Annotated in this window: 57 protein-coding genes, 1 other RNA gene and 1 other annotated feature (2 of these 59 running past the window's edge); of the genes, 12 read left to right on the top strand and 46 right to left on the bottom strand. The window is 42.5% G+C overall.

What is annotated here, in order from left to right; translation table 11 throughout:
- The 3 genes in view from FLK61_RS07440 to FLK61_RS07430 are tightly spaced (at most 11 nt apart) and all read left to right on the top strand, a layout consistent with a single transcriptional unit that may run on beyond the window.
- Window positions 1–521: the 3' portion of a spore germination protein gene (locus tag FLK61_RS07440; RefSeq protein ID WP_176008850.1), read on the top strand. 946 nt of this gene lie to the left of the window's left edge; only the last 521 of its 1,467 coding nucleotides appear in the window; the start codon falls outside the window, past its left edge; the stop codon is at window positions 519–521.
- A gap of 11 nt (window positions 522–532) precedes the next feature.
- Entirely contained in the window at window positions 533–1,630 is a 1,098-nt protein-coding gene (locus FLK61_RS07435) for a GerAB/ArcD/ProY family transporter (RefSeq protein ID WP_176008849.1), read from the top strand.
- A complete protein-coding gene (locus tag FLK61_RS07430) occupies window positions 1,627–2,730 on the top strand; it encodes a Ger(x)C family spore germination protein (protein ID WP_176008848.1) in 1,104 nt (367 codons plus the stop codon). The genes FLK61_RS07435 and FLK61_RS07430 overlap by 4 nt, the downstream gene beginning before the upstream one ends.
- Here FLK61_RS07430 and sigK read toward each other — a convergent pair.
- On the bottom strand, window positions 2,727–3,443 hold the full coding sequence (gene sigK, locus FLK61_RS07425) for an RNA polymerase sporulation sigma factor SigK (RefSeq protein ID WP_176008847.1): 717 nt from the start codon (window positions 3,441–3,443) through the stop codon (window positions 2,727–2,729). The two genes, FLK61_RS07430 and sigK, sit on opposite strands and share 4 nt — an antisense overlap.
- A 134-nt stretch (window positions 3,444–3,577) precedes the next feature.
- On the opposite strand from sigK, the gene FLK61_RS07420 reads away from it, so the two are divergent.
- Complete coding sequence (locus FLK61_RS07420) at window positions 3,578–4,402, top strand: aldo/keto reductase (RefSeq protein WP_176008846.1); 825 nt, start codon at window positions 3,578–3,580, stop codon at window positions 4,400–4,402.
- Window positions 4,403–4,463: 61 nt separating this feature from the next.
- Here the strand turns inward: FLK61_RS07420 and dapF are convergent, their stop codons facing one another.
- Together dapF and FLK61_RS07410 are read right to left on the bottom strand one after the other, a co-directional pair.
- Window positions 4,464–5,438, bottom strand: coding sequence for a diaminopimelate epimerase (gene dapF, locus FLK61_RS07415; protein WP_176008845.1), 975 nt, complete (start codon window positions 5,436–5,438; stop codon window positions 4,464–4,466).
- Window positions 5,439–5,454: 16 nt separating this feature from the next.
- Entirely contained in the window at window positions 5,455–6,426 is a 972-nt protein-coding gene (locus tag FLK61_RS07410) for an aldo/keto reductase (protein WP_176008844.1), read from the bottom strand.
- Between the two features lie 151 nt (window positions 6,427–6,577).
- On the opposite strand from FLK61_RS07410, the gene FLK61_RS07405 reads away from it, so the two are divergent.
- Window positions 6,578–6,727, top strand: a complete 150-nt coding sequence (locus FLK61_RS07405) for a hypothetical protein (RefSeq protein WP_176008843.1) — start codon at window positions 6,578–6,580, stop codon at window positions 6,725–6,727.
- A gap of 407 nt (window positions 6,728–7,134) precedes the next feature.
- On the opposite strand, the gene FLK61_RS07400 is transcribed toward FLK61_RS07405, so the two are convergent.
- The gene (locus FLK61_RS07400; RefSeq protein WP_176008842.1) at window positions 7,135–8,028 is read right to left on the bottom strand and encodes a metal ABC transporter solute-binding protein, Zn/Mn family; all 894 of its coding nucleotides are present in this window, start codon (window positions 8,026–8,028) and stop codon (window positions 7,135–7,137) included.
- Window positions 8,029–8,294: 266 nt separating this feature from the next.
- On the opposite strand from FLK61_RS07400, the gene FLK61_RS07395 reads away from it, so the two are divergent.
- A complete protein-coding gene (locus FLK61_RS07395; protein ID WP_176008841.1) occupies window positions 8,295–10,247 on the top strand; it encodes a S9 family peptidase in 1,953 nt (650 codons plus the stop codon).
- Between the two features lie 97 nt (window positions 10,248–10,344).
- Entirely contained in the window at window positions 10,345–10,971 is a 627-nt protein-coding gene (locus tag FLK61_RS07390; protein WP_176008840.1) for an NUDIX hydrolase, read from the top strand.
- Window positions 10,972–11,019: 48 nt separating this feature from the next.
- Here the strand turns inward: FLK61_RS07390 and mtnN are convergent, their stop codons facing one another.
- Window positions 11,020–11,724 carry a 5'-methylthioadenosine/S-adenosylhomocysteine nucleosidase gene (gene mtnN, locus FLK61_RS07385; RefSeq protein ID WP_176008839.1) on the bottom strand — a complete coding sequence of 235 codons (705 nt, stop codon included), beginning with the start codon at window positions 11,722–11,724 and terminating at the stop codon, window positions 11,020–11,022.
- A 120-nt stretch (window positions 11,725–11,844) separates the two neighbouring features.
- Between mtnN and FLK61_RS07380 the strand changes: the two genes are divergently transcribed.
- Window positions 11,845–12,054 (top strand): DUF2536 family protein, encoded by a 210-nt coding sequence (locus FLK61_RS07380; protein ID WP_249777695.1) that lies wholly within the window; start codon window positions 11,845–11,847, stop codon window positions 12,052–12,054.
- Window positions 12,055–12,096: 42 nt separating this feature from the next.
- Here the strand turns inward: FLK61_RS07380 and FLK61_RS07375 are convergent, their stop codons facing one another.
- The 18 genes from FLK61_RS07375 to FLK61_RS07290 form a co-directional block, all read right to left on the bottom strand.
- The gene (locus FLK61_RS07375) at window positions 12,097–12,813 is read right to left on the bottom strand and encodes a YrrS family protein (protein ID WP_176008837.1); all 717 of its coding nucleotides are present in this window, start codon (window positions 12,811–12,813) and stop codon (window positions 12,097–12,099) included.
- 526 nt (window positions 12,814–13,339) lie between these two features.
- A complete protein-coding gene (gene greA / locus FLK61_RS07370; RefSeq protein ID WP_283811896.1) occupies window positions 13,340–13,810 on the bottom strand; it encodes a transcription elongation factor GreA in 471 nt (156 codons plus the stop codon).
- 244 nt (window positions 13,811–14,054) lie between these two features.
- Entirely contained in the window at window positions 14,055–14,690 is a 636-nt protein-coding gene (gene udk / locus FLK61_RS07365; RefSeq protein WP_176011169.1) for a uridine kinase, read from the bottom strand.
- Between the two features lie 142 nt (window positions 14,691–14,832).
- Window positions 14,833–15,480, bottom strand: coding sequence for an O-methyltransferase (locus FLK61_RS07360; protein WP_176008836.1), 648 nt, complete (start codon window positions 15,478–15,480; stop codon window positions 14,833–14,835).
- A gap of 69 nt (window positions 15,481–15,549) precedes the next feature.
- The gene (gene mltG / locus FLK61_RS07355) at window positions 15,550–16,728 is read right to left on the bottom strand and encodes an endolytic transglycosylase MltG (RefSeq protein WP_249777694.1); all 1,179 of its coding nucleotides are present in this window, start codon (window positions 16,726–16,728) and stop codon (window positions 15,550–15,552) included.
- Between the two features lie 908 nt (window positions 16,729–17,636).
- Window positions 17,637–17,954, bottom strand: a complete 318-nt coding sequence (locus tag FLK61_RS07350) for a DUF1292 domain-containing protein (protein ID WP_176008835.1) — start codon at window positions 17,952–17,954, stop codon at window positions 17,637–17,639.
- A gap of 22 nt (window positions 17,955–17,976) precedes the next feature.
- Complete coding sequence (gene ruvX, locus FLK61_RS07345) at window positions 17,977–18,390, bottom strand: Holliday junction resolvase RuvX (protein ID WP_176008834.1); 414 nt, start codon at window positions 18,388–18,390, stop codon at window positions 17,977–17,979.
- Window positions 18,391–18,660 (bottom strand): IreB family regulatory phosphoprotein, encoded by a 270-nt coding sequence (locus FLK61_RS07340; RefSeq protein ID WP_176008833.1) that lies wholly within the window; start codon window positions 18,658–18,660, stop codon window positions 18,391–18,393.
- A gap of 99 nt (window positions 18,661–18,759) precedes the next feature.
- Window positions 18,760–21,393, bottom strand: a complete 2,634-nt coding sequence (gene alaS, locus FLK61_RS07335) for an alanine--tRNA ligase (RefSeq protein WP_176008832.1) — start codon at window positions 21,391–21,393, stop codon at window positions 18,760–18,762.
- Between the two features lie 352 nt (window positions 21,394–21,745).
- On the bottom strand, window positions 21,746–22,774 hold the full coding sequence (locus FLK61_RS07330; protein WP_176008831.1) for an AI-2E family transporter: 1,029 nt from the start codon (window positions 22,772–22,774) through the stop codon (window positions 21,746–21,748).
- A 48-nt stretch (window positions 22,775–22,822) separates the two neighbouring features.
- Window positions 22,823–23,026: a hypothetical protein gene (locus FLK61_RS07325; RefSeq protein ID WP_176008830.1), complete on the bottom strand. Its 204-nt coding sequence runs from the start codon at window positions 23,024–23,026 to the stop codon at window positions 22,823–22,825.
- A 10-nt stretch (window positions 23,027–23,036) separates the two neighbouring features.
- A complete protein-coding gene (locus FLK61_RS07320; RefSeq protein WP_176008829.1) occupies window positions 23,037–23,432 on the bottom strand; it encodes a PRC-barrel domain-containing protein in 396 nt (131 codons plus the stop codon).
- A 19-nt stretch (window positions 23,433–23,451) separates the two neighbouring features.
- Window positions 23,452–25,713, bottom strand: coding sequence for an SF1B family DNA helicase RecD2 (gene recD2 / locus FLK61_RS07315; protein WP_430708797.1), 2,262 nt, complete (start codon window positions 25,711–25,713; stop codon window positions 23,452–23,454).
- A gap of 13 nt (window positions 25,714–25,726) precedes the next feature.
- A complete protein-coding gene (locus FLK61_RS07310) occupies window positions 25,727–26,386 on the bottom strand; it encodes a tetratricopeptide repeat protein (RefSeq protein ID WP_176008827.1) in 660 nt (219 codons plus the stop codon).
- A gap of 82 nt (window positions 26,387–26,468) precedes the next feature.
- Window positions 26,469–27,575 carry a tRNA 2-thiouridine(34) synthase MnmA gene (mnmA, locus tag FLK61_RS07305; RefSeq protein ID WP_283811895.1) on the bottom strand — a complete coding sequence of 369 codons (1,107 nt, stop codon included), beginning with the start codon at window positions 27,573–27,575 and terminating at the stop codon, window positions 26,469–26,471.
- Window positions 27,576–27,580: 5 nt separating this feature from the next.
- Window positions 27,581–28,726: a cysteine desulfurase family protein gene (locus tag FLK61_RS07300; RefSeq protein WP_176008826.1), complete on the bottom strand. Its 1,146-nt coding sequence runs from the start codon at window positions 28,724–28,726 to the stop codon at window positions 27,581–27,583.
- Window positions 28,727–28,753: 27 nt separating this feature from the next.
- Window positions 28,754–29,173, bottom strand: a complete 420-nt coding sequence (gene cymR / locus FLK61_RS07295) for a cysteine metabolism transcriptional regulator CymR (protein WP_176008825.1) — start codon at window positions 29,171–29,173, stop codon at window positions 28,754–28,756.
- On the bottom strand, window positions 29,157–29,786 hold the full coding sequence (locus FLK61_RS07290) for a YczE/YyaS/YitT family protein (RefSeq protein ID WP_176008824.1): 630 nt from the start codon (window positions 29,784–29,786) through the stop codon (window positions 29,157–29,159). The genes cymR and FLK61_RS07290 overlap by 17 nt, the downstream gene beginning before the upstream one ends.
- A gap of 159 nt (window positions 29,787–29,945) precedes the next feature.
- Here FLK61_RS07290 and FLK61_RS07285 point away from each other — a divergent pair, with 159 nt between their 5' ends.
- Both FLK61_RS07285 and FLK61_RS07280 read left to right on the top strand, forming a co-directional pair.
- Window positions 29,946–31,274, top strand: a complete 1,329-nt coding sequence (locus FLK61_RS07285; RefSeq protein ID WP_176008823.1) for an AAA family ATPase — start codon at window positions 29,946–29,948, stop codon at window positions 31,272–31,274.
- Window positions 31,275–31,342: 68 nt separating this feature from the next.
- The gene (locus FLK61_RS07280) at window positions 31,343–31,999 is read left to right on the top strand and encodes an RsfA family transcriptional regulator (protein WP_176008822.1); all 657 of its coding nucleotides are present in this window, start codon (window positions 31,343–31,345) and stop codon (window positions 31,997–31,999) included.
- 234 nt (window positions 32,000–32,233) lie between these two features.
- On the opposite strand, the gene ssrS is transcribed toward FLK61_RS07280, so the two are convergent.
- From ssrS to FLK61_RS07215, 13 genes are all read right to left on the bottom strand, one after another.
- A non-coding RNA gene (gene ssrS / locus FLK61_RS07275) (6S RNA) lies at window positions 32,234–32,414 on the bottom strand.
- A 240-nt stretch (window positions 32,415–32,654) separates the two neighbouring features.
- A complete protein-coding gene (aspS, locus tag FLK61_RS07270) occupies window positions 32,655–34,445 on the bottom strand; it encodes an aspartate--tRNA ligase (RefSeq protein ID WP_176008821.1) in 1,791 nt (596 codons plus the stop codon).
- Between the two features lie 15 nt (window positions 34,446–34,460).
- Complete coding sequence (gene hisS / locus FLK61_RS07265) at window positions 34,461–35,735, bottom strand: histidine--tRNA ligase (protein ID WP_176008820.1); 1,275 nt, start codon at window positions 35,733–35,735, stop codon at window positions 34,461–34,463.
- A 53-nt stretch (window positions 35,736–35,788) separates the two neighbouring features.
- Window positions 35,789–36,020: a binding site (T-box leader), on the bottom strand.
- A gap of 63 nt (window positions 36,021–36,083) precedes the next feature.
- Window positions 36,084–36,524, bottom strand: coding sequence for a D-aminoacyl-tRNA deacylase (gene dtd / locus FLK61_RS07260; RefSeq protein WP_176008819.1), 441 nt, complete (start codon window positions 36,522–36,524; stop codon window positions 36,084–36,086).
- A 17-nt stretch (window positions 36,525–36,541) separates the two neighbouring features.
- Complete coding sequence (locus FLK61_RS07255) at window positions 36,542–38,722, bottom strand: RelA/SpoT family protein (RefSeq protein WP_176008818.1); 2,181 nt, start codon at window positions 38,720–38,722, stop codon at window positions 36,542–36,544.
- Window positions 38,723–39,368: 646 nt separating this feature from the next.
- Complete coding sequence (locus tag FLK61_RS07250) at window positions 39,369–39,881, bottom strand: adenine phosphoribosyltransferase (RefSeq protein ID WP_176008817.1); 513 nt, start codon at window positions 39,879–39,881, stop codon at window positions 39,369–39,371.
- A gap of 13 nt (window positions 39,882–39,894) precedes the next feature.
- Window positions 39,895–42,210 carry a single-stranded-DNA-specific exonuclease RecJ gene (gene recJ, locus FLK61_RS07245; RefSeq protein ID WP_176008816.1) on the bottom strand — a complete coding sequence of 772 codons (2,316 nt, stop codon included), beginning with the start codon at window positions 42,208–42,210 and terminating at the stop codon, window positions 39,895–39,897.
- A gap of 719 nt (window positions 42,211–42,929) precedes the next feature.
- Window positions 42,930–43,262, bottom strand: a complete 333-nt coding sequence (locus FLK61_RS07240; RefSeq protein WP_176008815.1) for a LapA family protein — start codon at window positions 43,260–43,262, stop codon at window positions 42,930–42,932.
- Window positions 43,259–44,176, bottom strand: a complete 918-nt coding sequence (locus FLK61_RS07235; RefSeq protein ID WP_176008814.1) for a cation diffusion facilitator family transporter — start codon at window positions 44,174–44,176, stop codon at window positions 43,259–43,261. The genes FLK61_RS07240 and FLK61_RS07235 overlap by 4 nt, the downstream gene beginning before the upstream one ends.
- 135 nt (window positions 44,177–44,311) lie before the next feature.
- Entirely contained in the window at window positions 44,312–45,250 is a 939-nt protein-coding gene (secF, locus tag FLK61_RS07230; protein WP_176008813.1) for a protein translocase subunit SecF, read from the bottom strand.
- Complete coding sequence (gene secD / locus FLK61_RS07225; protein ID WP_176008812.1) at window positions 45,240–46,556, bottom strand: protein translocase subunit SecD; 1,317 nt, start codon at window positions 46,554–46,556, stop codon at window positions 45,240–45,242. The genes secF and secD overlap by 11 nt, the downstream gene beginning before the upstream one ends.
- A gap of 113 nt (window positions 46,557–46,669) precedes the next feature.
- Window positions 46,670–46,948 (bottom strand): post-transcriptional regulator, encoded by a 279-nt coding sequence (locus FLK61_RS07220; protein ID WP_176008811.1) that lies wholly within the window; start codon window positions 46,946–46,948, stop codon window positions 46,670–46,672.
- A gap of 21 nt (window positions 46,949–46,969) precedes the next feature.
- Window positions 46,970–47,773 carry a DUF368 domain-containing protein gene (locus tag FLK61_RS07215; RefSeq protein WP_176008810.1) on the bottom strand — a complete coding sequence of 268 codons (804 nt, stop codon included), beginning with the start codon at window positions 47,771–47,773 and terminating at the stop codon, window positions 46,970–46,972.
- A 108-nt stretch (window positions 47,774–47,881) separates the two neighbouring features.
- Between FLK61_RS07215 and spoVB the strand changes: the two genes are divergently transcribed.
- Window positions 47,882–49,372, top strand: a complete 1,491-nt coding sequence (gene spoVB, locus FLK61_RS07210) for a stage V sporulation protein B (protein WP_176008809.1) — start codon at window positions 47,882–47,884, stop codon at window positions 49,370–49,372.
- Here the strand turns inward: spoVB and FLK61_RS07205 are convergent.
- Complete coding sequence (locus FLK61_RS07205) at window positions 49,369–50,001, bottom strand: DUF421 domain-containing protein (RefSeq protein WP_176008808.1); 633 nt, start codon at window positions 49,999–50,001, stop codon at window positions 49,369–49,371. The two genes, spoVB and FLK61_RS07205, sit on opposite strands and share 4 nt — an antisense overlap.
- Window positions 50,002–50,060: 59 nt before the next feature.
- On the bottom strand, window positions 50,061–51,341 hold the full coding sequence (locus FLK61_RS07200) for an ArsB/NhaD family transporter (protein ID WP_347338997.1): 1,281 nt from the start codon (window positions 51,339–51,341) through the stop codon (window positions 50,061–50,063).
- Between the two features lie 123 nt (window positions 51,342–51,464).
- Here FLK61_RS07200 and FLK61_RS07195 point away from each other — a divergent pair, with 123 nt between their 5' ends.
- A complete protein-coding gene (locus tag FLK61_RS07195) occupies window positions 51,465–51,842 on the top strand; it encodes a TIGR04086 family membrane protein (RefSeq protein WP_176008806.1) in 378 nt (125 codons plus the stop codon).
- A gap of 38 nt (window positions 51,843–51,880) precedes the next feature.
- On the opposite strand, the gene yajC is transcribed toward FLK61_RS07195, so the two are convergent.
- The 8 genes from yajC to FLK61_RS07155 all read right to left on the bottom strand — a co-directional run.
- The gene (gene yajC / locus FLK61_RS07190; RefSeq protein WP_176008805.1) at window positions 51,881–52,144 is read right to left on the bottom strand and encodes a preprotein translocase subunit YajC; all 264 of its coding nucleotides are present in this window, start codon (window positions 52,142–52,144) and stop codon (window positions 51,881–51,883) included.
- A 119-nt stretch (window positions 52,145–52,263) separates the two neighbouring features.
- The gene (gene tgt, locus FLK61_RS07185) at window positions 52,264–53,403 is read right to left on the bottom strand and encodes a tRNA guanosine(34) transglycosylase Tgt (RefSeq protein WP_176008804.1); all 1,140 of its coding nucleotides are present in this window, start codon (window positions 53,401–53,403) and stop codon (window positions 52,264–52,266) included.
- A gap of 8 nt (window positions 53,404–53,411) precedes the next feature.
- Window positions 53,412–54,449 (bottom strand): tRNA preQ1(34) S-adenosylmethionine ribosyltransferase-isomerase QueA, encoded by a 1,038-nt coding sequence (queA, locus tag FLK61_RS07180; protein WP_176008803.1) that lies wholly within the window; start codon window positions 54,447–54,449, stop codon window positions 53,412–53,414.
- Between the two features lie 20 nt (window positions 54,450–54,469).
- Window positions 54,470–54,682, bottom strand: a complete 213-nt coding sequence (locus FLK61_RS07175) for a DUF2905 domain-containing protein (RefSeq protein WP_176008802.1) — start codon at window positions 54,680–54,682, stop codon at window positions 54,470–54,472.
- Window positions 54,683–54,684: 2 nt separating this feature from the next.
- Window positions 54,685–55,680, bottom strand: coding sequence for a Holliday junction branch migration DNA helicase RuvB (gene ruvB / locus FLK61_RS07170; RefSeq protein WP_176008801.1), 996 nt, complete (start codon window positions 55,678–55,680; stop codon window positions 54,685–54,687).
- Window positions 55,681–55,689: 9 nt separating this feature from the next.
- Window positions 55,690–56,286, bottom strand: coding sequence for a Holliday junction branch migration protein RuvA (gene ruvA, locus FLK61_RS07165; RefSeq protein WP_176008800.1), 597 nt, complete (start codon window positions 56,284–56,286; stop codon window positions 55,690–55,692).
- A 571-nt stretch (window positions 56,287–56,857) separates the two neighbouring features.
- Window positions 56,858–57,061: a hypothetical protein gene (locus tag FLK61_RS07160; protein WP_176008799.1), complete on the bottom strand. Its 204-nt coding sequence runs from the start codon at window positions 57,059–57,061 to the stop codon at window positions 56,858–56,860.
- A gap of 60 nt (window positions 57,062–57,121) precedes the next feature.
- Window positions 57,122–57,671: the 3' portion of a YebC/PmpR family DNA-binding transcriptional regulator gene (locus FLK61_RS07155; protein ID WP_176008798.1), read on the bottom strand. The gene runs 176 nt beyond the window's last position; the window shows 550 of its 726 coding nt (coding positions 177–726); the start codon falls outside the window, past its right edge — the gene reads right to left on this strand; the stop codon is at window positions 57,122–57,124.

The following is a 57,671-nucleotide window of genomic DNA, read 5'->3' as shown; positions in this document are numbered from 1 at the left end:
TCATTAGCTTTCACTATGAGATCATTCCGTATGGGATGACCTTTGTATTTAAAGATGCCGTCGAGATGATTCCTTATCCACCTCTAATTGAAGCCTTTTTTATGGAGCTCACACTCGAGCTTATTCGTGAGGCTGGGGTTAGACTACCAAGTCCTATTGGTCAAACGATCGGGATAGTTGGTGGTTTAGTCATAGGTGATGCCGTTGTTAACGCAGGCTTTGTATCAAGCGTGATGATTATTGTGGTTGCACTCACAGCAATTTCTTCTTTTGTCGTACCGGCAAATGAAATGAATATGTCGATTCGTTTACTTCGCTTCCCCGTCATGATCATGGCATCGTTAGCTGGTTTTGTCGGTATTGTCTTTTGCCTCACACTTTACTTAATTCACCTGTGTAAATTAACTAGCCTCGGTAAGCCTTACTTTTATCCATTTGCGCCATTCGACCCTAAAGGAATTTGGAACGAAATTCTTCGATTACCGCATGTTAAACCTAGTCAGGGATCAAAACTATCTTAGGAGGATAAAGCATGTCTATTTCCCAAAATCACTTTATCTCTCCAAACCAGCTGCTCTTTTTCATCATCCAAACACAAATAGGCATTGCTATTTTGCAATTACCTATTGACATGTTTAAAATTGTAAAATGGGAGGGCTGGATAGCGGTAATTATTTCTGGATTTTGCCTGCAGCTATTGGCCCTATCTTACCTCTTCATCGTCTCCAGGTGGCCTCAGCCTTCTTTTTTTACATTAACGAAGAAAGGTCTTGGCAACATAATAGGCAATATTGTAAATTTTCTTTACTTTGTCTACTTCATTATTGTCGGCACACATATATTAACACTCTATTATGAAACGATTAGCGTGTGGTTATTCCCAGAAACACCCAAATTATTCATCCTTCTTCTAATTGTAATTGCAGCAGTTTATTTAGTTCAAGAGGACCTTCAATTAATTGCACGATTTTATGGAATCGTCTCTATTCTCCTTATCCTTATCATTGTCGTGCAGTTAACCTCCTATTCGGCTGCACAACCCCTTAATTTATTACCTCTTGGTCTAAATTCGCCTTTAGACTATATAAAAGCGTCTACGCTATCTATACAGTCGATGCTTGGGTTTGAGATCGTCTTATTCCTCTATCCGTATTTAAAAGGAGAGTACAAGAAAATAAAATTAATGACCGTTTTCGCCATTGGTATAACGACAACCATTTATGTATTTACCATTATCTCCTCCTATTTATTTTTCAGTCCGGATGAAATTTTATTGATTCCTCACCCTGTACTATATATGTTAAAAGCTTTTACGTCGTCCTTTGTCGATCGTCTAGATCTTCTCTTTATTTCTGTGTGGATCGTATCGGTATCCACCTCATTTATGACCTACTTATTTTTAGCCTCTTTATATGTTAAAAACACTTTACCTATTAAACGGAGAAAACCAGCCGTACCTTTTGTCGCGCTTATTATGCTAATTGTTGCGATGCAATACGAATCAAATCTAGAGATTGAGGCCTTTGGCGACTTCATGCATATGATCAGTCCAATATTCTTTTTGCTACTGCCGCTTATCTTAGGAATAGCCGTGTTTATTCGTGCACCTAAAAAGGAGGCGATGTCATGAGAGTCATCCTATTTATTCTATGTATTTTGCTTTGTACATCTTGTTGGGATGCCAGACAGCTACGGGACATCACTGTAGTGAAAGCATCTGCCATAGATGTAAGTGAGGAGGGTCATATTATATTATCCGTAGCTTCCTTAGTAGCAGCCAGTGACCAACGCTCAGCAGCTATTCAAATCGAGTCTGCAATCGATCATTCTGAGAGAGGAGCACGACTTGAGTTAGAATCTAGATATTCAGAGTCCATTGACTTCTCTAAATTACGTACGCTTTTTGTCAGTAATAAGGTGGCTGAGAACGATATTTATCCTTATCTAGATGCCTATTATAGATCCCCACGTGGAGCCCTCGCATCAAAACTTGTTATTGTAGATGGATTAGCTAGTCAAATTATTAATATTCAACCAACTGACAGACCCCACACTAGTGAATTAGTAGCGGATATGGTCCACGCAGGGGAGCAGCAAACGTTAATCCCTATAACGAATATTCAGTTAGTCTGTCCCTTCTTTTTTGATGACGGCTCGGACGCTCTCATTCCCGTAGTAAAATTAGAAAATGGGAAGCCAGTATTGAACGCTGTCGCAATTTTTAACAACAAACAAATGAGCGGTACACTTAATTTGAGGGAATCGAAGCTTATTCTACTAATGAAAGGCGCTAAACAGAGTAGAGCGCTTTTAGTTAATCAAGTAAATGATTCAAATGAAGGTGAAAATATTGAGAATTTCATTTCCTATAAGGTTGAAAAAGCGAAGAGCTCATTAAAAGTAGATGTTGATCCATCAGCCGATAAGGTGACTGCTCGTGTAAACACGAAGTTAGAGATCAATGTATTAGAGTTTCCTCATGATAAATTAACCGAGCCAGGTGTCATCAAAGATTTGGAAGAATTACTTACTCAACAGCTAACAGACGAAGCCTTAGAGGTATTCAAAAAACTCCAAGAAGCAAACTGCGATGCTCTTGGAGTCGGTAAACGCGTCTTCGCTTTTCATCCATCTTATTATGAGCAAAAGAGCTGGAAGGAGCGTTACCCATCAATCACAATAGAACCATCTATTCAAGTAGAAATAGTGCGTCACGGAGTTTTAGATTAAGATGATGGCTTCTCCCTCGCTTGCTCCTCTCGGTAAAATTCTTGATAGAGCTTTAAAAGAGCTCTTTTCTCAATTCGCGAAACGTAGCTACGAGAGATTTGCAAATTTTTAGCGATCTCTCTTTGCGTTTCTTCTTCTACATCATAAATACCATACCTCTTTGAGATGACTAGCTTTTCTCTCTCATCGAGCACGTGCATATAACGAAACATTTGCTGTTTATCTAATTTCGCCTGCATCTCTTCTGCAATATCTCGCTCCTGCTCTTGTAAAATATCGAGTAATGATATTTCATTTCCTTCTTTATCTTGACCAATCGGATCATATAAGGAGACATCTTTACGTGATTTCTTTTTAGCACGAAGGTGCATAAGGATCTCGTTCTCAATACATCTAGCTGCATACGTTGCAAGCTTCGTGCCCTTTCCTTCGGAATAAGATTCTACCGCTTTGATGAGTCCTATCGTCCCTATGGAAATAAGATCTTCCACTTCTTCTTTTGTATTGTCGAATCTCTTCACAATATGAGCAACGAGTCGAAGGTTGTGTTCAATCAATTTATTTCGCGCGTCTGCATCTCCTTGTGCCATAGCTTTTAAATACATCGTTTCATCTTCTTGGCGGAGCGGCTTAGGGAACGCATTATTTTTTACGTATGAAACAAAAACAACCATTTCTTTAAATGCTTGAATTGCTGCAAGGATCGATGACATATTATCCCTCCTCTCTGTCACTATATGAGAGTAGCGAATGAATATTGTCTGTCCTGTCAGAACTTAATTCGTGATGTCTAAATCCTTCTTATGCTATAATGACCACGTATTTCAAAATAAGAAGGAGTGGTTTGATGGATTTTGTAACATTAAATAATGGTTTGAAAATGCCGCAGCTAGGCTATGGCGTTTGGCAAGTACCAGATGAAGACGCAGCAGAAGCGGTAAAGAACGCCCTTGAAGTCGGTTATCGCTCCATCGACACAGCCATGATTTATCAGAACGAAAAAGGTGTAGGCCAAGCCATTAAAGAAAGCGAGGTACCACGCGAAGAATTATTTATTACAACTAAAGTGTGGAATTCCGATCAAGGCTTTGATAACACGCTAAAAGCGTTTGACGCAAGTTTAGAGAGGCTTGGTTTAGATTATGTAGACCTATACTTAATTCACTGGCCAACTCCTGAATTTGATGAATATGTCGACACGTACAAAGCATTAGAAAAGCTTTACCACGATGGAAAAGTAAAAGCGATCGGCGTATGTAATTTCGATATTGACCATTTACAGCGTTTGCTTGATAAATGCGACGTTGTACCGGTACTTAACCAGGTAGAGTGTCATCCGTTCCTCGCACAAGATGAGCTTAAAACATTCTGCCACGAAAATAACATTTTCGTTGAAGCATGGAGTCCATTAATGCAAGGTGGAGAGGTTCTTAATCACCCTATCGTTCACGGAATTGCAGAGTCGCATAATAAAACAGGTGCACAAGTTATTTTACGCTGGCATCTGCAAAATAACTCCATTGTCATTCCTAAGTCCGTAACGCCATCGCGTATACAGGAAAACTTCGACGTATTTGATTTCGAGCTTACTGACGACGAAATGGAACTAATTCACAATTTAGATCGCGGTATCCGTAAAGGACCAAAACCAAGTGAAATGAATAAGAGATAATAAAAAAAGTGTGCCACTCGGCACACTTTTTCTTTAATCTAATTTACTCGTTATCTTCCACTTACCCTACAGCTAATTCCTTTGCTGCTTGTCTTAAGCCTTCATACTTTAACGCTTCCTCTTCAAAAACGTCTTGCTCTAAAAGAACAGTTTGCTCTTTATCGTCAAAATCAATATCTACGACAGCGGCAAACTCATACGTCGCATTTCCTCTAAGTTTAATAAAATACTGGCCATGGCTATCCTGTGTGACCAGTGTTTGAACCATTCCACCAGGGTTTAAAACGGTAATTGGTTTATCAAAAGAAACCATCTCAAGTAAACAAGCTACCAGACTGGAGGCAGACATAGCGGTACCACAAGCATTCGTTAGTCCAACGCCTCGTTCAAACGTACGCACGTAGACCATTTGATCCGCTACTTGCTTCATGAAGCTAACATTGGTTCCATTAGGTAGCAATGTCTTAAGCTCATTCGCTTTCTCACCAATTTGCTTCGCTACGTCGTCACGCACTTCTGGGACGACCGTAACTAAATGCGGGTTCGGAACGCTTAATGCAGTAAAGGTTAACGACTCGTCTAGCTCTGACAAAACTTCTTCTACTACTGTGTTTTTCTCTACAAGCAGTGGAAGTGTTGAAGGCGTTAATGACACTGGCTCGATCGCCACTTCAAATGTTTCGACATCATCGAAAAGGTTATCTACTTGAGCTACCGGTAAATCGGCTTTCATAGTCTCAATAACAAGCTCCTTCGAATCAAGACGCTCAATAACATATCTTGCTACGCAACGAAGACCGTTCCCGCACATTTCTGCTTCAGAACCATCGCTGTTTAACATACGCATTTTAGCATCTGCGTGCTCACTTTTTTGCACAAACAAAATCCCGTCCGACCCGACTATTCTTTTTCGATCGGAAAGCTGAACAGCGATCTCTACTCGCTGCGCTTCTGTTAACGTAATATCTTCAAATAGTTCATCAATGATAATAAAGTCATTGTCTGACCCATGACACTTTAATAGTGGTAGTTGCACAATGTAAACCCCTTTCTTATTTGCCTACTCGCCAAGCTTCGTCTGATAGTTGCAACAGCTCGGTATCAGAAAGTTTAAAGCTCATCGCACCAACATTTTCTTTCGCATGCTTTACTTTTGATGCCCCTGGAATCACAAATACAGTCTCTCCGTGATAATGAATCATCCAATTTAAAGCAACCTGACTGATCGTAACATTATATTTTGAAGCGAGATCCCGCATCAATTCAATTAATGACCTTGTTTTTTCTAATTGCTTGCCTTTGTATTTACCCATGTATTTCCTTGGTCCAGAAAGCGATTTAAATAGCTCTTGATCATCATGATATTTACCTGTAAGTAGGCCTTGCTCTAGTGGTGAATAGGCTATGATGGATATTCCAAGCTCTTTTGCCGCGTCTAGTACGCCGTTTTTTTCGATAGAACGATCAAGCAGGCTGTATTTCACCTGATTAGAGACTAGTGGAATGCCGTATGATTCAAGCACAGCATGAGCCTCTCGCATCGCTTTTGCAGAAAAATTACTTACACCAACTGACTGAATTAGACCCTTATCAATTAAAGACGCCATCTCTTCCATTTGTCTTTGCACAGAGGAAAGCGAAAATGGCTGATGTACCTGATAAAGACTAATAGGACGCTGATTTAATGCATCCATTCTTGCATGAATGGTTTGCGTAATAGACTCAGCCTTACGCATCAATGGCCACCATTTAGTCGCAATTAGCGCATCTTCAAACGGTACGTCGAGTTTGTCGAGCGTAGATGCGAGCGTGCGCTCAGACTCTCCTTTTCCGTAGATTTCAGCAGTATCAAACCAGTTAATACCTCCATCTAAAGAGGTCTGAATGATCGCTTTCATGTCTTCATCTTCAAGTGTACTCCAATACTTTCCAATCGGATTATTCCCTTTACTAAACTGCCAGCAGCCAAGGCCTAATGGGCTTAGCTTTATGTCTGATTTCCCCAACGGGCGTAATTGCGTCATTCGAGCCCCTCCTCTTTATCAAGTCACCTTCTATTCTATCAGAAAAGATGTAGAAGAGAAAAAAGGAAGCGAGCATAGGGTTCTTACCTAAGCTTGTTTTACTTTTTCGCATAGTTTATTAAGAGTACGCTTGAAGGGAGGAATGGATAAGATGAGCCAAGATTGGAATAAGCCTTTACCAAATGATACCTCGAAGGTCTGGACGATCAATAGTAAGAAGGAATCCCCGCCTAAAGAGAAAAAGATCCTGGAGGAGAAAAAAGAGATTCCTCTAAAGTATGTACTTAAAAACTATTTGTAGGGAAATCATCATACAAAAAAAGTGGGTATCCTAAAAGGATAAACCCACTTTATTTTTAGCAGCAACCATCGCTACCAGAATTCATTATTAGACCGCCACCGTCTTCCGTATCTTTAAAGTCAAGCGACATACCATCTGTTTGACCGTATACGAGCTTGTCAAAGGCTACAGATATACCGTTAACTTCTTCAACAATATCATCTTCTGCCGGCGCATCCAGCGCCAGTCCTAACTGAGGACCTCCTCAGCCAACACCACTTGCAAAAATCTTAATATTCGTCGTACCATGCTCCTGCATGAGTGCTTCGATATACGTTTTTGCTTCGTTTGTAATTTTCATACTTTCACCTCAATGATGTAATGTATTTACTCCTTTATCTTACCAACGATTATCGAATTTCTCAACGTTACTGCTCGGTAAGTCCCTCACTAAAGACGGTGGCATTATGACGTATCATGTCAAGGTACGTCTCGGCTCCAGATCCCTCTAAGCCTACTGCATCGGTATACACTTCTCCAGCAATAGGTACATTTGTGTTAGACGAAATCGTCTCCATGAAGCGCTGATCTACCGTTGTTTCGACAAAGACGGCAGGAATCTCTCGCTCGTTTATCACATCGATCACACGATTAATTTGTCCAGTAGTGCCCTCCTCAGACGAGTTAAGCTCCCAAATGCCATCCGTTTCAAAACCAAAGTCCTCTCCAAAATACTTAAATGCATTCTCACTTACAACAATTAAACGCTTCTCTTCCTCAATACCTTCAAAGCTCTCTTCCATCTCTAGGATGAGTTCATCAATTTGCTCTTGATAATTAGCTGCGTTTGCCTCAAAGTCTTCTGCGTGCTCCGGATATCGCTCAGATAAATCGGCTACAATATTTGTTAAGTAATAGCTCACATTTTTAGGTGATAGCCATGCATGAGGATCTGGCGCTCCCTCACCCTCAATTGGAATCTCCGTCACGCCCTCAGATAATTCTACAATATCTGTCTCAGACGCATTATCGACAACGCGATTTAACCACTCTTCAAGCCCTAAACCATTCGTATAAAATACCTCCGAGTCACTTACGTTACGGAAGTCACTTGGCACCGGCTCGTATTCGTGAGGTTCCTCTCCAATTGGCACGAGGTAGTCAACTGTCCCATGCTCCCCCAAAACCTGCTCAACAAAATCTCCAATAACAGAAAAGCTAGTTGTGACATAAATACCTTCACGTTCATTTGATGCGTCCTCATTGCTACAAGCTGAGATAAATAACGCTGACCCTGCTAAAAATAATGCTGTACGTTTCATAATTTCCTCCTCATAATAGGCGTGTAATGAATCTATATGCGCAATCATTTAAAATGTGCACACAACTAAGTTTGTTTGAATCAACAAAAAAAGTTTCCCTAAGGCAACTTTTCTTTATGTTTAGGATTATAGCGCCCTTTTTCTTATTTGTAAAGCGAGATAGTCATAGTCGTAACAAGGGTTACTATGACTTCGTTTACATTATAGGCATAGTAAGGTACACTACTATTATTTAGATAGTCGAAATATTCTTACTAGGAGGCAGTATGATGCAAAAACGAGCGATAACAGCGAAAGATTTAGAATCCCTTCACGTAATAAAAGATCCACATTTACATAGCGGGAAGGTTGCTTACATACGTCAAACGATTAATACAGAATCCGAATACGAGTCGCATTTGTTTGTGCAGGATATAGATGAGCCTGTGGCTACACAGTGGACGTTTGGTGATGGACGTATCGAGGCACCAGCCTTTTCTCCAAATGGGCAGTGGATTACGTTTACCGGTTTAAAGCACGATGATAAGAAGCCTCAGCTTTATATTCAGTCTACACATGGTGGCGAACCTAAAAAAATAACCTCTTTTACAAATGGTGTCAGTAAACCAATTTGGTCTCCAGATTCAAGCACTATCTTATTTACGACTGCAATCAAGAAAGACGGAGATCAAGTTGATGAACAAACAAGCTCGAAGTCGCAAAAGAAAGTTATAACAAGACTTGCCTATAAGTCTGATGCAAAAGGATTCCTTACGGATGCAACAAACCAGCTTGTTACTTACGATATTGGAACGAATACAACGACTGTTTTAACGAATGAATCAGTCGATTTAACCCCTTCTGGATTTTCGCCAGACGCAAAAAAGATCGTGCTCTTTGCAAACTTTGAAGGAGATGCGCATATTTTATCTGACATATATCTATTCGATATGGAGACAAAAGAGTTAGAGAAAATCACAGCAAGCAACGGCTCCTTTACGCAAGCAAGCTATTCACCTGATGGACGCTATCTGGCTATTTTAGGACATGAGCGTGCGTTTAAAGGTGCAACGTATCAAAAGCTTTGGACGTACGAATTCGCCACAAAAGAATTACGTAACATAACAAAATCATCCGATGAGCATTTGACAGACGTGATGATTGGCGATATTAGAGGCGGTATGGCTTACTCTGAGCCAGTTTGGCATGAGGATAGTATTTACACCTTATGTAGCAAAAATGGCGCCACAGAGCTCGTACGCGTTGGTTTAGATGGAGAAATTACTCGCGTAACGTCTGAGAATAATCATGTGTACGCATTTTCTTTAGAGGGAGATACTGGTGTAATAGGTGTGTCCTCTCCTACTAGGCCTGGTGAGCTTTATACGCTGTCGTTAGATTCTTCTAAGCTTAAGCCATTAACTGCTTTTAACGAGGACTTGCTAAAGGATGTCCATGTTGAAGAGCCTGAAGAAATGATAATAAAGGCCTCAGATGGTTTATCGATTCAAGGATGGCTTTTAAAACCGTATGGGTTTAGAGAAGGCGCAACTTATCCTGGTATTTTAGAGATCCATGGCGGACCACATGCTATGTATGGGCAAACCTTCTTCCATGAAATGCAACTATTTGCCGCACAAGGCTACGCCGTATTTTACTCTAACCCGAGAGGGAGCCACGGATATGGACAGGAATTTGTGAATGCTGTGCGAGGGGATTACGGTGGCATGGATTACGATGATTTAATGACCTTCACCGATGCCGTACTGGAAGAAAACCCGTGGATTGATACAACAAGGCTTGGGGTCACTGGTGGTAGCTACGGTGGATTTATGACAAACTGGATTGTTGCGAAAAATAATCGTTTTAAAGTAGCAGCTACACTTCGCTGTATTTCTAACTGGATCAGCTTTTACGGTGTTAGTGATATTGGCTACTTCTTTACGGAATGGGAGGTTGGCGCTGATTTCTTGGCCGATCCGGACAAGCTATGGGAACACTCGCCATTGCGTTATGTGAATGACATCGAAACGCCTTTATTAATCATGCACGGGGAGCTTGACTATCGCTGTCCAATTGAGCAGGCCGAACAGCTATATATAGCCCTTAAAATGCGAGAGAAAGATGTCCGCTTCGTTCGTTTTCCAGAGTCAAACCATGAGCTATCAAGAAGCGGGAAGCCTTATTTGAGACAAGAGCGACTCGATGAGCTTGTGACGTGGTTTAACGACAAGCTGTAGCCAGGATTTATACGAGCTCGATCAAAGACTTCCTCCTCTTTCTTATGCTACTATGTAGAAAGAATAGAGACAGCTACTTAGTTTAGGAGGGAGCGCGTTGGATTCTTTATCCCCTGCGTTAAAATCATATTTACAAACGAGAGAAGCGTCCATTATGGACTCACACCAATACAGAGAATATGCTATTTTTGTCCCCTTGATGAAAATCGATGGAAGCTATCATCTTGTATTCGAAGTGCGTTCTGAGCACGTATCTCAACCCGGAGAGATTTGCTTCCCAGGCGGAAGAATTGACCCTGAAGACCCTTCTGCTCGCTCTGCAGCTGGTCGAGAGCTTGAGGAAGAACTTGGTCTCCACTCGGAAGACTATACGATCCTTGGTGAACTAGATTATCTTGTCATGCAAGGCCGATCTATTATGCATGTCTTTATAGGTGAGATAAATGAAACGGCAATCATCAAGGCGGACAGTGCAGAAGTAGAGGAAATATTTACTGTACCAGTAGACACACTCCTGCAAATGCGACCAGATAGACACCATATCAACCTTGAGTTTGCCCCATCGGAAGAATTTCCTTTTCACTTAATACCAAACGGGAAGGACTATCCCTTCCGTGGTGGTCGGGTAAATGAGTTGTTTTATGAGTATCAAGGGTATGTGATTTGGGGTCTGACAGCGAGGATTCTAAAACACGCCTTACAAGAGCTATCTCAAGCAACGTAAACGAAAAAGGATGCCAAGTGCTCAAAACAGCACTTGGCATCCTTTTCTTTATTTAGCTCCTACTCGAAGTTCTTCTACCATTAGAAGGACCATATTGGCCGAGTTTACTGACGCTGTTTCTAAAAATTGATCGTAAGAAAGCTTGGCATCTTGACCTGCAATATCTGATAACGAACGAATGATGACAAACGGGCATTGGAACTGATGACAGACTTGAGCAATTGCTCCAGCTTCCATCTCCGAGCAATAAGGATCTTCAAAATGAGACCTGATGAGAGATGTTTGTGCTTCGCTACTAATAAAGGAATCACCAGAAATCACAAGTCCTTTAACCGAGTTAATACCAATCTCCTTCGCGCACTCTGATGCTACATCCATTAAATACGCATTAGGCTCATAGGCCGCTGGCATACGTGGCACCTGACCAAATTCATATCCAAATACGGTAGCATCCACATCATTATAGCGGACCTCTGTAGAAATCACGATATCTCCTACTGAAAGCTCTTTATGAAAGCCCCCAGCTGAACCGGTGTTAATAATGTAGTCTGGATAAAAAAGTTGATTCATAAGCGTTGTACAAATAGCGGCATTCACTTTACCAATTCCAGACTTTGATAAAACAACATCTACCCCATTTAAACGGCCCTGATAAAACTCACAGCCAGCAATGATTCTCTCTTCCGTACGCTGCATTTTTTCCTTTAACAGCTCTACTTCCTCTTCCATCGCGCCAATAATTCCGATGCGCATCTTCTCAACCCCTCTTCACGTATGTACGACTACTATCATATCTCATTCAAAATTGTCGCACAAGCCTATTTTATCTGTATGTTATGCTACAATAACGGAGATAAAAGTGAGGTGATTCATGTGATATTAAGACCAGATTCGATTCATGATAAAGTCGAGTTCTTTCAAGCTAAATCTCTTGCTGATTTAGAAAATAGGATAGCAGCAAAAATAGACGCTAATACTGCCCTTCTTTTAGAAGTACATCACGTCTCGCATCAGCTAACATTTGATCCAGAGTCAGGGAAACCATACTATACAGCAAGCGTTCATTTTAAAGCAAAAAAATAGTAAAAAAGAGATTGCCATTGTTACGTGGCAATCTCTTTTTATTTATCTATGAGGGTTTGAAGATAATCGCTCGACAGACTGAGGCATCCAGCCTTCATTTGCGACGAACTCCATCTCCACTCGGTAAGGCGTGTTAGCTTCCGCACCAGTGCTTACATATCCGACCGCTCGACGCTCATTTCCTCCGTTTTCGATTCTCCAAATAGTCATCTCATCCTGAGACAATCCTGTTGCATAGACAAGCGCTCGAGTCATCTCGGACCAGTTTACGTGGCCTTGGTCATATACAGCAGAGAATGGCTCTTCTTGAACTGTACCAATTGGACTCCATTCGCCCTCGGGTCCACCCGATTCTGATCCATCAAGCTCTGCAATATTTGTGTTATTGACTTCGTTGTTATTCTCATTTGCAATGTTATTCTCGTTCTCGCTAATGTTTTCATCAACTTCAGGAACCTCTGCATTTCCTGAGTTATTAGATCCTACGTTGTTCGTATTTGATTCACTCGTACTGTTTGATCCGTTATCAACAGAAATATCCCCAGTAATAGTACTATTATCTGAATCAGAGGATACATCATTAGACGCAACATTCGTATTTGCGGAGCCGGCTGTATCATTAGAGCCTCCACCAAAAATAAGCGTCCCCCCAACAACGACAATCAACAAGGCAACTAATCCGATGGATATATTTAATATAAGATCAAATTTTCCTTTTTTGCGATCACCGCGGCGAAAGCGTGGTTCATTATTATTCATATCTATACTCTCCTTTATCTATGTAAGAGGTCATCTTATTATACTGTACCTATTACCGTAATTCGAGCAATGCTAACCTATTTGACGTTTTTTTAGAATTAACGTTACGTTGTAGCTGTATTTTCCGTTATTATAACACGGTTATGAGTAAAAATTGGAATTATTAGGTGGTAGTACACTAACTATAATCTATTTTAAGGGGAATTGCTATGCTCTAAATGGTTGATTTTAAGAGGACATATAGTTGGAAGTGCAGGTAAATGGTGATATTAAAAGTTTTTAGGCTGTTTTTTTAAAGAGTGATGGTAAAGGAAGGAATTGGGTGCCTTGATAGGTAAAACTATGGGTTTTAAGTTATGTGCCAATTTCGTGGTTATGGACTTAGTAGTGGCTTGTCATTTTTGAGTTATGTGGTTCATTTCACAGAGATGTTTCCCAATATGGACTTATCCCTCTCCCCCCTCTAAAACACTAAAAAGCTCAAGGTAGACATCTACGATGTCCGCCTTGAGCCTCTAGTATAGATTTAGTATACTTCGATAATTTCTACTTTCATGTCGCCGCCTGGTGTAGAAACCATTACTTGCTCACCGATTCCTTTACCAAATAGGCTCTGTGCCATTGGAGAATCGTTTGAGATTTTTCCTTCCATTGGATCTGCTTCCGCACGACCAACAATTGTATATTCCTCTTCATCACCATTAGGAAGCTCTTTAAAACGAACTGTTTTTCCTAATTGAACAGTAGATGTCTCTGTGTCTTCTTCAATGATTTCTGCATTACGAATCATTGTCTCAAGTTGCTGAATACGACCCTCAACGAATGCTTGCTCTTCTTTAGCAGAATCGTACTCAGAGTTCTCGGAAAGATCGCCGAAGCTTCTTGCAATTTTGATTCTCTCTACTACTTCTTTACGACGTTCCGTTTTTAAAAGCTCTAGCTCTTTTTCTAATTTAGCTTTACCTTCTTCAGTCATATAGTGTCTTTCTTCTGCCACAACACTTCACTCCTTCTAAAAACAAAATGAGAACGCTGTCATGCGTCCTTATCAAACAAATGTCTATATCGACATATTACTATGTTGATAAACGGTAAGCGCCCTAGCGACACGACCAGAAAGGTACGCATCGTTAAAGGCGCCGGCAAGTCTAACATCTATTTGATACTAACATTACACTGGCATGCATAAAACGTAACAATGTTATTATAATCAAAAAACGTTAATAATTCCAATGATTTCCCTAGATTAATGCTTTTGAGTCTAAAACAGTCTTTATTTTTGTTACCATAAGGTCAATAGCAACGTGGTTTTGTCCACCTTCTGGAACAATAATATCTGCATAACGCTTAGTCGGCTCAATGAATTGCAGATGCATTGGTCTAACTACTTCCGTATACTGATCAATAACCGAATCAATTGTACGACCACGATCTTTAATATCTCTCATCATTCGGCGGATGATCCTTAAATCAGAGTCAGTATCTACAAATAATTTAATGTCCATCATATCACGAAGACGCTCATCTTCCAAAATAAGAATACCCTCTAGAATGATGACATCACGTGGCTGAACTGGAATTGTCTCTTCAGAGCGTGTGTGATTCGCATAATCATACACCGGCTTCTCAATGGCCTCATGGGCTAAAAGAGCATGGAGCTGTTCGATTAGCAAATCCGTATCGAATGCTAAAGGATGATCGTAATTTGTCTTTAATCGCTCTTCCATAGGTAAGTGCGACTGATTTTTATAGTATGCGTCTTGTTCAATCATTAGAATTGATTGCTCAGGAAATTGACCGTAAATCTCATTGGCTACCGTCGTTTTTCCAGAACCAGAACCACCAGCGACGCCAATTATGACAGGCTTTTTCTTCATGTTTGCATAAGTCCCTTCCATTTATTACGACTCAACACAAAAAGAAAGACGCCTACATCACTGTAGAAGTCTTATCCTCACTATGTTCTTCAACATAATTTATCATATTTCTCCCCTGAGGGAAAGCTATTTCAGTGTTTTTTCACTGTTTTTCTTTTCGAGTTACTAAAAGTCCATCTCCGACTGGGAGAAGCATGGATGAAAAACGGTCATGGTTCATCAGAGAAGCGTTATATTCAGCTAGTTTCTTCGCCATAGAACGCATTCTGCGGCTCTCCGGTTCTACTTCATTTGCCACATATCCTCTAAACAACGTGTTGTCAGACAAGATTACGCCGTCCTCTGCTACCAGCGGCTCGTAAAGTTGAAAGAACTTCTCGTACTGACCCTTTGCAGCATCTATAAAAAGAACGTCATATGGCGAATGATTGGCTACTTGCGAAAATACTTCTAACGCATCTCCCTCAATGATCGTAAATCGATCCTCAAGCTTCGCCTTTAAAATATTTTCTTTAGCTAAGCGCACTCTCTCCTCATCTCGCTCAATCGACACAAGAGAAGCCCCATGGCAAGCCTTGAGCATTCGGATCCCAGAATAGCCAATTGCTGTTCCTACCTCTAAGATTCGACTTGGCTTTTGTAGCTTTAACAGCTCTAGTAACACGTGCATACCTTCCACATCCATGATAGGCACGTTATTCTCTAGCGCATATTCCTCCATTTGTAAGAGCAACCCTTCTCGAGGTGGGATGAGAGATGTGATATATTGATGCGTTTTATCATTGTTCATGCAAATTGCCTCCTAAGCCTTTACACAGCGAGAGAATGCCAATATACACCTTGGCATTCCCCCATCGTCTTATTCTTCTCTAAATTGATTAACAGTTGCTTCGTGCTGCGCGAGTGTTTCGTTAAAATACACTTCGCCGTTTGGTGCATGATAGAAAAACAGGTAGTTATGATCCTCCGGTGTCGTCGCCGCTTGAATAGACGCTGCACCAGGGTTATTTATTGGTCCTAGTGGTAGTCCGGTTACATGATACGTATTGTAAGGAGACTCTATCTCTAAATCCTCAAACAATGTACGAGATAGTCGTTCACCATGTGCGTAGGATACGGTTGGATCCATTTGTAATGGCATACCAACTGTTAATCGATTTTCGATAACACCAGAGATAATTGGACGTTCCTCATCGTTTTGCGCTTCTCCTTCAATAATAGACGCGCGTGTAAGTACTTGATGAGCTGTCTCTGAACCGTTCAAGGCATTTAACGTTGTAAGCTCCTGCTCCATACGATCAAGCATCGCTTCTATCGCCATCTGAGCTGTGATTTCTTCTTCAACAAAATCATACCTCGCTGGGAAGAAGTAACCTTCTAATGGCTCTCGCACATAAGAATCACTCTCTTCAGTAGCTTCATCAACAGGTACAACTTGATCTGCTAACTCTAAAATCGTGTCATCGAGCATATCATAGCGTTCGATAAGCTCTTCCAAATACTCTCTATCTTGAGCAAGTTCTACTAATTCTTCTTCTTCAACAGTTGTTTGAGAACCAATTCGGGCAAACATTTCTTCTGCCCAAAAGCCTTCAGGAATGGTGAATGTCGTAGCGAATTCTTCGTAAACCGTTCCTTCTTTTAGTTCTTGAATAATTTCATCTACACTCATAGCTTGAGACAGCTGATAGTCTCCAGCTTGGAATCCTGATTCACTTCTAAAACGAACATAATAGCGGAATAATGTTGCACTTTCAATAACACCAGACTCTTCAAGTGTTTCTCCAATAGACGTCGTAGTAGATCCAATTGGAATTGTGACGAGTACAGGGTCTTCATTTTCTTCATCAACTGGGCCGATTGCACCCATAACGTACTGGTACGCTGTAAATCCAACACCGACAATGACGAAAAGTAGAACAATAAAAATCGTAAATACAATCTTACGAACTAGTCCAGCCTCTTGTTTTTTTTGTTCTATTCGTTCACGATGCTTTTGCATCTTTGCTTCTTTTTTCTGTTTCTTTTCATCTGACAACGACGAGCACCCCTTTCACGAATTCCATTATACTACAAAAATTGCGCTGTCGATATGTCGTTTTTGCACATCTTATAGAAGGATGGTCATAGGTGTGTTTATTAAAATGGCGTTTTATTTAAGATTATTAGGGACGCTTTTTTTAGATGGACAGGAAATGAGGTGGGGAGAATGACTTTTTCCTTTTTGTTTCTGCGGTTCGGTAGAATCGATCATCCGATATTAGTGCAGTTTTTCCACCTTGCGCAGTCTCAGCTGATTTTTACGCGATTCACCCTTATTTTCACGCGATTAGCCCCTCATCTTGCGCGGTTCCCTCTCCAACTTGCGCGATTTTTTCCATCTCACGTAATCGCACCTCTTTTTCGCGCGATTCACCCTTACTTTCACGCGATTAGCCCCTCCACTTGCGCAATTCCCTCTCCAACTTGCGCGATTTTTTCCATCTCACGTAATCGTACCTCTTTTTCGCGCGATTCACCCTTACTTTAACGCGATCAGTCCCTCAACTTGCGCAGTTCCCTCTCCAACTTGCGCGATTTTTTCCATCTCACGTAATCGCACCTCTTTTTCGCGCGATTCACCCTTACTTTCACGCGATTAGCCCCTCAACTTGCGCAGTTCCCCCTCCAACTTGCGCGATTTTTTCCATCTCACGCAATCGCACCTCTTTTTCGCGTGATCCACCCTGACTTTCACGCGATCACCCACTCAGCTTGCGCGGTTCCCCCTCCAACTTGCGCGATTTCATATGCCGTACACAAATAAAGCTTTTATTCACTCGATTTCACCAATTCTTCCCACAATAAAAATAGTCCCCTTCTTCTCCAAACATAAAAAAGAGTGACCAACGCGTTTCACCGCATTGGCCACTCTATAGTTACTATTATTGAAGCATGTATCCGAGCTTACTCTACCTCGTCTTCGTCGTCAGTGAAGGTGTTAAGAAGTTCTTCTACCATTTCCCACTCTTCTTCTGTTTCGATCGCGAATAAAGAAAGATCTTCTCCTGCTTTCTCTTCAAAGCGGAAAGCATGGACCTCAATCTCGTCTTCATCCTCATCGTCTTCACTGATTCCTTCAGGTGCAAGCACCATGTAAGATGTTCCTGTTGTATCAACGTCAAACGTGAATAGTACTTTAAATAGATGCTCGTCCCCGTTTTCGTCAGGGATAACAATGCGATCGTCGTCGCCTTCTGGTCGTTTAATGTGTAATTCAGACATATTTGTACCTCCTAGTAGTGTGTTACGTGCGGTCGAGATATCCTTGAAGGATCATTACCGCAGCCATTTTATCAATGACTTTCTTACGTTTTTTGCGACTCACGTCTGCACCGATCAGCATTTTTTCGGCTGCTACGGTCGTCAAACGCTCGTCCCATAAGTGGACCGGGAGCCCTGTACGTGTCTTTAATTCTTCAGCAAAAGCCTGACAGGCCTCTCCGGAGGGACCAATTGTCCCATTCATATTTTTAGGGAGTCCTACAACAATCGCAGAGATTTCATTCTCACTAATAATGGTAGCTAAAGCGTCAAAATCCTTCTCTTCCTGACCTTCTTCGCGTCTAATTGTTGTAAGTCCTTGTGCTGTCCAGCCTAAGGCGTCGCTTACAGCAACACCTATTGTTTTTGTTCCTACGTCTAGTCCTAAACTCTTCATTTATTCTCCTTTATGTTGCTGAGATAAATAGGAGCGAACAAGTTCTTCAATGATTTCGTCCCGCTCAATTTTGCGAATGAGGGAACGAGCATCATTGTGACGTGGGATGTAAGCTGGGTCGCCGGATAGCAAATACCCAACGATCTGGTTGATCGGATTATACCCCTTATCTTCAAGGGATCCGTACACCTTCATCAGCACTTCTTTTACGTGCTTCTCCATGTCATCGTCATGAAAGCTAAATTTCATCGTTTTGTCTATTGAACTCATACCACTCCCACCTTCCTATTCATTGGAAAGATAAGGTACATCCTGTAACCCCATGCTACTATACTTATCTTTCATTGTACATGAAAGCGGCTCTCCACACTAGGCGTTTTTAATGATTTCGAGCGCCTTATCTAATGCTTCTGGCACACGACTTGCATCCTTACCACCAGCCTGCGCCATATCAGGACGACCACCGCCGCCACCGCCGCAAACTGCTGCCACTTCTTTAATTAATTTACCAGCATGATGTCCTTTATCGTGAAGGTCCTTTGATACGCTAGTTACAATACTTACCTTACCCTCATTTACTGCTGCTAATACAAGAATTCCAGATCCAAGCTTTTCTTTAAGCGAATCCGCTAATCCTCGAAGAGCATTCATATCAGATGCCGCTACTTGCTTTCTAAGGACAGCAACACCATTAACCTCTTCGACTTCATTAAGCAGATCTCCTGCCTGCAATTGCCCAAGCTTCGACTGAAGTGAATCATTCTCACGATCCTTTTCCTTCAGTTGCTTTTGTAATTGCTCGACGCGAGCTGGTACATCTTCAATCGATGATTTTAATAGCCCCGCTGCTTCACGTAGCTTGTCAACCTGACCACTCATAAACTCATATGCTTTTTGAGCAGTGACAGCTTCAATGCGACGAACACCAGCTCCAATACCGCCTTCAGAAACAAGCTTAAAGATGCCGATTTCAGCAGTGTTTGTCACGTGACAGCCTCCGCATAGCTCTAAACTGTAGTCATCCATTTTTACAACACGAACGTTCTTGCCGTACTTCTCTCCAAATAATGCCATTGCACCCATCTCTTTTGCTTCATCTATCGATGTTTCGAAAATAGCAACATCGATCGCTTCCCAAATCTTTTGGTTCACGATTGTCTCAATTTGCTCCAGCTCTTGTTGCGATACTTGACCAAAATGAGAGAAGTCAAAGCGCAGACGTGTCTCTTGTACAAGCGAGCCGGCTTGGTTGACGTGATCACCAAGAACATCCTTCAACGCTTGATGTAAAATGTGCGTAGCCGTATGGTTTTTAATGATCGCAGCACGCTTTTGCTCCGATACCGAAGCTCGCACGGATTCACCAGTTTGGATGGATCCCGCTACTACGTTAACCGTGTGAAGGTGCTGACCGTTTGGAGCCTTTTGGACGTCTTGTACAATCAGCTGCGCACCATTTGCAATGATTTCACCATGGTCTGCCATTTGACCACCGCTCTCAGCGTAAAACGGTGTTTGCGTAAGCATTAGCTGAAGCGTATCACCTTCGTGTGCCTCATCAACAAGCTGCTTGTCCTTCACCATTGCAAGTACCGTAGCATCAAGCTCTAGGTCCGTGTAGCCAACAAACTCACTTTTCTCTGTAATACTTCCTAAAATCTCATCTTGAAGTTGCATGGAGCCACTATCTTGACGAGCTGCTCGTGCTCGATCACGTTGCTGTTGCATTTCCGTTTCAAAACCTTCTAGATCAACATTAACGCCAGCTTCGTTCGCATATTCCTCTGTTAAATCAACTGGGAAGCCATACGTATCGTAGAGACGGAATACGTGCTCGCCAGAAATAAGAGAGCTACCGCTCGCTTTCGCTTCTTCAATGAGCTTTTGAAGCATCGTAAGACCATCGTGAAGCGTTTCGTGGAAGCGCTCCTCTTCGTTCTTCATCACCTTTTGAATGAACTCTGTCTTTGCCTTTACTTCTGGATAGAAATCTTCCATCACCTCTGCCACGATCGGAACAAGGTTGAACATAAACGGCTTATCAATGCCTAGTTGCTTTGCATAGCGAACAGCACGACGTAGTAAACGACGTAAGACGTATCCACGTCCCTCGTTAGATGGAAGCGCGCCATCAGATACGGCAAAGCTTACTGTACGCACGTGGTCTGCAATGACCTTAAATGCGGTATCTTGTTCGGTTGATTCTCCGTATTTTACACCAGCAGTTTCTGCTGTTTTTGTAATGATCGGCATGAATAAATCTGTATCAAAGTTCGTTTTAGCGTCTTGGATAACAGAGACCATGCGCTCAAGTCCCATCCCAGTATCAATATTTTTCTTTGGGAGAGGTGTGTAGCTACCGTCTGGATTATGATTATATTGTGAAAATACGAGGTTCCATACTTCTAGGTAGCGCTCATTTTCTCCACCAGGGAATAATTCTTTATCATTAGGATCATTGCCGTAAGACTCGCCACGATCGTAAAAGATTTCTGTATTAGGTCCACAAGGGCCTTCGCCAATGTCCCAGAAGTTTTCTTCTAGACGGATAATCCGCTCTTTAGGAACTCCTACTTCTTCATTCCAAATGGTGAACGCTTCTTCGTCCTCTGGATAAATCGTGACAGACAGCTTCTCAGGATCAAATCCAATCCACTTTTCGCTCGTTAAAAATTCCCACGCCCAGTGAATAGCTTCTTTTTTGAAGTAGTCGCCGATAGAGAAGTTACCGAGCATCTCAAAGAATGTATGGTGTCTTGCTGTCTTCCCTACATTTTCGATATCGTTTGTACGAATCGACTTTTGCGCATTTACAATACGTGGGTTCTCAGGAATAACACGTCCATCAAAGTATTTCTTTAATGTCGCAACTCCACTGTTAATCCATAGTAATGAAGGATCTTCATGAGGAACGAGTGATGCACTTGGCTCCACAGCATGCCCTTTTTCTTTAAAAAAGTCTAAATACATTTGACGTACTTCTGCTGATGTTAATCGTTTCATTTCCCTTCTACCTCCTATTGATCAGATAGTCTTGCAAATGAGTGCAAAGCTATCGGTTAATTAAAAAAACACAAAAATATCCCCTCCCCATAAAAGGGACGAGATTATAGTCACGCGGTACCACCCTGATTATAGACGACAACCGTCATCTACCACTTTCATTTGTATAACGGACAAATAACCGACAGGGTTTAACCTGTATTCAGAAGTAGCAAACTGTAACTCTTCATGCAGAATTTCTCTCAGCTAGTGAAATTCCTCTCTTATGCAAGGTCTTTTACCGTTTTTCTTCATCATCAAGATCGTGATATGTAGCTTCAGATACTAGTATAGAGAAGAAATGGAGGGCTTGTCAATCGTAAATGCCATTTCTCGCAATTCTCCATTCCTTCACTTCAATTAAAATAACCTTCATAATCGCAACTGTTGGAACAGCAACAATTAACCCGATGATACCTAAAAGCTTATGACCTACGAGTAACGAAAAAATAATGAGTAGTGGATGCATGTGCAAGGACGCACCAACTATTAGTGGGCTTAAGACATTCCCTTCTACTAGCTGAAGCGCAAGTAAAAATATCGCAACAACTACTATTTTCCCCTCGGTGAAGGCAAGAATAAGCACTGGGATAGCTCCTAGAATGGGCCCAAAGAAGGGAATGATGTTTGTTGCGCCGACGAGTATCGCTAGCAGACTAGCGTAGGGGAGACCAATCCAGGTGAATGCGACAAAGCAAATGGCTGTGATGGCGATGGCAACGATCGCAATTCCTCTTAAGTATCCACCAATAGTCAGATGTAGCTTGTGCGCTAAAGGTTTTAAATGATCTCTCGATTTAGTTGGCGTGATGTACCAAATCGTCTTTAACAGCATCGGGTAGTCTCTTAGTCCAAAAAACAAGAGGAAAGTAAGCACAAATAAAGCGATGAGTAAGTCACCTACTCGCAGTAAAGCTGCGCCAGAGGCAACTACTCGCTCAGCTAATCGTTGCTCCTGCTCGTACATATGTTGATCAATCTCTTGATGAATCGTAAGTGGTAGTCGCTCCACCTGTGCGTGTAAATAAGAGGAAATATCGTTGTATTGATTGAACATGGTTGGAAGGGCTGCTTGCAGTTCCCCCCATTCGTTTAACGCAATAGGGATGATGCGATAAATAGTGAATAACAGTACGCCTATGAGAAGAAGCATGATGACACCCGCTCCAACCCCTCGAGGAATCCCTTTTCTCTCCAGGCTATCTACAGCGGGATGTAATAAGTATAAGCAAAGAGCCGCAGCTACAATAATAAGTGCAACCTGCGGCAGTAAATAGATAAATCCTATGAGCAGCAAAACAATAAGGACTGCGACAACCTTCATCGCATTTTCTTTCGCCAACGCTTCCACCACTTACGTACCTTTTTCTCCATTCTAGTTGACCACGGTTTAGTGCCCATATGCCTCCCCCTCTCTTCTTTCTTGTTCATCAAATAAATCATCTAATGAGCTTAAGCTCCCGTCTAACTCAACTTGGTGTAAATGTAAAACGCCATTCTCAAGTGTTAATTCGATGTAACAGCCCCAGCAATAATAGCTATTCACACCTAATTTCCCAATATCCTTTGTTCGACAGTTTGGACAACGCATCACATACCTCCTACTAAATCCTCTTTGCAGGTACTTTACGAACTCCTTTTTGCCATTCCGTAAAGAGACCTTCTGTCAGTTCATATGCTGTTATTCTCCCCGTGTCCATGTCGAAATATACGTCGCGAATCATTCCTAGCGTTAGACCCTCTTTATCATGGAGGAAAGTCCCGAGCTGTGCGCTTAAGTACTGCACCTCTTTACGTTTAGCATGCGTTATTCTCTGTGCTTCTAAATAGGTATCATGAATCGAGACGGCTGAAAGTGGGACAACTGTCTTTTTATGATAGGAGCGCTTTACTAATAGAGCTGTGACCTTCGAGTGCTCAATCATCAAATCACTTACTTCACCAATACATTTGCTACGAAAAAAAACAGGTGTAAAGGAAAGCCTCTGAAAGGTGAGCATTTTACTCCCCCTTTTTAGCTTAGACTTCCTCTACATCCTGTTTGGTATTCAATCGATCGAATAATGTTGTTTGTCTAAAATCTTCCGCTGTCGTGTCTACCGCTTGTTTCATAGCACGATAATCGCCGCAAAGTAACAAAAAGTTTTTTGCACGTGTGATTCCCGTGTACAAAAGCTTCCTTCGAAGCATACGATGATACCCGCGTACAACAGGCATAATAATGATAGGGAACTCACTTCCCTGCGATTTATGAATGGAGCAACAGTACGCGTGCGTGACCTGATTTAAATCCTGTCTCGAATAGGTAACCTCGACTTCATCAAAAGCTATGACGACCTGCAACGTTTTGTCTGCTGTCTCTTTCTCTGTCAGTATCGCAACAATTTCGCCCCTGTCTCCGTTAAAGACATTCTCTTCCGGGTTATTAACGAGTTGCAACACCATATCCCCTACTCGGTAAGACAGCTCCCCAAGCTTCACATGTTTTTGTCGTTCTTTAAGAGGATTAAACAGCTCCTGTAGCCTCTGGTTAAGCGCATCAATTCCCGCCTGACCGCGATACATTGGTGCTAAAACTTGGATATCTCGGGCCGTAAAGCCCTTTGTGATAGCACCTCTACAAATCTTCTCCACCGCTTCAATCACTTGCTCTTGCTCACAAGGGAAAAAGCGTAAATCCTTTGATTCCTTTGGAAAAGCGCTCGGTAGCTCTCCAGATTTAATACCATGTGAAAACGGCACGATATGAGAATCACTTGACTGTCTATAAATATCGGTCAGTTTAACCGCAGGGATAATCTCTGACTTAAGTAAATCTGTTAAAACTTGACCCGGACCTACGGAAGGTAGCTGATCCTCATCTCCAACGATGATGACTTGCATGTTTTTAGGCACGGCTCGAAGAAGCTGATTTGCAAGCCACGTATCCACCATAGACATTTCATCCAAAATAAGAATTTTCCCTTCGAGCTGATTTTCTTCATCCTTCTCAAAGGAATCCTCCTCGCCTTTGTAGCCTAAAAGCCGATGAATCGTGGAGGCAGGTAATCCCGTTGACTCCTTCATACGCTTTGCAGCACGTCCTGTAGGTGCAGCCATAATAACAGGGAACGGCTCCTGCTTTCCTTTATAGTCATCAGGCTGAATAGAGATCCCATGAAGCGTCGCAAACACTTCGATGATGCCTTTAATCACCGTTGTTTTTCCAGTACCAGGTCCTCCAGTTAAGATCATCATTGGAGACGCAAGCGCCGTCTCAATCCCTTTCTTTTGTGATTCTGCATATGTGATTGAGAGCTTTTCCTCTACTCCGCCCAATGCTTTAAGTAGCTCCGCCTCAGGAAACGGATCTATCTCTTTACTATCAAATAAAATACGTCTTATATTCGTTGCTATTCCTTGCTCTGCATAATAAAGAGACGGCATGTACATGTTGTCATTGACGACAATAACCTTCTCCTCTTCTCCAAGTAAAATCACTTGATCAGCTATTTCCATCGGATCGATTGGAGTAGGTCCCGCAAGTAAATCCTGGGCACGCTGTACGACATCGCGAGTATGTATATAAACATGTCCATTATTCATCGTTTGCTCAAATAAAACGAAGAGAATGGCCGCCTTCACTCGATCAGGATGATTACCTGTTATTCCTTGTTTTTGTCCAATTTGATCGGCTTTGACAAAACCAATCCCTTCCACATCCTGCACCATTTGGTATGGATTTGACTCAATGATCCTTAGCGCATCGTGCTGATACGTTTTAAAAATCTTTAAAGCAAGTTGTAGTCCAAATCCATACTCATGTAGCTTCAGGAGGACCTGCTCGATTCCTTGATCCTCAAGTAGCTGATCAACAATCATCTTTTGCTTGTCTTCTGGAAGTTTCGGAACTCGGTTTAAACTATCCGGATCAGCTAAGATCGTACTTATTGCGTGTACGCCAAACTCATCCACAATGCGCTCCGCCATTTTTACACCTACACCGGGGAACATATCACTTGAAAAGTAAAGCACCAGACCTTGTTTTGTATCTGGCATCACTTTTTTATACGTCTCAAACTTATATTGCTTACCAAAGCGCGCGTGCTCGTGAAAAACACCAGAGACCTCATACAGTTGCTCCTTCTCTGGCTTACTCATCATCCCGACAACGATTACTTCTTTATCGGTTACACCCTCTGTAGCGTCCTTTACCTTTAGTTTTGCAACCGTATATAAGGACTCCTCTTGATGATAAATGATATGGAGGAGCTCTCCTTTAATATAGTGCTTTTCCTCCACAGCCATTCACCTCTTAGTCGTTTAATGCTTGCTCCATTTGATTTTTACCATTTGCAGCTAGGGCATGATCTGGTTGGATATCAAGGGTCTTTACGAACATATCCAGGGCCTTCCTAGCATCTTCCTTATAAGCATGTGCAACTCCAAGATTAAAGTAGGCATCCGCATGCTCTGGATCTTCTTCAATCACCTGCTCAAAGTGAGGAATAGCTTGATCAATTTGTTCTAATTGAGCTAGTGCTAACCCAAGCTGAAAACGCGCTTCTATGTCTTCTGGTGATGCTTCCACTGCTGTTTGTAGATTCGGTACCGCACGAAGCATATCGCCAGACTGAATGTAGCATAGCCCCATCATGTAATACACATCACTTGCTTGCAATCCTTCTTCATTTGCTTGCTGATAATTTTGCAAGGCATCTGTATAGTTATCCTGATTAAAAAGTACATTCCCCTTGCCATAGTAGGCTGTTGCAATAGAGCTATCTAATTCAATCGCTTTGTCATAGAAATTAATTGCACGCTCTTCCTCATTAACTGCTGCTAGTAGGTTCCCGAAGTTCGTATACGCTACAGCATCAGTTGGATCCTCTTCAATCGCTTCATTTAATAATTTCGCCGCTTCCTCTAAATTCCCTTCCTGCATCTCTTTTACTGCTAATTCATTCTTATCCATAGTAACCCCTCCGATATCGCTAATGTCTACACAGGCGAAGCCCGCCACAAAATACGCGGCAGGCTTATCCATCTTTCTATTTTTAAACAGGTAACGCTCTATTTGATGGCACTACTTTATCAATTGTACCTCCGCCTAAGCAAACCTCTCCATCGTAAAATACGACGTATTGACCTGGCGTAATTGCTCGTTCTGGCTCGTCAAAAGCGACATTTACAGTCCCATCCTCGTGTGGAGTTACTGTAACAGCGTGATCCTCTTGACGATAGCGGAATTTAGCCGTACAAGTAAACGTCCCTAAAGGCGCAACGCCCTGGATCCAGTTCACACCCGTTGCTACTAATGCATCTGCATACAAAGCAGGGTGATGGAAGCCTTGACCTACAAGTAGGACGTTTCTATCGAGGTCTTTCCCAACAACAAACCACGGCTCTCCCGAACCACCAATTCCAAGCCCTTGACGCTGACCAAGCGTATAGTACATTAGTCCGTCATGCTGACCTTTTACATCTCCATCTAGCGTCTCCATGTTCCCTGGCTGAGCAGGTAGGAACTGCTGTAAGAAGTCTTTAAAGTTACGCTCGCCGATAAAGCAAATACCGGTGCTGTCTTTCTTCGTAGCCGTAGCTAAGTTCGCTTCTTTTGCGATCTCTCTAACGCGAGGCTTATCCATTTGACCTAAAGGAAACATCACGCGCTCTAACTGATCTTGACTTAAAGCATTTAAAAAGTACGTTTGATCCTTGTTTCGGTCTTTTCCTCTTAACAGCTGAACGTTTCCGTCCTCGTCACGAGCAACACTTGCATAGTGCCCAGTTGCAACATAGTCAGCACCTAGAGACATGGCGTGATCTAAAAACGCTTTAAATTTGATCTCTTTGTTACACATAACATCTGGGTTCGGCGTACGACCTGCTTTATATTCCTCTAAGAAATACGTAAACACTTTATCCCAGTATTCCTTTTCAAAATTCACACCGTAATATGGAATTCCAATTTGGTTACAGACGCGAATGACATCGTTATAGTCCTCGGTCGCTGAGCAGAAACCACTGTCATCTGTGTCATCCCAATTTTTCATAAATATGCCTATCACTTCATAGCCTTGCTCTTTTAATAGATAAGCAGTCACAGAGGAGTCGACTCCCCCAGACATTCCTACGACGACGCGTGTGTTAGAATTGTCCACGCTCGTCACCTCCTTGCATTCATTCGTTCAAGTGTCTTCACAACCGCATTTGCAGCGTGAATTACTTGCTCTATTGTATTTCCTAAACCAAAACTAAATCGGACCGCTGACTTACTGCGATCATTATTTCCAAACATAGCTGTTAACACGTGAGAAGGCTCTACCGAACCAGCTGTACAAGCAGAACCACTTGAAACAGCCACACCAGAGAGGTCTAAATTCATTAGAATAGACTCTACGTTCATTCCTTCAAAGCTTAGATTCATCACATTGTTTAACCGCTCTGTTTTATGTCCATTAAGTTTATATTCTATCGCATTTTCGTCCAAAATACGCAAGAACTGCTCACGAAATTCCTCGTACTGTTCGCTTCTGGCGTGCATGTCTTGAATGGCTATCGATAGTGCCTTAGCCATCCCCAAAATGCCTGCTACATTTTCGGTCCCAGCTCGAGTTTTGCGCTCCTGCTCGCCTCCGTATGTCAGTGGGTCGAGGGTGATGCCTTTACGCTTATAGAGGAATCCAACGCCATTCGGACCATTAAACTTGTGCGCGGAGCTTGCCAATAAATCGATGTGTAGCTCATCAACATGAATCGGATATTTGCCTATCGCTTGCACGGCGTCTGTGTGGAAAACAGCTTGATGGTCTTTTAGTAAGTCACCAATTTCTTTAATTGGTAATAATACCCCTGTCTCATTGTTAGCCATCATGATGCTCACTAAAATGGTGTCATCACGCAGTGCAGCTTGAAGCTCGTCCATTCTAATCATGCCATCTTCATCTACATTTAGATACGTAACATCAAAGCCATCTCGCTCTAAATGTTCACAAGCGTGTAGCACACCGTGGTGCTCCGTCTTAACTGTAATAAGATGCGTCCCTTGTGAGCGATGACGTTTTGCATACCCGATAATCGCTAGGTTATCTGCCTCTGTTCCTCCAGATGTAAATACAATCTCGTCTGACTTTGCATGAATACTAGTAGCGATTGTCTCTCGTGCATCATCTAACATGCGTCTTGCTTCTCGGCCATAGTGATGGATACTCGAAGGATTTCCGAAAAACTCTTTTAACGAGTCTGCCATCACTTGTACGACATCTTTATGAATGGGAGAAGTAGCTGCATGATCTAAATAAATTCGCTCCATGGCCTAACACCTTTCTTTTTTATAAAGTTAAATATAAAACATGTAGTTATCTTGTGGACCTTCGTCCTTATAATTCGCCAAGTCTAAAAGGGTCGTAGAATCTAATACGTCTTTAACAGCATCTCGTATTTTGATCCATAGATCTCGTTTAGCTGGTTCTTCATCATCAATAATTTCAACCGGTGTAATAGGACCTTCTAATACTCGAATAATATCGCCTGCCGTTATATCTGCAGGTTCTTTCCCTAACATATAGCCTCCGTAGGCACCACGAACGCTTTTTACAAGCATCGCATTTCGAAGCGGAGCAATTAATTGCTCTAAATAGTGCTCGGACAAGTCATATTGCTTTGCAATTGATTTTAACGAAGTTGGACCTTCCCCATGCTTATGAGCAAGTGCAATCATAATAGTAAGTCCATAACGACCTTTAGTGGATATTTTCAACGTTCATCCCTCTTTCCATTCTTCGATCCATCCATACTCTACATACCGTTAAGGATGCCCCTGCGATATGCCCAATAGTCAGGCTAAAAAGAATTGTCCCAACAAATACTGGCCCACCTAAAAGGAATCCAATAAGGAGGACAACTAATTCCATACTAATTCTAATCCGTGCGACAGACGCTCCCGTTTTTTCAGAAAGAGCGAGCATCACACTATCTCTCGGCCCTGCCCCACACTGAGGTGAAATATAGAGGCCGATACCGAAGCCCATAATCAAAATTCCAATCAATAGCATGGCAAGTTGAGCAAATAGCTGAGCGGGAGTTTGTAAGATAAATAAAAATATATCTACAAATACACCAACGAGTAGCATATTAAGGTAGGCTCCAAGTCGTGGCATTTGTTTTGTTAAAATCGTGGCTGCAACTAATAGTAAAAACCCCATTAAAATTGTCCATGTACCAATCGTTAGTCCAAATTGATTTTGAAGACCAATATGCAGGACGTCCCATGGGGCACTTCCAAGCTCAGCCGTTATCATGAGCGCAATACCAAAGCTCATAACAATGAGACCTACCATATAAATAAACCATCTAAATGCAGAATCTTTCATGTATATTTCCCTCCTGATACACAGAGAGGGGGTACAAAACTCACTCTCTTGATTCGACTATAAGTATACCACAGCATACGCCCGTCCTTCTTAACCCTTTGCATTTTAACGGGCTTTCGTTAAAATTGCAATAATGACGAACAAAGTCGGAGGGATCCTATGGATTTATTTAGCTATAACGAAACGCCGGAAGTAAAGGGTCCACTTGCTGCGCGCATGAGACCTCGAACACTAAACGAAGTTATCGGACAAAAAGATATTATTGGTCCTGGTACACTCTTACGCCGTGCAATTGAAGCAGATCGGTTAACTCCTATGATCTTTCATGGGCCACCTGGTACAGGTAAAACGACACTCGCCCGAGTTATCGCCAACTCTACATCTGCGGTGTTTGAACAACTTAACGCTGTTTCATCAGGTATAAAAGATGTAAAGGAGATTGCGCAAAAGGCACAGGATCGTATTCGCTATGAGGGAATGAAGACCGTTTTATTTATTGATGAAATCCATCGATTCAATAAAGGTCAACAGGATGCACTTTTACCGTTTGTGGAAGATGGCACCGTTGTTCTAATTGGAGCGACGACAGAGAATCCCATGTTTGAAATTAATCCTGCCCTCTTATCTCGCTCTCGTCTATTTAAGCTTTCATCCCTTAATGAAGAGGAGACGAAATCAGTAATTGATCAAGCGTTAGAAGATAAAACTCGTGGATTCGGAAATTACGAGGTTAAATTGGACGAAGATGCTGTTAATCATATTATTAACGTTGCTCAAGGTGATGCTAGAACAGCGTTAAACGCACTAGAGCTCGCCATTTTAACGACCGACCCTGATGATGATGAAGTTATCCATATTACACTTGATATTGCAGAGGCATCCATTCAGCAACGAATGGTTCGGTACGATAAAGCAGGCGACAATCATTACGATACCATCTCTGCGTTTATTAAAAGTATAAGAGGCTCCGATCCGGATGCAACTCTTTACTGGCTTGCTAAAATGATCTACGCGGGCGAGGATGCACGGTTTATTGCGCGCAGACTCTATGTACACGCAGCTGAAGATATTGGTCTCGCTGATCCAAACGCACTTTTAATCGCTCAAGCTGCCTTTCAGGCTGTTGAATTTATCGGGATGCCAGAGGCTAGAATCCCACTTGCTGAGGCAGCGCTGTATTTAGCTACAGCTCCTAAAAGCAATGCCGTGATCTCTGGAATCGATAGTGCGCTTCGTACAGTAGAAAAGGAAAAAACGGGAGATGTGCCTGTTCATTTAAGAGACTCTCATTATAAAGGGGCCTCTAAACTTGGCCACGGCGTTGACTATTTGTACCCGCATAGTTATGAAAATCACTATGTCGTTCAGCAATATATGCCAGACCATTTATTAAAAAAATCTTTTTATCAACCATCTAGCAATGGCTATGAAAAAACCGTTCAAAAACGACTAGACTATTTTGACGAACGAAAAAAGAAAGGAAAATAGTCATACATGCGCATACTTTCGATTCTCGATGTCTATATTAATAGAAAAGAGAATAAGAAAGGATGAAGATGATGAAAGTACGCCAAGATGCTTGGTCCCATGAGGATGATCTATTATTAGCTGAAACTGTGTTACGACATATACGAGAAGGAAGCACCCAGCTACGAGCCTTTGATGAAGTAGGTGATGCACTTCACCGAACATCAGCTGCCTGCGGGTTTAGATGGAATGCAGTAGTGAGAGATAAATACGAGGATGCAGTAAAGCTAGCAAAAAGACATAGAAAGCAAGTGAAACGTCAAGTAGCAAAGCAAGAGTCTCCACAAGTATTTAATACACAGGAGATTATGGAATTTACAGAAGAGTTAGCTGTAGAACCCTCTTACCTTCCGCCTAAAATAGAGGTAGAGAGCTCTCAGCAATTCGTTCAAGAAGAGCAGTCTAAAGCTCCAAGCTTTGTAACAGTTATAAATTATTTGCATGAGCTCTCTCGCTATTACGAAGGGAAAAATGAGCGACATGTATCAGCAGTTACGCAAGAGTTAGAGGATTTGAAAAAAGCGCATCAGCTCTTACAACAAAAATATCAATCTATACAGGAAGACTACCAGTCCATTATTCATATCATGGATCGTGCTCGTCGGATGGCATTGTTAGATGAGGATCGAGATGCGACTGCATTCCGCATGGATAAGAATGGGAACTTAGAGAAGGTTGCAAGGTAGTTATTAGAGCTGAATTGCCTAAGTTTTAACTAGTTTTGTGCAGCTCTCCACTTGATTTAAAAACTGATTGCAGAATCAAAAAAGCAGTTTACATGGAAAAAGAGCACCATACATATCTGGGTGCTCTTTGTTATGTATAAAAGAATCATGTTTTGACATTGTTCGACAAAATGCGCCAACAAAAATGAATATAAATTTATATAAACTAATATATATTCATTAAAGGATAAAGATAAGAGTCCCGCGAATGCCGTTTCGTACTTTTCGCTTTGAACCTGCCATTGCAGGTGGGTGACCTGCCTAAGGATCCTGCTTTCCCTAGTGAAAGGGCATAGCAATTACCAAAGAACTAAGATCTCCCTAAGTAAAAGTGTTGGCTCAAAACATGAAGTGATGACGAACATCATAGGACTCTTATAAATGATAGCTGTTTACATTTCTTATCTTACATAACTTCTCTTGAAAAATCAACAGGTTTTTATTAAAAATTTAATTTTCTGAATACTTATTTTTATGCGTTAATACATATTATCCCATGTTTGTATCCACGTAAATGTTTGAATCAAAATAAGAGCACCTTTCACCTCTTATTCAGCCGCTATTGCGACTGCTACAAGAATAGTGAAACGTGCTCCATATTATTACATAGTAAAGCTTACAGTTGCTCTACTTCTTTTTTTGGCTTTTCTTGGATGTTTAAATGTAGTTCATCTAATTTTGACTGCTCTACAGGGCTTGGCGCATTCGTTAACTGACAGCTTGCGCTTGCCGTTTTAGGGAAGGCAATTGTATCACGTAGGTTGTTACGACCAGCTAATAGCATGACTAATCGGTCTAAACCTAGTGCAATTCCTCCGTGAGGAGGTGTCCCATATTCAAATGCATCCAGTAGGAATCCAAATTGCTCAACAGATTCCTCTTCTGTGAATCCAAGTGCTTTAAACATTGTTTCCTGAAGTGGTCTCTCAAATATACGTTGTGAACCGCCACCTAATTCGTACCCATTTAACACAAGGTCATAGGCTTCAGCACGAACTTTTTCAGGATTTGTGTGCAAGAGCTCCTCGTCCTCTTTAACGGGACGTGTGAATGGATGGTGCTCTGCCACATAACGTCCTTCTTCTTCGTCATAGGATAGAAGTGGGAATTCCGTTACCCATAGGAAGTCGTATGTTCCTTCTTCAATTAATCCTAAGTCTTTTGCAAACTTCGAGCGAAGCGCGCCAAGTGTGTCCCACGCTACTCGCTTTTTATCTGCAACAAATAATAGGATGTCGCCTGCCTCGGCCTTAAATGACTCGATAAGCGTTGCCTGCTGCGCTTCGTCGAAGAATTTAGCAACCGGCCCTTTTACCTCACCATTTTCTACCTTGAGCCAAGCAAGCCCCTTTGCTCCGTAAATTTTAGCAAAGTCACTTAAGCCATCGAGATCTTTACGAGAGAAATTGTCAGCTTCGCCTTTAACACAAATCCCTTTCACATGACCTCCATTTTCGACCGTTGAGGCAAAAACCTTAAAGGCGCTATCTTTGACTTGTTCAGAAATGTCGACAAGCTCCATTCCAAAGCGAGTGTCCGGCTTATCAGAGCCAAAGCGGTCCATAGCTTCCTGATACGTTAACCTTGGGAAAGGCGTTTGAACGTCCACACCTTTAAGCTCTTTTACTAGCTGCTTCATTAAGCGCTCCATCATTGCAAGTAGATTTTCTTTACCCATGAAGGATGCCTCAATGTCGACCTGAGTGAATTCAGGCTGACGGTCAGCACGAAGATCCTCATCGCGGAAGCAACGTGCAATTTGATAGTAACGCTCGAAGCCTGAGACCATTAACAGTTGCTTAAATAGCTGTGGTGACTGTGGTAACGCGTAGAACTCGCCATCATGAACTCGGGATGGCACAAGATAATCGCGTGCACCTTCTGGCGTGCTTTTTGTTAATAGTGGCGTTTCAATCTCCATGAACTGTTGCGTATCTAAGAAATCACGAATCATCTTCGTTGTACGGTGACGCAGATACATCGTCTCCTGCATTTTTGGACGACGAAGGTCTAAGTAACGGTATTTAAGGCGAACATCGTCTGTAATCGTTGCGTTGTCTTCAATCATAAACGGTAGGTTTTTCGCTGCATTTAAGATCGTTACAGTTTGGACCATCACTTCGATCATTCCGTTTGAAAGCTTGTCGTTAATGTTCGCTTCGTCTCGTTTTACAACGTGCCCTTCAATCTCAATAACAAATTCGTTACGAATTTTTTCAGCCGTTTGAAGCGCTTCTGGTTGTTCCTCGCCGTTAAAAACAAGCTGTACTTGTCCAGAACGGTCACGCAAATCGATAAAGATAAGCTCCCCTAGGTCACGACGCTTCTTTACCCAGCCTTGCAGGGTTACGGTTTGTCCAATTTGTTCTTCTGATACTTCCACACATGCATGTGTTCGTTGTTGCACAGTAAATTCCTCCTTTTATGTCGTCACAATAGACGCGGCATCACTCATGATAGTAGCTAATGGGACTAGCGTTTGTTCTCCCGTTGCCATTTCTTTCACCATAACGCTTTGTTGATCTAGTTCGTCTTCTCCTAAAATAAAGACATACTTTGCCTGCTGACGATTAGCCGCCTTCATTTGCGCCTTCATTTTTTTATCCATGTAATCTGTATCACAGGAAATTCCTTGTGCACGTAAAGAGTGAATAATCTCAGGTGTTTTATCTTTAGGCTCATCTCCTAATGAAACAAGGTAGACGTCTAGTTGATTAACTGTCTGAAGCTCTACCTGTTGCGCTTCGAGTGCCATCAGTACACGCTCAATGCTTAACGCAAATCCAATACCTGGTGTCTCTGGTCCACCAATCTCTTCAACAAGCCCATTGTACCTGCCTCCACCAGCGAGCGTCGTAATAGCTCCAAAGCCATCACCCTCTAACATAATTTCAAAGGCCGTATTGTTATAGTAATCGAGTCCTCTTACAAGCGTAGGATCAATGACGTACGCAATTCCCATAGACTCAAGAGCTTTTTGTACGTGCTCGAAGTACTCTTTTGAAGCGTCATTTAAATAATCTAAAATAGATGGTGCAGTGCCCATTAGCTCGTGATCGCGATCCTTTTTACAATCGAGAATACGGAGCGGATTCTTTTCTAAACGAGACTGACAGTCACTACAAAACTCATTAATGCGTGGCTTAAAGTGACTAATGAGTGCCTCCTTGTGAGCAGTTCGGCTATCTTTATCACCAAGGCTATTAATCACAAGCTTGACGTTTTGTAGACCGATCTCTTTGTAAAAGTCCATTGCGAGCGCTAATACTTCCCCATCAATTTGCGGATCAGCGCTGCCTAGTGCCTCCACACCAAATTGTACGAATTGACGCATTCTACCTGACTGAGGACGCTCATAGCGAAACATTGGTCCGGTGTAATAGAGCTTGACCGGTTGATCTGGCAAACCGTGCATCTTATTTTCGACAAAGGAACGAACGACTGATGCTGTCCCTTCCGGACGAAGCGTTAAGCTACGGTCGCCTCGATCTTTAAATGTGTACATCTCTTTTTGCACGATATCGGTTGTATCCCCTACACCTCTAGCAAATAGCTCCGTTTGCTCAAACATCGGTGTACGGATCTCTTTATAATTATAGCGGCGGCATAAATCGTGGATTAGTGCCTCAATCCGTTGCCACTTCTCTGACTGGCCTGGTAAAATATCCTGCGTTCCTCTTGGAATCGCGTAGCTCATCGTATATCCCTCCTGAAATTTGCAATAAAAAAACTCCCGCCCCTGACATAATTGTCAGGGACGAGAGCTTAGTCCCGTGGTACCACCCTAGTTAGGACATACGTCCTCACTCAAGATCAGTTAACGCCTGATTCACGATCTCCGCTATTGAACATAAAAGTCGTTCACGGAAATACCTACGAAGTGTTCGTTCACCTAGATTCTAACGGAAATGCTTTCAGCCTGCGGCATTTCTTCTCTGGTCTTAGAATGACCTAAGCTACTATTCTCCATCAAGGGTTTTATAATATTCATTAATAATACGAATTGAGAGACAATCTGTCAACCGCTTCTTTAAAATTACTCTAATTAACTTTCAATAATCAACGTAACTGGACCATCGTTTGTAAACGACACGTCCATATGAGCACCAAAAGTGCCCGTTGCGACGTTTAAGTTATGCTCCCGTTGTAAATAGTCATTAAACTTTTCGTAAAGATCCCGCGCAACGTCTGGCTTAGCCGCTTCCATAAAGTTTGGTCGTCGACCTTTTCGCGTGTCTCCGTAAAGAGTGAACTGCGAAATCGATAGAATGGAGCCACCAGTGTCTTTAACAGATAAGTTTAGCTTGTCATCTTCGTCTTCGAATATACGAAGACCCGCAACTTTATTTGCCACGTAACGAATATCTTCTTCGGTATCAGAGTGAGTGATCCCAACTAATAGCATGAGTCCATGATCAATGGATCCGACTACATCGCCATTTACCACTACGCTCGCTTCTTTCGATCGTTGAACAACTACTTTCATCTTAAAAACAAGCTCCTTTAATGCATAATTCTACGCACAGTATAAATATCTGAAATCTGCTTAATTCGGTCAACCACTCGTTGCAAGTGACCGATGTTTTGAATCGAAATCGTCATATTAATCGTCGCCATTTTGTTTTTATCCGACCGACCTGAAACAGCATTAATATTTGTTTTCGTTTCTGCTACCGCCTGTAACACATCGTTTAAAAGCGATCTTCTATCATAACCGGATATTTCAATATCGACCTGATAGCTCTTCGGCTTTTGCACTTCTTTTTCCCACTCAACAGGCAATAATCTAGCCTGCACGTCTTCCTGGTTCACATTTGGACAGTCTGAGCGGTGAATGGAGACGCCGCGACCCTTTGTGATATAACCAACAATATCATCGCCAGGGACTGGATTACAGCAGCGCGAGAGACGGATTAGAAGGTTGTCCACTCCTTTTACCGTTACTCCAGTACTAGCTTTTCCACTTGGACGGTGCTGTGGCTTTTCATCAATTTGTTCTTTTAGCGACTGAATATCCTGCTCTTCATCTAGTTTTTTACGGATCGTGTCCGTAAGCCTTGTTACAATTTGAGCTGCAGTGATACCTTGATAGCCAACAGCTGCATACATATCTTCGTCGCTCGTAAAGTTAAATTTTTCGGAGACGCGCTCAATATTCTCCGTCGTTAAAACTTCTTTCGGCTTAAAGCCTTTTTTCTCTATTTCTTTCTCGACTAAGTCGCGACCTTTTTCTACATTTTCTTCACGACGCTCTTTTTTGAACCATTGGCGAATCTTATTTTTAGCGTGGGAGCTTTGCGTAATTTTTATCCAGTCTTGACTCGGACCATACGAGTGCTTAGACGTTAAAATTTCAACGATATCGCCTGTTTTAAGCTGATGATCTAGTGGCACCATTTTGCCGTTGACCTTCGCGCCAATACAGCGATTTCCTACCTCCGTGTGAATCCGATAGGCATAATCTAATGGCACAGACCCCTTCGGTAGCTCCATGACATCCCCTTTTGGAGAAAAGACGAATACCATGTCCGAAAATAAATCAATTTTAAGAGATTCCATAAATTCCTGAGCGTCATTTGTGTTGTTTTGCCACTCAATAATTTCACGGAACCAAGACATCTTGTCCTCTAAGGTTTCCGCATCTGCAACCGTCTTACCTTCTTTATACGCCCAGTGCGCTGCTACCCCGAATTCCGCTACTCGGTGCATTTCCTCCGAGCGAATTTGCACCTCTAAAGGATCCCCTTTAGGACCAATTACAGTCGTATGAAGAGACTGATACATATTTGCCTTAGGCATGGCGATATAATCCTTAAATCGACCAGGCATAGGCTTCCACTGCGTATGAATTGTACCTAAAACGGCATAGCAATCCTTAATACTCTTCACAATAATTCGTACGGCTAAAAGGTCGTAGATTTCATTAAATTGCTTATTTTGTAGCACCATTTTGCGATAGATGCTGTAAATATGCTTTGCTCGTCCTTTAATCTCTGCTTCAATTTGCATGCCATCAAGGCGGTCGACAATCAGGGATTTGACTTCATCAATATAGCTTTCTCTCTCCGCGCGTTTTTTCTTCATTAAGTTAACAATACGATAATACTGTTGCGGATTAAGATAGCGTAATGACGTGTCCTCAAGCTCCCATTTGATTGTGGAGATACCTAGTCTATGAGCGAGCGGCGCAAAGATTTCTAATGTTTCATTTGCAATTCTTCGCTGCTTTTCAGGCGGAAGGTGCTTAAGCGTACGCATATTATGGAGACGGTCCGCAAGCTTGATCAGAATAACTCGAATATCTTTCGCCATCGCAACAAACATCTTACGATGGTTTTCAGCCTGTTGCTCTTCTTTAGACTTATATTTTATTTTTCCGAGCTTCGTTACGCCGTCGACGAGCATCGCAACCTCTGCCCCAAAATCTTTTTCAAGATCGGCAAGGGTCACGTCCGTGTCTTCCACGACGTCGTGCAAAAATGCTGCTGCAATTGTGTTTGGATCCAAACCCAACTCCACGAGAATTCCAGCTACTTGTACGGGATGCCAAATATACGGCTCTCCAGAACGACGGTATTGCTCACGATGAGCATACTCTGCCGCTTCGTACGCCTTGCGTAAAAACGCTACGTCCTTCTCGGATAAATATTCTCCTGCTTTTTCAAGAACTTGCTCACTAGTCATCGGATCACCTTAATTTATCTCAAATTATTATGAAGCCTTGCATATATGAAAATATTGTCGAATAAAAAACAAAAAAAAGACCGAACTCGTCGGAAATCTGGAACAGTTTATAGTAACTCCTATCTTAGCACGAATACAAAGAAAAAACACCAACCTATATTACGTTAGGATAAGATACCTATTTGATTGAATCGAGAGAACGTAATTTGTTGGTTTTCAACTGCCCGCTTTGAGTCTGTTAGCTTTTGGGTTTGTTCCTCCTGTGACTTCGTTTGCTCCCCTAATCATCTCGCTTGTTTCTCTTCGGATCTTGTTTGTCCTCCCAATATTTAAGGGGCGCTGCATCACTTCAACCTTCTTACGCAAACCTTTCATATTCCTTTGCGTCAAGTGAAGCCTCGTATGCATCAAACTAAGGATGAGTTGCTTCAGATTGACAGTCGTTTGCGTCAAGCACCTTCCTTTAATTCACGGAGCGTTTCGTTTACGTCTTTAACTCTAAACGTATAAAAAGCTAGCTAACTGAACTGCCAGTAGATGAATTAAAACTCCCCATAAACAAAAAAGTATCAAAAGAAAAAGAGATTTTATCATTTTCTAAAAGCAAAAAAAAGAGACCCATAATTGAGTCTCTCAAACGTATCTTTTAGTATGTCATTAATGTGAACACTTCGTAATCATCTAAGCGATCGCGTCCGTCTAAGTAGCTTAGCTCAATCATGAAGGCAATTCCTACAACTACTCCACCAAGCTCTTCTACCATTCTGATCGTTGCTTCGATCGTTCCTCCAGTAGCTAATAGGTCATCCGTGATAAGTACACGTTGACCAGGCTTGATCGAATCCTTGTGGATATTTAAAGAATCCTTCCCGTACTCAAGACCGTAGTCTACTTCAAGGACTGGACGTGGAAGCTTTCCAGCTTTACGGACAGGTACAAAACCTAAACCTAGTGAATAAGCGATTGGACAACCAACAACAAAGCCGCGTGCCTCTGGTCCAACAACTACGTCGATTTCTTTGTTTTTAGCAAAGTCTGCCATTTGATCAATAGCCTTTTTGTACGCTTCGCCGTCTTCCATTAATGTCGTAATATCCTTAAAGCGAATACCTTCCTTTGGGAAATCCTCTACTACCGTTACATATTGCTTAAAATCCATGTTTTTGCTCCTCCTAATGTGCGCTACCTAGACGGACTTCAGTCCGCCAGCTATCGAACGTTTTCTTCAAATCTTGATATGATGAATAAATCAGCTTCTCCTGCATCTCGCTCTTTTGCAGGTGCTTTTTATACGTAGTCGATGCCGTTAAATCTCGTTTTTGAGGCTCGTCCAATAACTCAACGACACCATTTTCTATCTTAACAAATTCTAGCTCAGAAAACACCTGACAGATGAATGAAATTGTACGTTCGCTCCATCCTTTATGTTTAGCTAGGTCTTTTCCATGCTTATTCAAATCTAATTGCTTCCTTTTTTTCATAAAAGCGTAAAACCATTTGAACTGGTCTCTTGACGGAACAGACGTAAAGAAGTATTCCGCATCATGAGCAAAAACGACGAAGAGTCGTTCTAATGATTCGTTTTGACTCAGGAACTCTTCTAGTTCTTCGAACGTCTGAGGTAAATCGAGTAATAAAACAGAAGAAGCATTCATTGCTTCCGATTTATCTCGTGCTCTCCATCCATCTGGGAGAGCATAGTGTCCCTCCTGGAATTGGACCACCTTCACGTCTTCAGAGTCCGGAATCGAGATACTTTTCAACCGATTTTCGTCCCCGCGTAGATCAAACAGTTGCCAGTCAGATACTTTAACGTCCTCCAGCATAAGCTGAGGTTTGACGGAGCCGTTCCACTCGTTGAGGGATAGCTTCCCGACAGCAGACAGGGGTGCGATCGGTGAGATACGCTCATATAGCTCGCCCATTTGGAATCCAATAGCATCGAGCATTGAACCGTCTTGCACGAGCGAAAATTTGATGTGATCAGATGTCGCACCTATTCGCTTCATCCGTTCAACGTTAGCCTCTTTGACATACACTTTAGGTGCGGGATTCCCCACGCCAAAAGGTGCCATCTGCTTTAAGTCTTTAATAGCCTCAACTGTCACTTCATCTACTTGAACGGGTAAATCAACATGAAGCTTTCGCACCCAATCATCATCCGTTAATGTTGTATCTGCAATCTCGATGAGCCTTTTATGCACCTCATCCACATCCTGCAACTTCATCGTTAGACCAGCCGCCATCGGATGTCCGCCAAAGTGGGGCAACAGTTCACGCATTTGCGAGAGGGAATGAAACATATCAAAGCCTTCAATACTTCTTGCTGAACCCTTGGCTAACCCTTTTTCAAGATCATGACTCATCACAATCGTTGGTCGGTAATATTTCTCCACAAGACGACTTGCAACAATACCGATAACGCCAGCGTTCCAGCCTTCTTTTCCTACAATAATGACGGAAGGCACACCTTGCGCCTCGACCATCGCAATGGCTTCCTCTGAAATGTCTTTGACGATCTTTTGTCGCTCTTTATTTAAATCATCCACGAGCGTCGCTAAATCCTCGGCTTCATATGCGTCCTCTGATAATAATAGCTCCACTGCAGGATCAGCGCTATCTAACCGACCCGCTGCATTAAGTCGCGGTCCGATCATAAACCCAACCGTCTCTTCGTCTAGCTCATCGATTGATGCGGAGGCTTTGGTGAGTAGCGCTCTTAGCCCAGGTCGTAGTTGCTGACGCATTCGCTTCAATCCCATTTTAGCTAAGAAACGATTTTCGTCCTCCAAAGGCACAAGGTCTGCGATCGTCCCAATTGCCACGAGATCATAAAACTCCTCCGGCACACGCCCCATCAGCGCATGCGCTAGTTTAAACGTGACCCCTACACCTGCTAGGTTAGGAAATGGGTAGGAACAGTCCTCCTGTTTAGGATTGATGACCGCATAGCCATCCGGAATTGTCGGAGGTGGCTCATGATGATCCGTGATAATAAAGTCGATGCCAAGCTCTTTTGCAACATCTGCCTCATGAACGGCTGATATACCTGTGTCGACAGAAATGATAAGAGAAACGCCTTCTTCCTTCGCATGACGGAAAGCAGGCTCATTCGGTCCATATCCTTCCGTAAAGCGGTTAGGTATGTAAAAAGAGACGTTTGCTTGAAGCTCTCTTAGTGTTAAATATAGTACGGACGTGCTTGTAACACCATCGGCATCGTAATCACCAAATATCAAGATACGCTCATCACCTTCAATCGCGGTGTGGATGCGATCTACAGCACGACGCATATCCTTTAATTCAAATGGATCGTGAAGTAATCGTTCATCTATATCGAGGAATGCACGCGCATCCTCAAGTTGTCCTTTATTTCGTTGCACAAGAAAACGAGCTGCAATCATAGACAGCCCTGTATTAGCAGACAGCTCAGTCACCTGCTCTTCATCTGGTTCGTTTACTATCCAATTTGCTCTCGAACGAAGCATAGTCAATCACCCCTGACTTTCTACATTATACAGAAGGAGCTAGAAGGTGACAACGAACAAAAGAGCTAAATCTGGGTTGGGTATGTGGGTGGATCGTATGGTGACCGTGCGGAATTTGGTAGTTCGTGCGATTTTTCAATGTGCGCAGTCGAGGCTTTTTTCGAGCGGTTCACCCTGATTTTCGCGCGGTTGACCCTTCAACTTGGGCGATTATTTCTACTTACGCAGTCGTGCCCTTTTTTCACGCGATTCACCTCTACTTTCACGCGGTTGACCCTTCAACTTGCGCAGTTCACACCTTAACTTGCGCGGTTTTTTTCTACCTACGCAGTTACGCCCTTTTTTCACGCGATTCACCTCTACTTTCGCGCAGTCGGCCCTTCAACTTGCGCAGTTCGCACCCCAACTTGCGCGGTTTTTTTCTACTTACGCAGTCACGCCACTTTTTCGCGCGATTCACCTCTACTTTCACGCGGTTGACCCTTCAACTCGCGCAGTTCGCACCCCAACTTGCGCGATTTTTTTCTCCTTACGCAGTCACGCCGCTTTTTCGCGCGGTTCCTCCTTCTTTTTAAGCAATTCGCTTCTATTCTCGCGCAGTCCACCTCGCAACTTGCGCAGTTTCTCCACACCGTAGGCCTGGCACCTCTACTTATCCTTTTCACGAGACACAAAAAACCACCTCTGCATAAACAAAAGTGGCTCGCAATGCTACATGATTATAATGGCTTTTTCGTCTCTGCTAACGGATCATTCTTTTGATCATCGACAGATTTTTTACTTCTTTTTTTCGAGTCGTCAGGTTTAGATGCTGCCACCTGCTCCGCTTTTAGTCGCTTAATTTCCGATTGGAGGAGATAGATACGATACATACCTACGCTTCCTACAATAAGTCCACCTAGTAATACGGATCCTAGAATGACTAATACTAACGGCCATTCGCTTGTGCCAAACGCATAGTTAACTGGCACTGGATCAACATTAATGACGGCAAAAATAGCGATGATAAGTACAATTATTAATCCTGTTATTAATCCCCATTGACCTTTCATTCCTCGTCCACCTCATTCTCTGAATATGGATTGATATGGACACGTACGTCTTGTACGTAGCCCTCTTCCATGAGCGCTCTTTTGACTGCTTTCCCTATTGCGTGACCTTGCTCAACTGTAATGTACGGATCAACTGCCACTTTAATGTCTACAATCACGTAGTGTCCATGCTCGCGGGCTAACAGTTCGTTAATTGTCTTGACACCAGGGACTTTTTGCACAATCTTAAGCAGACGCTCTGATTCATCATCGTGCAAGACGTGATCCAGTGTATTGTGGATCGCCTCCGCGCCTAAGCTCCACCCCATTTTCATAATAAGCAGAGAGACGAATAAGCCAGCTAGTGGATCCATATAAGCAAACCAGTCGTAGCCAAGATTTGTACCGATAATCGCAGCGCCAATACCGACCAACGCCGCAAGTGAGGAGAACACGTCAGAGCGGTGATGCCACGCATCTGTAATGATGGCATCACTTCTATATTTTTTACCCAAATTTATCTTATATCGAAACATTAATTCTTTTACGACGATCGAAAAAATGACGGCGTAAATCGCAATGGTGCCTGGTACAGCCACCGGTTCAAAAAACGATGAGATTGCATCGATGGCGATTTCAATCCCAACGACAAATAAAAGTACCGATACAATAATAGCTGTAACGGTTTCTGCTTTCCCATGACCATAAGGGTGATCCTCATCCGGTGGGCGCTTTGCCGCTCTTATACCAATTAACACTGCAACGGACCCTACTACGTCGGACGCAGAGTGGACCGCGTCCGCTACTAACGCACGACTATCAGCAATTATGCCTACTGCACCTTTTATAATGGCTAAAATAATATTCCCAATAATCCCGATCCAAGCACCTTGCTGGACCTTTTTATAGCGAATAGCATCCTGTGATTCTGTCATAGGCTCACCCTCTCCTACGTTTACGAGCTCTTTTTCACTATTGTCTAATCATACTCTTTTTATACTAAGAGTGCTACGACCTTTCTTTTGAGCCAAAAAATAGCGCCACGACGTCAAAGTCGTGGCACCAATCCTTTATGCTTCTGAAGGTTGTTCTTGCTCTTCTAGCTTCTTTTGCTCTCTCTTTTTCACTTGTCTGTTTTTCATTTCAAGCCAAAGCTGGGATGCAATAAAGAGCGACGAATACGTACCAGCTAATAAACCGACGACTAATGCGATAGAGAAAACACGTAAGCCTTCGCCACCGAATACTACGAGTGCTGCTGCTGCAAACACAACGGTTAATACGGTGTTAATAGAACGAGCCAGCGTTTGAATTAAACTCTTGTTTACGACATCTGCTAAATCTTTAAACTTCGATACCTTCTTTTCTAACGCCAAATTCTCACGAATACGGTCGAAGGTTACGATCGTATCGTTGATCGAATACCCGACAATCGTCAGGACGGCCGCAATGAACGGCACGTTAACCTCAAGCTGCGTCATACTGAAGAAAATAAGGATGAACAGCGCATCGTGGGCAAGTGCTGCGACCGCCGCTAGCGCGTATAAGAATTCGAATCGAATTGTTACGTAAATGATAATCCCCACAGCAGCGATTAACACGGAGATGATGGCGTTACGAGCAAGCTCTTCTCCGACAATCGGTGTGACGGTACTCACATTTGGAGTAGAGCCGTAAAGCTCTTCAAAGTAGTTTTGAATCTCCAATGTTTGCTGCTGATTTAAATCTCCGATAAATTGGACGCGCCCCGTATCACTCGCGTCACCAACAATGGTGATCTCATCAGGTGTATAGCCGATTTCTTCAAACTGCGAGTTGATTTCAGCCGCCGAAATATTGTCTTCCGCTAAAACGTCAATCGTTGTACCTGCGCGGAAGTCAATGCCTAAATTTAGTCCGAGTGTTGCTAGCAGGATAATTCCGATCAATAAAAACGATCCGGAAAAGATAAAGAACTTTTTACGATGCTTTACAAAATCAATCCTACTAGTCTCAAAATCAAAGTTCATTTATTTCACGCTCCTTCACACCGAACAAGCGAGGCTTTTTATTAAGCGCTCGGCTGTTAACCCATAGTCCTAACAATAATCTAGAAGCAAACACAGCTGTTAGGAAGCTTGTCAGGATGCTTACGATAAGCATGACGGCAAAGCCTTGAACCGCGCTCGTACCAAAGTAGAAGAGCACCCCTGCCGCAAGAATCGTTGTAATATTGGCATCTAAGATCGTTGATAGTGAGCGACGACTACCAGCACGGAACGCGCTCATCGTCGATTTACCAGATCGAACCTCGTCTTTAATACGTTCAAATGTAATGATATTCGCATCTACTGCCATACCAACCCCTAAAATAAGGGCTGCAATACCTGGAAGCGTTAAGACCGCGTTCATCCAGTTGAAGACAACAAGTACAACATAAATGTACATGGATAACGTAATAATCGCGACAGCTCCTAGGAAGCGATAGTATACAAGCATATATGCAAAGATGAGAGCTATACCGATGAACCCTGCATTTACTGCAAGCTCTAGCGAACGCTCACCAAGAGATGCACCTACGGAGTTAGCAGAGAGCTCCACTAATTCAACAGGAAGGGCACCAGCGTTTAAGATACCTGCTAAGTTCTGTGCTTCTTCCACGGTAAAACTACCGCTGATCATAATGTCACTACTTTGGATTGTCTCGTTCACCGAAGGCGCACTCACAATCTTTGAGTCTTCCTTCATCATTTCTTCGCTGAACGTATCACCTTCTTCGTAGTCTAACCAAATCGCAAGAAGGTTCTCACCAATTGGACGTTGACGAATTTCAGATGTGATTTCACCAAACAAGCTTCCGTCACGTACCTGCACTAATACAACCGGTTGGTTCGTGTTAGGATCAAAGCTTTGTCTTGCTCCACCCTCTACTAGGTCTCCACCGTCTAGATAAAGCTCATCGTCAACATCTCGGATGGAGAGTTGCGCCTGTGTAGATAGTAGTTCACGTGCCTGGTTTTGATCCTCGACACCAGGGAGTTGCACACGAATACGATCGTCTCCTTCGATAGATACGACTGGTTCGGATACGCCAAGCACGTCAATTCTCGCTATTAAAGAGGCTACCGTATCGGATAATACCTCCTCATTTATTTCCATTCCATCACTCAAGGATTCTGCTTCATAAAGTACTTCAAAGCCACCCTGTAGATCTAGTCCCAAGCTAATATCCTCTACGTTGTCCATGACATTCGTTGCGATCAGCGCACCAAAAGCTACGACGATCACAAAAAAGAGGGCAATAAACCCTTTTCGGACACCTTTACGCTTTGCCATGTATGTCTGTTCCTCCTTCAATGTCCCCTATCCGTACTATGTAGGAACTCCTTCAAACCAATAGTCCTATTATAGCGATAGACAAAAAATCCTGTCAATGATCTGCCAAAAAATTATTCTGTTTCTTTCGTTGCAAAAAAATTGAAATCGTCTTTATAAGCCCCGATTGTCATCTGAGTCATGTAATCATTCGGCTTTAAGCCTAGTAGTAGCGACGTAATCTGGTGTAGCCTTAGAGATTCTGGTACCACCTTTTGTCGTGTCATTTTTGTGACAAAGCTCGTCCAAACTTCGTCTTTCGATACTGTGTTATAACCAAGAAGCTGAAACTCCTCCCACTTACTATCAAGAACAGGTTCGAGCTCTTGCCTCCAATCATTCCAAGTTAGCATCTGAACTAGCCCCCCTTTACCCTATTTTCGACCAAGACCGAACGCAAGCCCGGCTCCCAGTAAAAATGACAGTATGCTTAACACGATGCTGCCTTGACCAAAGCCTGGGAAAACAACAAAGATTGATCCTATTAACAATCCGACAACCACGGCATACGTGTAGCTCGGATAATGCTTAAACAAATAGCGTATTGCCTTACTGCTGATAACAAATCCAAGTACAACTCCAGATCCAACTAGAAAAATAACTGGAAAGTTTGGAGAAGTAATGGACAAGGCATCAATGGCCGTTGCATATACTCCAAATAGTAGAAGGATTAACGAACCGCTGATCCCAGGAAGTAGCATCGCCATACTTGCCATCCAGCCAGCAAAAAACAACAAAACCATTGTTCCCATCGATAAATCCGTGATGAGCGCACCAGTGTCTTCTCTCACAAACGCCGTTAGTGCTACCGCAACTGCTGCAACGGTAATCAAGACAAAGTGAACGGCATTAAAGGACTTTTTACTATCAGCTAACACTAAAATCACTGGGATAACTCCGATAACTAAGCCAGTGAAAAAGAAAAAGGTTGGCTGACTATAATTTGCTAATAGAAATCTAATGACGCTAGAAAATAGTACGAGCGCGCCTGCAATTCCTATACCGAGTGGCACTAAAAAGCCGAGATGTTTTTTCCAATCCTTGCTAAAGAACCCGTTAATAGAGTGAATAAGCTCCTGATAAATCCCTAAGATGACAGCCATTGTCCCACCGCTGACACCGGGAATTAAGTCCGCAATCCCCATTACAAGACCGCGATAAATATTTTTCCAATGCACGTTCAAAACTCCTTCGTCGCCAAAATAAGCATGTTTTAATCCTCTTTAAGCATATACATTCTACACAAAAAAATCTATCTATTTCAAAAAATGAAAGCAGGAATTAGGATGACTAAACAAAGTTTTATAAAAGGAGCACTCATATTAGTACTTGCTGGCTTCCTTACCCGCTTTTTAGGCTTTATCAATAAAATGATCGTAGCTCGAGTTCTAGGAGCAGAAGGTGTAGGTCTTTACATGATGGCTGTTCCTACACTTTTGCTCGTGCTAACACTCACTCAGCTCGGTCTACCAATTGCGGTTAGTAAGCTAATCGCAGAGGCCGAGGCTCGCCACGCCTATGATGAAAGGCGACGCATTTTACAAACAGCACTTCTCATCACGACATCAGCAAGTATTGTCCTCTCGATCCTGACATTCTTCGTTGCACCAATACTTGCAAGTACGTTTTTAACAGACGAGCGCGCGCTTTATCCATTACTCGCTATCATTCCTGTTATCCCAATTGTAGCGGTCTCCTCCGTGCTCCGTGGCTATTTTCAAGGCAGGCAAAACATGGTACCAACAGCTGTGTCATCTGTAGTGGAGCAAGTTGTGCGCATCACGTGCGTGGCGTTACTTACCACGATTTTTCTGCCCTATGGTATTGAATACGCTGCAGCAGGCGCTATGGTTTCCGTTATTTTAGGAGAAGCGTTTTCACTCATCTATCTTCTCTTGCAGTTTCGCAAAAGTAAACGCGTCTCTGCAAAGCCATCGAAGCAGGCATTTCAGCGACTGATGAAAATAGGAATGCCGACAACAGGAAGTAGATTTATTGGCTCTATATCGCTTTTTTTTGAGCCTATACTTGTGGCTCAATGTCTTGCTATGTATGGAATAACAGCAACAGCAGGAACCATGCTTTATGGAGAACTGACAGGGTTTGCGATTCCAATGATCCTCCTTCCAACTTTTTTAACGTTTGCCCTATCAACGTCCCTTGTCCCATTTGTCAGTGAAGCGCACTCACGCAATGATCTCACCGCCATTCATTACCGAATTCATCAAGTTATTAAATATTCGATGCTATCCGGTGGAATCTCTGCTATTTGCCTATTCTTTTTTGCGGATGAAATTATGGGGGCGGTCTACCATGCACCAGAAACAGGCGTTTACTTGAGTCTTCTTGCACCATTTAGTGTCATTCTCTATGTGCAAGGTCCGTTACAGGCAGTTTTACAGGCAATTGATTCAGCAAAGCAGGCGATGGTTAATAGTCTTATTGGAGCGGTTGTAAAGCTGTCGGCCATCTATGTCCTTACTGCATCGTTTGGGATTATGGGTACAGCTGTTGCAATTATTATTGGATTTATCGTCGTCACATGTTTACACGTTATTTCTGTCGCAACCTCCATTGGTTGGGCAAGTGATCGCCGTTTTATTCAAAAAATCATTCTCTTGTTTACTATTACAACGGTCTTTGCTTGGTGGACAAGCTCTTACGTTTATTCCACGCTGACTATGTTTGTTGCTATATTCGCTATCTCCTGTATCTATGTTATTGGTATCTTTCTTCTTAGACTAGTGGAAAAACGGGAGCTAAAGCGTTTTAGCTAGTCCGTTAAATCGATATACAAATCATCACCGCGATCTAACGTACAAAAGGAGATGGCTGCAACATCTGTAAATCCTCTCTTTTTTAACTCAGCTAACAGCCAGCTTTCGTCTCTACCTAACTGCTCTAAATGATCATGCTGGATCCGGCCATCCATAATAAAAGGGAGCATCATCGTTGCTGGATGCTCCTGCTTACGTATAACAGACAGCTGGCCAGAAGGCTCTAGAATAGCAAAATCGACATCTGACATAAAGCAGATGTCTTTTTGACGTAGCTGGAGGAGAAGATCATCAAAATTATAGCGCTGTCGCCTCATTTCGCCCTCATCAATTTTACCGTTTTTAATAATGACAGACGGACTTCCGTCTACTACTTTACGAAAGGCCTGACTTTTTAGTGCCCCATAGGCTAACACCATTTGAATAAATACAAGAAGAAATAGGGGAACGAGATGATGTGCTAAAGGGTCTCGAAAATTCTCAATTGCAATAGCGGCTAATTCTGCAATCATTAATGAAATCACAAAATCAACGACAGATAGCTGACCTATCTCTCGCTTCCCCATGATGCGGAATACGAGTAATATAACGAGATACACGAGTACAGTTCGTAAAATAATTGTCATCATAGTGCCACACCTCCGCCACTATTTTCTCCCGAAGAAGAGAGAAGTATGCGAAGGTGTGATTAAAGATACGTAAAATAGCGAAGGTATAGATAGATCGTAGAGACAACAAACGAAATGATGACTGTCGGTAACCCAACCTTCAAAAAATCGACGTAATTAAATGGCTGCTTTGCTTTCACTGCAAGGCCTGCTACAACGACATTTGCGCTAGCTCCTACGATTGTGCCATTTCCGCCAAGACATGCACCTAACGCAAGTGCCCACCACAATGGGTCCATATTTTGCACACCGTAGCTTTCGAATTCAAGCATAACTGGAATCATGGCCGCAACAAAAGGAATATTATCAACAAAACCTGACACAATCCCAGATACCCATAATACTAATAAAGCTGTTGTAGAAAGATTACCGTCTGTAACAGACATGATGGCTTGAGCGATGTGATCCAATAATCCGATCTCCTCTAATCCCCCAACGAGCATAAATAATCCGATAAAGAAAAAAATCGTTACCCACTCTACTGACTGAAGGACCTCCTCTGTCTCATGCTCATTTGCAGCAAGTAGCATCAGGAGGAGTGCTCCTGCCATGGCAATACTCGTAATTCCTACTTGCAGATAGGACTGCGCGATAAATCCTAATGTTGTTATGACAAGCACAAAAATGGATTTGTACGCAAGGACCTTATTAACAATGAAAGATCTAGGGGAGATTGCCATGAGTGATCTGCTTTGATCAGCTCTTACAGAAAGCTTAGAACGGTAGAGAAACACAATTCCAGTCATCACTAAAAAATATATTATAGCTACAACAGGTCCTAAGTGAATAAGGAAGGAATTAAATGTAAAATGATCCACTGCCTGACTGATCATCACATTTGGTGGATCTCCTATGAGCGTTGCTGTTCCTCCTATATTCGCTGCTAGAATGGTTGCCATTAAATAAGGAATAGCGGAAATCTGTAGAATTGAGGTGATGGTAAAAATAATAGGTACTATCAGAAGTACCGTCGTAACATTATTTAATAACGCAGATCCGCAGGCTGTGAGTGACGCAATAACGACTAGTAGCGGAATTGGTCTGCCTTTTACAGCTTGAGCCAGATAAATAGCTAGATATTCAAATATCCCACTTCTACTCGTAATAGACACCAGTATCATCATAGAAAGAAGAAGTGTAACGGTGTGCCAGTCAATATACATCAGAAGTGCTTGATCAAACGTAATGACACCACATAATAGCATCAAAACGCCGCCTATACAGGCTACAAGCGCCCTGTTCCCTTTTTCAGTAATAATAAAGAAGTAACTGATAATAAAGATGATACTAGCTAAAAACACGTTCAAGTGACCCCCTCCTTGCCACCATACTTATGAGTTTGCTTGTCCAAACATGCTAAACGAAGGGACATATCTACATCAGACAAGTCATAAACTCACACTATCAGGATTGGAGGGATTGATGTGTCGTTATTTAAGAGTGCTAGTACAGGAATGTTCGTAACATTTATCTTTATACTCCTCACAAGTTTTATTAGCGCTATCATCTTAAAGCTTACTGCCATGCCGGAAATAAGGTTAACTACGGCTTTAGTATGCACTGCAGGATTATCTATCTTTATTGGGGGGCTCGTAGCTGGTAGCAAAAACGGACAAAATGGTTGGTTAGTTGGTGCCTTAACTGCAATTATGTATACGTGTAGCGTGGTGCTGATCCAATTGTTTCTCTTTCAAACGATTCTGTCCGTTAGTCAGCTAGTATTGCACAGCATCTTTTTCTTATTGGCGGCTTTAGGTGGGATGATTGGAGTTAATATTGGCTCAGGAACAAAACAAGCATAAAAAAAGAGCCTTGCTAAAAGCAAGAGCCCTTCTCTTATTTAGTCAGCGTTACGTACTTCACGTATTGCTTGACGATCAAACGTTAGCTTGTTTGTACCATCAACGTTGATGACAACACGTCCTTCGTCAATCGCGTCAATCGTACCGTGCATCCCGCCAATCGTAACAATCTTATCACCCTTCTGTAGGGAATCGTGCATTTCACGAACCTTTTTCTGTCGCTTTTGTTGCGGACGAATCAAAAGGAAGTAGAAAATCGCAAACATAAGAATTAACGGTAATAAAGTCATTAATAGCTCCATTGTAACAACTCCTTTCTCAGCCAAAACACTCTTATCAATGAGAATGTTCCTATAATAATCATATCCATTACTATTTTAGTCAAACTTACTACGTAAAATCAATGAAAACGTAATAAACATTAAAAATTCTTTGCATTTGGCTTATTAAATCCATATGCTTCAAAGAACTCTTCGCGGAAATCGAGTAGACGATCCTGACGGATTGCCTCTCTCACTTTTTCCATTAAAGATAAAAGGAAGTGCAGGTTATGGTACGAGCACAGCCTTAACCCAAGAGTCTCATTACACTTAATTAAGTGGCGAATGTACGCGCGTGAGTAGTTTTTACATACGTGACAGTCACAGTTTTCATCAAGTGGACCGAAGTCACGCGCAAACTTTGCATTTCGCACTACTAAACGACCAGAGCTTGTCATGAGAGTACCATTTCGCGCGATGCGAGTAGGTAACACGCAGTCAAACATATCAACACCTCGAATTGCACCGTCGATGAGTGAGTCTGCGGATCCGACTCCCATTAAATATCTTGGTTTATCCGATGGTAATAAAGGAGTTGTCTCCTCTAACACTTGATTCATAATATCCTTGGGCTCCCCAACTGAAAGTCCGCCAATGGCATAGCCAGGGAAATCTAACGATACGAGATCCTTTGCACTTTGCTTTCTAAGATCTGCGTATTCTCCGCCTTGGACAATACCAAACAAACCCTGGTCCTGAGGTCTAGCGTGCGCTTCTAAACAACGCTCCGCCCATCTGCTAGTTCGTTCCACAGATGCCTTCATATATGAATGCTCGGCTGGAAATGGTGGGCACTCATCAAAAGCCATCATGATATCGGGACCTAAATCGTTTTGTACGTGCATCGATTTTTCTGGAGTAAGGAAGAGCTTCTCTCCGCTTAGGTGGTTACGGAACTCTACGCCTTCCTCCGTAATGTTACGAAGAGCACTTAAGCTAAATACTTGAAAGCCCCCAGAATCTGTTAATATTGGGCGATCCCAATTCATGAATTTGTGCAATCCACCAGCTTCTTTTACAATATCAGACCCTGGTCGGAGCCATAGGTGATAGGTGTTACTTAAAATAATTTGCGCATTCATCTGCTTTAGCTCTTCAGGCGCCATTGTCTTAACCGTAGCAAGCGTTCCTACTGGCATGAAGATTGGTGTCTCAAACGATCCGTGAGGAGTATGAACGATTCCAAGACGAGCTCCTGACTGTTTACACGTTTTAATGTGCTCGTACGTTATTGCTGACATGTACTTCCCTACTTTCTATTTAATAAAAGCATTGCATCACCAAAGCTAAAGAAGCGATAGCGCTCTGCAACTGCTTCATTATAAGCGTTTAAAATAATATCGCGACTACTAAATGCACTTACAAGCATAACTAGCGTCGATTTAGGCAGGTGGAAATTTGTTAACAATCCATCAATCGCTTTAAATTCAAAGCCTGGATAAATAAAAATGTCCGTCCAGCCAGATGCCGTAACAAATGCACCGTCATTATCTCTCGTAATCGTCTCTAGCGTGCGTGCACTCGTTGTACCTACTGCAACAATGCGACCGCCTTCCCGCTTTGTTTTCTCTAAAAGACTTGCGGCCTCATCTGTCATCTGATAAAACTCCGAGTGCATCGTATGTGATTCCACGTCATCTACTGAAACAGGCCTAAACGTGCCAAGACCTACGTGAAGCGTAATGTAGGCAATATTAATGCCTTGCTGCTGGAGTTTTTCTATCATGGTTTCCGTAAAATGAAGTCCTGCAGTTGGTGCTGCAGCAGAGCCTCGATTTCTAGCAAACACCGTTTGATAGCGATCCTGCTCTTCTAGTTGCTCCTGAATATAAGGTGGCAATGGCATTTCGCCTAGCTGATCAAGGATTTCATTAAAGATCCCATCAAATCGGAAGCGCATCGTTCGTCTTCCTTCTGGTAACTCCTTCACGCAAGTGGCCTCTAAAAGTCCATCACCGAACGTCACCTTCGTACCAACCTTAATTCGTTTACTTGGCTTCACAAGCGCTTCCCATGTATGATCCTCTTCTTCTTTAAGTAGGAGAAGCTCAATCTTTGCTCCCGTCTCCTCTTTCACACCAAAAAGACGCGCAGGGATTACCTTCGTGTCATTTAAGACGAGTGTATCCCCGGCACGTAAATGCTTCGTGATATCAAAAAAATGTTCGTGAGAAAGCTCGCCTGTTTGTCGATCCACAACAAGCATTCTAGAAGCCTCACGGTCAAGCAGTGGAGTTTGGGCTATTAGCTCTTCAGGAAGCTCATAGTCAAACATTGATACGTCCATATATTGATCATCCTTTACTTTTACCTATTAACTAAATAAATTATAAGCGACAAAACAACACTTAAAATAATTGATGTCATGATTGGGAAATAAAAGGTCGTATTACCTCGTTCAATCACAATATCAAAAGGCAGTCTTCCAAGAGAAATGAACCTACTTAAGAACTGCCATAATAATCCTACAACAAGCAAGGTTAGTCCACTCCAAATAAGGAGCTTTGGGATAGACTCCATACTTACGTGACCTCCAAACCAAAATGCTCATAAGCGGCAGCAGTAACTATTCTACCACGTGGCGTGCGCTGAAGGAATCCTATTTGTAAAAGGTACGGCTCATAGACGTCTTCGATCGTATGAGATTCCTCTCCAATTGTAGCGGCGATCGTCTCAATACCAACCGGTCCTCCACGAAAACGTTCAATCATTGCCATCAACAGCTTATGATCGACTTCATCTAAACCTAGTCGGTCCACTTGAAGAAGCTTCAGTGACTCATCGGTTATTTCTCCCGTAATAGAGCCATTCCCTCTCACCTGAGCAAAATCTCGAATGCGACGTAAGAGACGATTCGCAATTCGAGGCGTTCCTCTTGATCTGCGAGAAACCATTCTTGCTGCTTCTTCTTCCACATCGACTTGAAGAACATCAGCCGTCCGCTTTACGATAAGTTCTAACTCTTCAGGTGTATAGTATTCTAGTCGACTCATGACACCAAACCGATCGCGTAATGGCGCGGATAGCATACCGGCTCTTGTTGTAGCCCCTACAAGCGTAAAGGGTGGAAGATCTAGCTTCACAGACCTCGCAGCCGGTCCCTTGCCAATGACTATATCTAAGAAAAAGTCCTCCATGGCAGGATAAAGAATCTCCTCTACTGTTCGTGGCAACCGATGAATTTCATCAATAAACAGCACATCTCCTGGCTCAAGAGAGGTTAAGATAGCAGCTAAATCTCCTGGACGTTCAATAGCTGGGCCAGACGTCGTGCGAAGCTGTACGTTCATCTCATTCGCAATAATCATGGATAGCGTTGTTTTACCGAGACCAGGAGGACCATATAATAGCACATGATCAAGACTTTCCTGACGTTGCTTTGCGGCTTCAATATACACGGTTAAATTCTCTTTGACTGCTCGTTGCCCAATATAAGTAGATAGTGTGGAGGGCCGTAAGCTATATTCTTCTAGCTCTTCGTCGTGTTGCTTATCAGCATCCATCATTCGATCTTCCATAGTACCCTCCTACTTTTTAAGCATTTCTTGAAGCGCGAGCTTAATATAATGATCCGTCGAACCTGGTTGCGCTTTTAATGCAGGCTCTATCTTCTTAATTTCCCTCTCGACATAGCCAAGTGCTCGCAATGCTTCTAAAGCCTCTTCAAGCTCATCGTTTTCTGGCTCATGCGTTCTAAACAAGCCTTCTGCTAAGGTAGGCATAATATCGCCGACCTTGCCTTTTAAATCTAAGATAATTTGTCTCGCTGTCTTTTTTCCTACGCCAGGAAACTTCGTTAAAAACGTCTCATTTTCCTCCTCAATGGCCTCAACAACGGAAGTCGGCTGACCCGAGCAAACGATGGCAAGCGCCCCCTTCGGTCCGATTCCAGACACTTGGAGAAGCTTCTCAAATAACCTTCTTTCTTCGCGGTGAAAAAATCCGTAGAGACGGATCATATCTTCACGTACATGCTGGTACGTATAAATTGTTACTGTTTCCTCTAAAAACTCTTGGTAACGATATGGATTCCCACAGTGAAGCAGGTAGCCAACACCATGGACATCTAGCGTTACCGTCTCAAGCTCTATATGAACAACCTTTCCAGTTAACATCTCTATCATTGTCATTCCTCCAATATTACGAACACACATTTCTATTTTATCATACGAGCGCATGTAAATGGCTACTTTTTGTGAGGAGTTCAAAAAGGGTGGGATTTGTTAGAGTTGGAGAGGAACATTTAAGATTGTCAGATATGATGAAGTTCTTATTAAACGTCTTTCTATTCTGTTCCTAGAGCTATGTACTAAACCGATTGAAAACGCGCATGGATTAGCTTAATGCGCGAAGTGCAACTATGGTTATAGGTGAGTTGGCTCTTCTCGCGCTAGTTTTGGCTTTTTCATCTAGCTTTTGATCGTGTGACAAAGAGTATTTTATAGTTTTTTTATGGTTATGTGCTTTATTTCGGAGTTATGTTCCTAATGTAAAAGTTATGTTCTCCGTTCTGTTTTTATGTTCCGCAATTCGGAGTTATGGACTTTATCCTCTTTTTGCACAGAGTTATGTGCCTCATTTCGGAGTTATGTTCCCCATTCCAGATTTATGGACTTTACATACGTTGTTGTAGCTCACCTTTTATTTCTATCCTAAGCAATAACAAAAAGAGCCAATCTCTTGGCTCCCTTTCGTTTACTCGCATGTTTTCCGCTCAAAAACCATGTCACCGTTGGCTCGTGGACCGACGTAATTCCACTCCGAATAGTCCGCCCAAATATCCTCCATTGCCTCAAGCTCCATTGATACCACTGTCTCCTCCATCTTGTCACCACAGTAATCCTGCTCAATGATGGTTAGCATAGACAAAACAGTAGCTACTAGTGCTAAAGCTGGCATTAACATCACCTCTTAGCCCTAGTATGAACATTCTCGAAAGAATTATGAGGAGCTTTTCTCTTATAGCTTAGCGCTATGCGAAACTCGTTGTACATCATCACTATCAAATAGTGCATCAACAAGCTTCATAACCTCATCTAGCTGTTCTTCAGAAAGCTCCATTTTTGTATCTGGCACCATCGTTACCTCTGCCGAAAGAATCGTCAGCTCCTCTTGGTTGTTTGCAGCTTCTTTTACGGACTCAAACGCCTCTTGATCCGAATAAATCTCTACTACATCCTCTTCTGACTGCGCGTCCAATGCTCCAGCTTCTAAGATTTCTAACAAAAATTCTTCCTCATCAAAATCATGTGTCTTTTCCGCAACGATGACACCTTTTCGCTCGAACATAAACGCTACACAACCACTTTCACCAAGGTTGCCTCCATTCTTATTAAAAGCCAGACGTACCTCGGCCGCAGTTCGATTCCGATTTTCTGTCAAAGCCTCTACGTAAACAGCAACTCCATAAGGAGCATAGCCTTCGTAGATGACTTCTTCGTATGTAATTCCTTCCACATTACCTAAAGCTTTTTTAATCGTTCGATCAATGTTGTCATTGGGCATGTTT

This window comes from Paenalkalicoccus suaedae, from assembly GCF_006965545.2.
Taxonomy (GTDB): Bacteria; Bacillota; Bacilli; order Bacillales; family Salisediminibacteriaceae; genus Paenalkalicoccus; species Paenalkalicoccus suaedae.
This window is presented reverse-complemented; position numbering and strand designations above follow the sequence as displayed.

Coding starts and splice junctions, on each gene's coding strand:
- FLK61_RS07240 (WP_176008815.1), bottom strand. CDS start 43,262: ATGAAAGGTCAATGGGGATTAATAACAGGATTAATAATTGTACTTATC.
- FLK61_RS07310 (WP_176008827.1), bottom strand. CDS start 26,386: ATGGATAAGAATGAATTAGCAGTAAAAGAGATGCAGGAAGGGAATTTA.
- FLK61_RS07220 (WP_176008811.1), bottom strand. CDS start 46,948: ATGCTAACTTGGAATGATTGGAGGCAAGAGCTCGAACCTGTTCTTGAT.
- queA (WP_176008803.1), bottom strand. CDS start 54,449: ATGGACGTATCAATGTTTGACTATGAGCTTCCTGAAGAGCTAATAGCC.
- spoVB (WP_176008809.1), top strand. CDS start 47,882: ATGACTAAACAAAGTTTTATAAAAGGAGCACTCATATTAGTACTTGCT.
- FLK61_RS07320 (WP_176008829.1), bottom strand. CDS start 23,432: ATGCTCACCTTTCAGAGGCTTTCCTTTACACCTGTTTTTTTTCGTAGC.
- FLK61_RS07400 (WP_176008842.1), bottom strand. CDS start 8,028: ATGAAACGTACAGCATTATTTTTAGCAGGGTCAGCGTTATTTATCTCA.
- FLK61_RS07350 (WP_176008835.1), bottom strand. CDS start 17,954: ATGTCTGAATTACACATTAAACGACCAGAAGGCGACGACGATCGCATT.
- mtnN (WP_176008839.1), bottom strand. CDS start 11,724: ATGCGCATCGGAATTATTGGCGCGATGGAAGAGGAAGTAGAGCTGTTA.
- FLK61_RS07280 (WP_176008822.1), top strand. CDS start 31,343: ATGATGAAAGTACGCCAAGATGCTTGGTCCCATGAGGATGATCTATTA.
- FLK61_RS07235 (WP_176008814.1), bottom strand. CDS start 44,176: ATGACAGAATCACAGGATGCTATTCGCTATAAAAAGGTCCAGCAAGGT.
- FLK61_RS07300 (WP_176008826.1), bottom strand. CDS start 28,726: ATGGAGCGAATTTATTTAGATCATGCAGCTACTTCTCCCATTCATAAA.
- ruvA (WP_176008800.1), bottom strand. CDS start 56,286: ATGATAGAGATGTTAACTGGAAAGGTTGTTCATATAGAGCTTGAGACG.
- FLK61_RS07430 (WP_176008848.1), top strand. CDS start 1,627: ATGAGAGTCATCCTATTTATTCTATGTATTTTGCTTTGTACATCTTGT.
- FLK61_RS07395 (WP_176008841.1), top strand. CDS start 8,295: ATGATGCAAAAACGAGCGATAACAGCGAAAGATTTAGAATCCCTTCAC.
- ruvB (WP_176008801.1), bottom strand. CDS start 55,680: ATGGAAGATCGAATGATGGATGCTGATAAGCAACACGACGAAGAGCTA.
- tgt (WP_176008804.1), bottom strand. CDS start 53,403: ATGTCAGCAATAACGTACGAGCACATTAAAACGTGTAAACAGTCAGGA.
- ruvX (WP_176008834.1), bottom strand. CDS start 18,390: ATGAAGAGTTTAGGACTAGACGTAGGAACAAAAACAATAGGTGTTGCT.
- FLK61_RS07405 (WP_176008843.1), top strand. CDS start 6,578: ATGAGCCAAGATTGGAATAAGCCTTTACCAAATGATACCTCGAAGGTC.
- hisS (WP_176008820.1), bottom strand. CDS start 35,735: ATGAGCTACGCGATTCCAAGAGGAACGCAGGATATTTTACCAGGCCAG.
- FLK61_RS07205 (WP_176008808.1), bottom strand. CDS start 50,001: ATGATGACAATTATTTTACGAACTGTACTCGTGTATCTCGTTATATTA.
- FLK61_RS07435 (WP_176008849.1), top strand. CDS start 533: ATGTCTATTTCCCAAAATCACTTTATCTCTCCAAACCAGCTGCTCTTT.
- dtd (WP_176008819.1), bottom strand. CDS start 36,524: ATGAAAGTAGTTGTTCAACGATCGAAAGAAGCGAGCGTAGTGGTAAAT.
- yajC (WP_176008805.1), bottom strand. CDS start 52,144: ATGGAGCTATTAATGACTTTATTACCGTTAATTCTTATGTTTGCGATT.
- FLK61_RS07285 (WP_176008823.1), top strand. CDS start 29,946: ATGGATTTATTTAGCTATAACGAAACGCCGGAAGTAAAGGGTCCACTT.
- FLK61_RS07290 (WP_176008824.1), bottom strand. CDS start 29,786: ATGAAAGATTCTGCATTTAGATGGTTTATTTATATGGTAGGTCTCATT.
- FLK61_RS07375 (WP_176008837.1), bottom strand. CDS start 12,813: ATGAATAATAATGAACCACGCTTTCGCCGCGGTGATCGCAAAAAAGGA.
- alaS (WP_176008832.1), bottom strand. CDS start 21,393: ATGAAACGATTAACATCAGCAGAAGTACGTCAAATGTATTTAGACTTT.
- FLK61_RS07410 (WP_176008844.1), bottom strand. CDS start 6,426: ATGACGCAATTACGCCCGTTGGGGAAATCAGACATAAAGCTAAGCCCA.
- FLK61_RS07340 (WP_176008833.1), bottom strand. CDS start 18,660: ATGAGTTCAATAGACAAAACGATGAAATTTAGCTTTCATGACGATGAC.
- FLK61_RS07360 (WP_176008836.1), bottom strand. CDS start 15,480: ATGAACAATGATAAAACGCATCAATATATCACATCTCTCATCCCACCT.
- udk (WP_176011169.1), bottom strand. CDS start 14,690: ATGAAGAAAAAGCCTGTCATAATTGGCGTCGCTGGTGGTTCTGGTTCT.
- secD (WP_176008812.1), bottom strand. CDS start 46,556: ATGGCAAAGCGTAAAGGTGTCCGAAAAGGGTTTATTGCCCTCTTTTTT.
- FLK61_RS07175 (WP_176008802.1), bottom strand. CDS start 54,682: ATGGAGTCTATCCCAAAGCTCCTTATTTGGAGTGGACTAACCTTGCTT.
- FLK61_RS07160 (WP_176008799.1), bottom strand. CDS start 57,061: ATGCCAGCTTTAGCACTAGTAGCTACTGTTTTGTCTATGCTAACCATC.
- secF (WP_176008813.1), bottom strand. CDS start 45,250: ATGAACTTTGATTTTGAGACTAGTAGGATTGATTTTGTAAAGCATCGT.
- sigK (WP_176008847.1), bottom strand. CDS start 3,443: ATGTCATCGATCCTTGCAGCAATTCAAGCATTTAAAGAAATGGTTGTT.
- FLK61_RS07420 (WP_176008846.1), top strand. CDS start 3,578: ATGGATTTTGTAACATTAAATAATGGTTTGAAAATGCCGCAGCTAGGC.
- FLK61_RS07250 (WP_176008817.1), bottom strand. CDS start 39,881: ATGGATTTTAAGCAATATGTAACGGTAGTAGAGGATTTCCCAAAGGAA.
- recJ (WP_176008816.1), bottom strand. CDS start 42,210: ATGCTTCGTTCGAGAGCAAATTGGATAGTAAACGAACCAGATGAAGAG.
- FLK61_RS07255 (WP_176008818.1), bottom strand. CDS start 38,722: ATGACTAGTGAGCAAGTTCTTGAAAAAGCAGGAGAATATTTATCCGAG.